This window comes from Micromonospora narathiwatensis, assembly GCF_900089605.1.
Lineage (GTDB): Bacteria > Actinomycetota > Actinomycetes > Mycobacteriales > Micromonosporaceae > Micromonospora > Micromonospora narathiwatensis.
The window spans coordinates 797984-853315 of record NZ_LT594324.1; the positions used below are offsets into that span (position 1 = coordinate 797984).

The window sequence follows — 55332 nt, forward strand, 5'->3', positions numbered from 1 at the left end:
GCGCCTTCCCCTCGCCGACCTCCACCCGCCGCGCCGCCGGCCTGCTGGCGGGCCTCGCGCTCGGGGCCGCGCTGCTGGCCGGCTGCGGATCGGAGGGCAGCTCCACCGACTGCGGCCTGGACGCCTGCACGGTCACCTTCGACCGTGGGGTCGAGGCGCGCGCCAGCATCCTCGGCGTCGAGGCGAAGCTGGTCGGCGTCCAGGGCGACCAGGTCACCGTGGAGGTGGCCGGGGAGCGGCTCTCGCTCACCGTCGGCCAGCAGGCCACCGAGGCCGGCGGCTTCCAGGTGACCCTGGACAGCGTCACCGACCAGCAGGTCGCGCTCCGGGTGGCCCGCAACCCGAACGGCTGATCAGACGGGGCGGTGTTTGGGACGCCGTCCGGCGGGAGATTGTGCCGCCATGTCACTCACCCGGAACGCCGCGACCGCCGCCGCCCAGGCCGCGAACAGCCGGTGGCTCGAACTGCTCACCCGGGCCGGATTCGTCGGTTACGGGATCGTGCACCTCCTCTTCGCCTGGCTCGTCGTGCAGATCGCCTTCGGTCGCTCCGGTGAGGAGGGCAACCAGAACGGCGCGCTGCGTACCCTGGGCGCCCAGCCGCTCGGCGGGTTCCTGCTGGTCACTGTCGCGATCGGGCTGTTCGCCATGGCCGTCTGGCAGGCGTTCGAGGCGACCGTCGGCCACCGCGGCCTGCGCGGCCGGCAGCGGCTCTTCGAGCGGGCCGCCTCGGTCGTGCGTACCGTCGTCTTCGCCTGGCTGGCCTGGACGGCGGTCAGGGTTTTCCAGGACGCCAGCGCCAACGCCTCCGATCAGCAGGAGGCGCTCTCGGCGAGGCTGATGGCCGCCACCGGTGGCCGGTGGCTGGTCGGGCTGGCCGGCCTGGTGCTCGCCGCCGTCGGCGTCGGCATGGTGGTCTACGGCCTGCGGAAGAAGTTCGAGAAGAACCTGATGACCGGCGAGATGACCGCGCGGACCCGCAGCCTCGCCTGCCGTCTCGGCATGTTCGGGTACGTCGCCCGGGGCGCGGTCTTCGCCGTCGCCGGCCTGCTGGTCGTCGTGGCCGCGGTGAGATACGACCCGGAGCGGGCGCGCGGCCTGGACGCCGCCCTGCGGACCCTGCGCGACCGGTCGTACGGGCCGGTGCTGCTGACGGTGATGGCGCTCGGCATCGCCGCCTTCGGCGTCTACTGCCTCCTCCAGTCCCGGTATCGCCGCGTCTGATCCTGGTCGACACCGGTGCGGCCGGGCACCCGGGCACGGCCCGTGCTGCCCTGGCCGGAGGGGAGAGCAATCCGTGCGGAGTTATCTCGGAACGGTCGTCGCCGCGCTGGCCGCGGCGGCGGTCGCCCTGTCGCTGGTCGAGGTGGCGCACCGGGCGACCCGGCGGCTCGGCCGGCGCTCGCTGCTGTTGGCCGAGCTCACCGAGCACGCGCACTCGCGGGCGGCCCGGCGCGGACGGCAGCGTTCGCACCGGCTGCGTTTGTTCCGCCGGTTTCGGGGGATCCGCTGGGGCACGCCCCGATTCCGGTCCGTCTCCGGCGACCGGACGTCCGGTGGCGCGCGGCCGGGCCGGTCGCTCCGCACAGGATTGACGGGCGGCGACTCCGGGCATACAGCGCGGTGATGACGAAAGGAGGACAGCATGGCTGACGTCGCGAGTCGCAGCACGTCCCGGACCGGGAGCGAGCCGTCCACCGGAGAACTGGTGCAGCGGGCCGCCGAGCAGGTCACCCGCCTGGTGCGGGACGAACTGGCGCTGGCCCGGGCCGAACTGACCCGCAAGAGCAAGCACGCGGGGATCGGAATCGGTCTGTTCGGCGGCGGCGGGGTGATGGCCCTCTTCGGCGCCGGCGCGGGGGTCGCCACCGTGATCCTGGCGCTGGCCCTGGTGCTGCCGGCGTGGGCGGCCGCGTTGATCGTGTCGGTGGCCCTCTTCCTGCTCGCCGGGCTCCTCGCCCTCATCGGCAAGCAGCAGGTCAGCCGTGCCGTCCCACCCGTGCCGGAGGCGACGGTCCGCAGCGTACGGGCGGACGTCGACACCGTCACCGCAGCGGTGAGGGACGGGAGGCGGTCATGACCGGCAACGGCACCGGGGACGTGGAGGCACTCCGTGAGGAGATCCGCCGGACCCGGGTCGAGTTGGGTGAGACGATGGAGCTGCTGGCCGCCAGGGCCGACGTCAAGGCCCGGCTGCGGGAGTCCGCCGCGCAGGCGAAGGGCCGGATGCGCGAGCAGGCCGCCCAGACCATGGCCCGGGTGCGCGGGCAGACGGCGGGGCAGGCCCGCTTCGCCCGCGAGCAGGCGGCCGGAAAAATCCGGCTCGCCCGCGCGCACGGGCAGGGGCAGGGCGGGTCGGTCCGACGTGGCCCGTTGCCGTGGGCGGCTGTCGCGGCCGGCGCGGTGGCGACCATGGTGGTGCTGCTGATCGTCCGCGGGAGGCGCAGGTGAGCAACAAGGTCGGCAAGGCCGCGTACAAGCCGGTCGGGGTGCTGCTCGGGCTGGCCGCCGGTACGGTCGCCGGGGTCATCTTCCGGCAGGTCTGGCGGGTCACGGCGGGCGACGGGGAGGCGCCCAGCGCCACCGACGAGCATCGGCGCTGGGGCGAGATCCTGGCCGCCGCCGCGTTGCAGGGCGCGATCTTCGCGGTCGTCCGGGCCGCCGTGGATCGCGGCGGGGCGATCAGCGTACGCCGGCTCACCGGGCACTGGCCCGACTGATCCGGCCGCGAACAGGGCCTCTTCCCGATGAGGGAAGGGGCCTTTCGCATGGCCCGCTCGGCCCGGCCAGTGGACCCGCCGCAACCTTCAGGTCACATGTCGGAGAATTTCGTCGGGTAGGCTGTGCAGAGTTTTTGCGTACGTGGTTTGCTGTCTCACGCTGTTGAGAGAAGCGTGGGTTGAGAGAAGTCTCCTTCACCGGGGGCCGCCTCAGGCGCCGCTGCTCGAAAACGGCCAATCGGCCGCACGGCGTGCTCGGCCGCCAGTTTTAGAAGGAGATACACATGGCGCAGGGAACCGTGAAGTGGTTCAACGCTGACAAGGGCTTCGGCTTCATCACCGTCGACGGCGGGGGTGCTGACGTGTTCGTCCACTTCTCGGCCATCCAGACCAGCGGCTACCGCACGCTGGAGGAGAACCAGCGGGTGGAGTTCGAGATCGCCCAGGGTCAGAAGGGTCCGCAGGCCGAGCAGGTCCGCCCCATCTGAGTACGGAGCCGGCTTACGCCGGCCGCCGCGTAGCCCCGCGTCCCGTTTGGGAGGCGGGGCTTTCCGCATTCATAGGACGATTCTCGGCATCAGTCGCGATGGCCCCGGGCCCGCATGCCGAAATAGAGCGCGACGAGTCCGATCAGGACGACGACCGGGCCGATGACCGCCCAGATCCGATGGCCGGTCATCACGCTGTCGGTCGCGTAACCCAGGCCCTGCACGGTCCAGAGCGCGCCCAGCACGACGGCCAGCAGCCCCAGGGTGAGCCGGAACCAGCCCCTCATCGTTCCCCCTCCACCGACGGGCACCTGACTCCAGCATGCCCGCGCCGGCCGGCCGGCGCGGGCGCCGCGCCGACGGGCCGGCGGGTCCGGCTCACCAGCGGTCGTGCACCTGCGGCCGGATCAGCTCGTCGTACGTCTCGCGGACGGCGGCCAGCTCGGCCCCGGTCAACGGCGGCAGGTCGGCCGTGGCGGCGTTGCGCCGCGCCTGCTCGGCGTCGCGGGCGCCGGGGATGACCACGGTGACGCCGGGCTGGTCGAGGATCCAGCGCAGCGCGAACTGGGCCATCGTCCGGCCGTCGCCGACCAGCGGCGAGAGCCGGCGTACGGCGGCCAGGCCGAGGTCGTAGTCGACCCCGGAGAACGTCTCGCCGACGTCGAACGATTCCCCGTGCCGGTTGAAGTTGCGGTGGTCGTTCGCCGGGAACGTGGTGTGCTCGTCGTAGCGACCGGAGAGCAGGCCGCTGGCCAGCGGCACCCGGGCGATGATGCCCACGCCGGCCGCCGACGCGGCGGGCAGCACCCGGTCGAGCGGCTTGAGCCGGACCGCGTTGAGGATGATCTGCACGCTGGCCACGCCGGGCCGGGCGATGGCGGTGAGCGCCTGGTCGCAGGTCTCGACGCTGACCCCGTACCCGGCGATCCGCCGCTCGGCGACCAGGGTGTCCAGCGCGTCGAAGACCCGGTCGTCGGCGAAGACCGCGGTGGGCGGGCAGTGCAGCTGCACCAGGTCGAGGGTGTCCACGCCGAGGTTGGCCCGGGAGCGGTCGGTCCAGGCCCGGAAGTTGTCCAGGGTGTACGCCTCCGGCGTCTGCGGCACCCGCCGGCCCATCTTGGTCGCCACGGTCAGCCCGTGCCCGGGGCGCTCGCGCAGGAACCGGCCGATCAGCCGCTCGCTGCGGCCGTCGCCGTACACGTCGGCGGTGTCCAGGAAGGTGACGCCGGAGTCGACGGCGGCGGCGAGCACGTCCATCGCCGCGCTCTCGCTGACCTCACCCCAGTCGGCGCCGAGCTGCCAGGCACCGAGTCCGACGATGCCCGCGTGCCGGCCGAGCCGGCCGAAGCTGCGCTGTTCCATTCGCGGAAGCCTAGTGAGCGGCTTGCCGGCGCGCGCGGCGGGCCGTACCGTCTAGCAAGACGTACGTACGGTTTGGAGGTTTGTCATGTGGGACCCGACCACCTACCTGCGCTACGGCGACGAGCGCTCCCGGCCCTTCCACGACCTGGTCGCCCGGGTCCCGGCCGAGCGCCCACGGGCCGTGGTGGACCTCGGCTGCGGCCCCGGCACGCTCACCGCCACCCTCGCCCGGCGGTGGCCGCGGGCCCGGCTGGGCGGGATCGACTCCTCCCCAGAGATGATCGCCCGGGCGAGCGCCCTGGACACCCCGGCCACCTTCGCCGTCGGCGACGTACGGTCCTGGCGTCCGGAGCCGGACGTGGACGTGGTGGTCAGCAACGCGGTGCTCCAGTGGGTGCCCGGCCACCGGGAGCTGCTCACCCGCTGGGCCGCCGGGCTGCCGGCGGGCGCGTGGCTGGCCTTCCAGGTCCCCGGCAACTTCGACGCCCCGTCGCACCGGGCGCTGCGTGCGGTGGCCGGGCATGACCGGTGGCGGGACACGCTCGCCCCGCTGCTGCGCGAGGCGCCCGTCGACGACCCCGTCGACTACGCCGCGCTGCTGGTCGGTGCCGGCTGCGCGGTCGACGCCTGGGAGACTACCTACGTGCACCTGCTCCCGGCCGCCGCCGGCGCGGACCACCCGGTCCTGACCTGGATGGAGGGTACGGCGCTGCGCCCGGTCCGGGCCGCGCTGACCGCCGCCGGCTGGGCCGAGTTCCGCGCCGAGCTGGGCGTCCGGCTCGCACAGGATTACCCGGTGCGGCAGGGTCAGGTGTACTTCCCGTTCCGCCGGATCTTCGCGGTGGCCCGCACCGGCGCCCGCGCAGAGGAGACCAAGTGACCGACCTGTCCGCCTTCATCGCCGGACTGCCCAAGGTGGAGCTGCACGTGCACCACGTCGGCTCCGCCTCGCCCCGGATCGTCGCCGAGCTGGCCGCCCGGCACGAGGGGCGCAGCCCCGTCCCGGCCGACCCCGAGCGGCTCGCCGAATATTTCGCGTTCCGCGACTTCGCCCATTTCGTCGAGATCTACCTCAGCGTCGTGGACCTGATCCGCGACCCGGAGGACGTCTGGATCCTCACCCACGAGGTGGCCCGGGAGCTGGCCCGCCAGCAGGTCCGGTACGCCGAGCTGACCATCACGCCGTACTCGCACGTGCGCCGGGGGATTCCGGCGCCCGCGTTCTGCGAGGCGATCGAGGACGCGCGCAAGCGGGCCGAGGCCGACTTCGGCATCGCGCTGCGCTGGTGCTTCGACATTCCCGGTGAGGCGGGACTGCCGGCCGCCGAGGAGACGCTGCAGATCGCCCTGCGGGAACGGCCGGACGGGCTGATCAGCTTCGGCCTGGGCGGCCCCGAGATCGGGGTGCCGCGACCGCAGTTCAAGCCGTACTTCGACCAGGCCCGAGCCGCGGGGCTGCGCTCGGTGCCGCACGCCGGCGAGACCACCGGGCCGGAGACGATCTGGGACGCGCTGCGGGAACTGGGCGCGGAGCGGATCGGCCACGGCATCTCCGCCGCGCTCGATCCCGAACTGCTCACCCACCTGGCCGAGCGGCAGATCGCGCTGGAGGTCTGCCCCACCTCCAACGTCCGTACCCGGGCGGTGGCGACCCTCGACGAGCACCCGCTGCCGCAGCTCGTCGAGGCCGGGCTGCTGGTCACCATCAACTCCGACGACCCGCCGATGTTCGGCACCACCCTGAACGACGAGTACGCCGTCGCCGCCCGGCTGCTGAACGTGGGCCCGGACGGGCTCGCCGCGCTGGCCCGGGCCGCGGTCACCGCCTCGTTCCTGGAGCCGGCGGAGAAGGCCCGGATCAGCGGCGAGATCGACGCGTACCTGGCGGGCGCGGCGCGCTGAGAGGACCCGACGGGGAGTGGCGCGCGACGGGAGCGAGGTGTGGGGGACCGAAACTCCCGCCGCGCGCACGGATCCGCCGGCCGAGGGTGTTACCGGGGCGTTCCGGCCGACGGAACTGATGGGTTCGGTGAGATCCTGGCAGCCGGTCGGGCCGGCGCGGCGGTGGTTAACCCAGACCTAAGGAAGACTTGCGGCGGGCCACAGCCAGCGGCCGAGACACGGTCAGCGCGGCCGGGGCAGGCGGCGGCGGATCTTCTGCTCCCGGCCGTCCCGCGCCATCCGGCCGACCAGCCCGAACCGGTTGACCTGCCGGGGCGTCGCCTCCGGGTCGGCCAGCAGCATCACCACGCTGGCCCCGCCGAGCCGGGCCTGGTCGATGCTGACCGACCCGTTGGCCTGCAACGCGACCCGCCGGGCGATGTCCAGCCCGAGCCCGGTCGAGCCCTGGTCGCTGGCGCCCCGGCGCAGCGCCCGGTCCGGATTCGCGATGCCCGGGCCGGCGTCGTCGATGCGGATCGCCACCCAGCCGTCCCGCCGGCTGACCGCCACCTCGAACGCGGTGCCCTGCGGCGTGTAGCGGAAGACGTTGCCGATCACCGCGTCGAGCGCGGCGGCCAGCTCGGCCCGGGGCACCGGCGCCGGAATGCGTAGTTGCGCCCCGACGACCCGGTGCGGCCGGTTCTGGTCGCCCGCGAGGGCCGACCAGAAGACCATCCGGTCCCGGACCACCTCGCTCACGTCGCACGTCGCCGGTCCGGCCTCCTGGCTGACCGCCTTGCGGGTGGTCTTGATCAGCTGGTCGACCTCGCCCTCCAGGGTGACGATGGCCTGCCGGATCCGCCGGATGCCGCGCCGGCGGTCGAGTTCCGCCGCGCTGAACGTCCCGATGCTGGTGTCGTCGGACTCCAGCGCCTCGGCGTCCAGCCGCAGCGCGGTCAGCGGGGTACGCAACCGGTGGGACAGGTCCGCGACGAGTTCCCGCTCGTCGGCGCGGAGCGCGACGAGCCGCTCCGCCATCCGGTTGAACGCGTGCCCGGCCTCGGCCAGCTCCCGCGGGCCGGCCGGCTCGACCCGTACGCCGAGGTCACCGTCGCCGACGGCGAGCGCCGCCTTGACCAGCTCGCCGGTGGCGTCCACCGCCCGCGCGGCAACCCGGTCGACCACGATCACCACGGCCGCGACCAGCGCCGCCGCCACCGCGAGCAGCAGCAGCCACCGCCGGCCGGAACCCTCGTCGAGCACCCGGTCGGGGACGAAGACCTCCACCACCGCGACCCTGTCGCCGAGCACCACCGGGTCCAGCCGGAGCACGCCGCCGGGCACGTCGGTGACCAGCGACCGCCGGTCGGCGCCGGCCCGGGCCAGCGCCGCGGCGTCGGCGCGGCCGAGGGACTCGTCACCACCGAGACCGTGTACGACCGGCCGCAGCGCCGGGTCGTCGTCGGTGGCCGCGACCGCGCGGTGGACGACGTCCGGGTCGGTGCTGACCGCGAGCGCGCCGGTGACCAGGGCACTGCGCCGGGCCGCGTCGGCCAGCTTCTCGTGCCGCGACTGGTCGCCGAGGGCGAGCCCGAGCGGGATGAGGAAGGCGAGCGCGACGAGGGTGCACATGCCGGCCGTGAGCCAGGCCAGCGCGGGCCTCAGTCGGGCACCACCAGCCGGAAGCCGACCCCCCGCACGGTGCGCAGGTAGCGCGGCTTCGCCGCGGACTCGCCCATTTTGCGGCGCAGCCAGTAGAGGTGAACGTCGATGGTCTGGTCCTCGCCGACCGACGGCTGCCGCCATACCTCCTCCAAGAGTTCCCGCCGGGACACTACCCGGCCGGGACGCGCGGCGAGATACGCCAGCAGGTCGAATTCCTTACGGGTCAGCGCCAGCGGCTGCCCGTCCAGCACCGCGCTGCGTTCGCCCACGTCCACCCGCAGCCCGCCGACGGTGTGCACCGCCGGCTGGACCGTACGGCTGGCCCGGCCCGCCCGGCGCAGCACGGTGGTGATCCGGGCATCCAGGTGGGCCCCGGTGAACGGCTTGACCATGTAGTCGTCGGCGCCCGCCCGCAACAGCCGCACCACGGACTGCTCGTCGTCCCTCGCGGTGGCGATGATGATCGGCACGTCGGTGATCCCGCGCAGCATCCGCAGCGCGTCCGAGCCGTCCAGATCGGGCAGGCCGAGGTCGAGCACGACCAGGTCGGGAGTCTCGGCGGCGACCCGGCGCAGCGCGTCCAGCGCCGTGCCGACGGCGTGCACGGCGTGTCCCCGGTCGGTGAGGGACCGCAGCATCGCACCGCGTACGACGTGATCGTCTTCGACCAGGAGGACGGTGGCCACGTCAAGACGGTACTCGGCGTGGCAAGTTGATCGCGTTGCGGCAGTTGAGGGAACCGGGCAAGCTGGGACGACGATGACGTTCACCCTGTTCCCCGACACCCGCCTGGCGCTCGCCCGGGACGCCCTCGCCGGCCTCTCGGTCGGTGACGCTCTCGGCGCGATGTTCTTCGTCCCCGGCCGGCCGACCGCGCCGTGGCACGATGACCTGCCTCCCGGCCCGTGGGCGTGGAGTGACGACACCGAGATGGCCTGCTCGGTCGTGACCGTCCTGACCGAGGCCGGGGAGATCGATCGCGACAGCCTGGCCAGCGCCTTCGCCGAGCGCTACGACCCGGCCCGCCGCTACGGCGCGGGCGCCGTCGAGCTGCTGGAGCTGATCCGCGCCGGGACGCCGTGGCCGGTGGCCGCCGCGTCCGCGTTCGACGGGCAGGGCTCCTGCGGCAACGGCGCCGCGATGCGGGTCGCCCCGCTCGGCGCCTGGTACGCCGACTCGACCCGGCGCGCCGCCGATCAGGCCCGCGCCTCCGCCGAGGTGACCCACGCCCACCCGGAGGGAATCGCCGGCGCGGTCGCGGTGACGGTCGCCGCCTCGCTGGCCGCCCGGGCCCGGCTGGACGGGGACCGACCCGAGCCGGCCCGGCTGCTCGGCGCGGTGGCCGGCGCCCTGGACCCGGGCGGCGAGCTGCACCGGGGCGTACGCCGGGCGGTCGCGTTGCTCGGTCACTCGGCGGGCGTGGCCGCCGACGCGCTCGGCAACGGCTCCCGGGTCACCGCGCAGGACACCGTCCCGTTCACGCTCTGGGTCGCCGCCACCCACCTCGACGACTACCCGGCCGCGATCCGCGTCTGCGTCGAGGCGGGCGGGGACGTGGACACCACTGCGGCCATCGTCGGCGGGGTGGTCGCCGCGTACACCGGGGTCGGCACGCCGGGCGGCGTGCCCGACGGCTGGCTCGCCGCCCGCGAGCCGCTGCCGACCTGGCTCCCCGCCCACCCCTGACTCCCCGCGTCCGCGCCCCCGGCTCGCGGCTCGCGGCTCGCGCAGTGTCGGCGAAAGTGCTGCTTCGCGATGCCGGGATGGGCCGCTTTCGGGGAAGGTGCTGCCTCGCGGCGCGTCGGGGTGGTCGGCGTCAGCTCGTCGGGGTGGCGGGGGCGTGCCGGCCCGAGAGGACGGGCTCGCCGGTTTCGCCCGGAGCCGGCCGCACGTCGAGTGTCGCGTCCGGGGCGAGCGCCAGCGGGCCGCGTCGGCGGCGGCTGAGCAGCCAGCCGAGCACCGCCCCGGCGCCCAGCCCGGCGAGCAGCCCGGCACCGAGCAGCAGGTCGGCGCTCGGACCGTCCTGGTTGGCGGCCGGCGCGGCCACGGCCGGCCCCGGGGCTGCCGGGCGGACGGCGGACCCGCCGTGGCCGGCGTGCCCGCCGGTGCGGGGCAGGGCCGGCAGCAGGGTCACGGTCGGCGCGGGGTGCGCCCCGCCCGGCGGGTCCGCCCACCGGATCACCGTGCCGTCGGCGTACGTCCGGACCACCTGGAAGGCCAGCCGGTCGACCGCCGGCATCGGGCCCATGCCGAGCCGCAGTCGGGTGGGGCCGGTGGCCGCTCCGGGCATCCGGATCCAGGTCACCGCGTCGGTCACCTGGTTCAGCTCGGGGGCGTGGATGCCGGCGACCGGCCGGTCGAGGGTACGGGTGGTGATCCGCGGCGCCCAGCCCGGCACCGACAGGGGGTAGACCTCGCCGACGGGGGCGTCCACCGGCATTCTCAGCTCGATCCGGGTGGTCCGGCTGCCGGCCCGCTCCTCGGGCAGCACGACGGTCACCTCGACCGCGTCCCCCTGGCGCACCTCGGCCGGAACGGTCGTGATCGTCACCCCGGCAGAGGCGGCGGTCCCGGCCTCGGTCGCGGTTCCGGTAGCGGTTTCGATTCGGGTGGCGGCTGCGGTCGCGGTGCCGGGCCAGCCCGGCGTTCCGGCCACGACGACGGTCAGTACGACGGCCAGCAGGGTCGCCGCCCGACACCGGCCCCGACGGGTCATCCTCATGGTCGTCCCCATCCGTCTCGACGCGGCCGGCACCGGCTCCGGCCGTACCGGGTAGTTCGGCCCGGGCGGCGGAAAGGTTCAACGCGTGGGCGAACTCGTTCCGGCCATCGTTCGGGACACCACGGCGTCGCCGACGGTGCGGAAAGGGGGACCGATAGCATCGCAGGGGCCGGCAACCGGCAGATCCGAGCCCCATCGACGACAGGAGTCACCGTGTCCGCACCCCGTACCCCCGTCGTGGCCGACCCCGTCGTCGTCGCCGCCGGGACCACGGCGGCCGACGCGGTGGCCGCGGCCGGGCTGCCCACCAGCGGCCCGAAGGCCGTCGTGGTGGTCCGCGACCCGCAGGGCCAGCTGCGCGACCTGGACTGGAAGCCGGCCGAGGAGACCACGGTCGAGCCCGTCGCCCTCGACTCGCCGGACGGGCTGAACGTGCTGCGGCACTCCACCGCGCACGTGCTCGCCCAGGCCGTGCAGGACGTCTTCCCCGAGGCGAAGCTCGGCATCGGCCCGCCGATCGAGAACGGCTTCTACTACGACTTCCAGGTCGACAAGCCGTTCCAGCCGGACGACCTGGCGAAGCTCGAGAAGCGGATGCAGGAGATCGTCAAGTCCGGCCAGCGGTTCCGCCGCCGGCGGTTCAGCAGCCTGGACGAGGCGCGGGGCGAGTTGGCCGCCGAGCCGTTCAAGCTGGAGCTGATCGAGGTCAAGGGGGAGGGGCTGGACTCCTCCGAGGTGATGGAGGTGGGCGGCGGCGAGCTGACCATCTACGACAACCTCGCCGCGAACGAGGACAAGGTCTGCTGGTCGGACCTGTGCCGCGGCCCGCACCTGCCGAACACCCGGCTGATCGGCGCGTTCAAGCTGATGCGCTCGGCCGCCGCGTACTGGCGGGGGTCGGAGAAGAACCCGCAGCTCCAGCGGGTGTACGGCACCGCGTGGCCGACCCGGGACGAGCTGAAGGCGTACCTGAGGCTGTTGGAGGAGGCGGCCCGGCGCGACCACCGCAAGCTCGGCGCGGACCTCGACCTGTTCAGCTTCCCCGACGAGATCGGCTCGGGCCTGGCGGTCTTCCACCCCAAGGGCGGCGTGCTCAAGCGGGTGATGGAGGACTACGTCCGCACCCGCCACATCGAGGAGGGCTTCCAGTACGTCGGGACCCCGCACATCTCGAAGGAAGGTCTCTTCCACACCTCGGGCCACCTGCCCTACTACAAGGACACGATGTTCCCTCCGATGGAGATGGAGGGCAGCGACTACTACCTCAAGGCGATGAACTGCCCGATGCACAACCTGATCTACAGGTCGCGCGGGCGGTCCTACCGTGAGCTGCCGATGCGGCTGTTCGAGTTCGGGTCGGTGTACCGGTACGAGAAGTCGGGCGTCATCCACGGCCTGACCCGGGTGCGCGGCTTCACCCAGGACGACTCGCACTCCTACTGCACGAGGGAGCAGGCGCCGGGCGAGGTCAAGCACCTGCTGGGCTTCGTGCTCAGCCTGCTTCGGGACTTCGGCATCGACGACTTCTACCTGGAGCTGTCGACCCGCGACGAGTCCCGGCCGGACAAGTTCGTCGGCTCGGACGAGGACTGGGCGACCGCGACCGCGGTGCTGGAGGAGTGCGCCCGGGAGACCGGGCTCGACCTGGTGCCGGATCCGGGCGGCGCGGCCTTCTACGGCCCGAAGATCTCGGTGCAGGCCAAGGACGCCATCGGCCGTACCTGGCAGATGTCGACGATCCAGTACGACTTCAACCAGCCGAAGGGCTTCGGGCTGGAGTACCAGGCGGCCGACGGCAGCCGGCAGCAGCCCGTCATGATCCACTGTGCCAAGTTCGGGTCGATCGAGCGCTTCATCGGCGTGCTCACCGAGCACTACGCCGGGGCGTTCCCGGCGTGGCTCGCCCCGGTGCAGGTGGTCGGCATCCCGATCCGCGAGGACCACACCGACTACCTCCAGGAGTTCGTCGCGGCGCTGCGGGTCGAGGGGATCCGGGCCGAGGTCGACGCGGGCGACGAGCGGATGCAGAAGAAGATCCGCAACGCCCAGCAGCAGAAGATCCCGTTCATGGTGATCGCCGGTGACGACGACGTGGCCGCCGGCACGGTGTCCTTCCGCTACCGGGACGGGTCGCAGCGCAACGGCGTACCGGTGGCCGAGGCGGTCGCCCACGTGCTCGACGTGGTCAACTCCCGGACCAACTCGGGGCCCTCGGCGGAGAGCTGAGCCCCGGCCCGGCCGTGGCCGGGCGTGACGTGCCGCGAACGGCGGTGCCCCGGCGTCGGGGTACCGCCGTTCGCCGTGTCCGGTGCCCGGTACGCATCGAACCCCCACCAGGCACCCCGGCTCGTCGAGGCGCGGTGACCGTAGGATCGGCGATGTGACTGGGGCGGATCGGCACTTCGACAGCGGCACCGACAACGGTCTGGCGGACGGGCTGGAACGGCTCTGGACGCCGCACCGGATGACCTACATCTCCGGCGAGGACCGGCCCGCGGGCGGCTACGAGAAGCCCGCCGGTTGCCCGTTCTGCCTGGCCCCCGGCCTGCCTCCGGACGAGAGCCTGGTCGTCGCCCGGGGCGAGCACGTCTTCGCGGTGCTCAACCTCTACCCGTACAACCCGGGGCACCTGCTGGTCTGCCCGTACCGGCACGTCGCCGACTACACCGAGCTGGACGCGCCGGAGACCGCCGAGCTGGCCGCGTTCACCAAGGACGCCATGCGGGTGGTCCGCCACGTCTCCAACGCGCACGGCTTCAACCTGGGCATGAACCAGGGCGGCGTGGCCGGCGCCGGCATCGCCGCCCACCTGCACCAGCACGTGGTCCCCAGGTGGGGCGGCGACGCCAACTTCATGCCGGTCATCGGCCGGACGAAGGTGCTGCCGCAGTTGCTCGCCGACACCCGGGACCTGCTGGCCAAGGCCTGGCCGGCCTGATCCGGCCCGGTCGGTTCGGCTGACGGCGGCCGTCCCGGTCGGCGTCCCCGGTCGGTGCGCGGTCCCGGTGGCGTCAGCGTGCTCGGCCCCAGCGTCAGTGCGCCCTGCCCCGGCGGCGGTCCGGCCGCCGGTGCGTGGTGGGACCGCTCCGCCGGGCCGCCTCGGCAGGGTCGGTGGCAGGTTCGGCGCGGAGGGCGAGCTGGCGCAGCCGCCGCTCGACCATCCGGTCGGCGTGCCGGGCGATCCAGAGACAGACCCCGGCGAGCGGCAGTTCGACCAGCGCGGCCAGCAGCACCGACATCACCAGGTCGGGCCCGGCCACGGTGGTCGTCACGTCGAACCAGGCGTCCACCACCAGCATGGTCGCGGTGCCGGTGGCGGCCAGCACCACCTGCCGGTTGCCCCGGTACGCGTGCCAGGCGGTCAGCGAGAGCAGCGCCGCCAGCCCCAGGTCGAACCCGACCCAGGCGGCCCGGTAGTGCGTCGTCACGGCGTGCCGGGGCAGGGTCAGCGCGAGATAGCCGATCCACGGCAGGGTGAGCAGGGCCAGCACCACGAAGATGGGCGCCACCCAGCGCGGCACCGGCCGCGCCTCGCTCGCCCGCTCGATCCCGTCCGCCGTGGGGCCCATCGTTCCTCCAGGTCGCGGTGGTGTCTCGCCGCCAAGATCGGCAAAGCCCGGAGCATCCCCATCGACAGTACGATCCTCCGCATGGCTCTGCTGCACCGCGCGGAACTGCGCCCCTCGAAGCTCGACCTGCTCGCCGCCTGGCTGCCCGGCCGTCCCTGGTTCGCCGGGACGGTGGGTGCCGCCGTCACCCGGGTCGGGGCGTACCGCTTCGACGACCCGGCCGGCGAGGTCGGGATCGAGACCCTGCTCGTCCGGGCCGGGGACGGGCCGGTCCTGCAGGTGCCGCTCGCCTACCGGGGCGCCCCGCTGGCCGGCGCCGACGGCTGGCTGGTCGGCACCACCGAGCACTCCGTGCTCGGCCCACGCTGGGTGTACGACGCCTGCGCCGACCCGGTCTACCCGCCCGCCCTGGCCGCGGCCGTCCTCGCCGGCGCGGGCCAGGCGGAGGAGTATTTCGAGGTGGACGGTCGGCGGGACGTGCGCGCGCCCAGCATGACCCTCACCGGCAGCCGCGTCGACGGGGCCGAACTGCCGGCGGTCGGCGCGCCCCGCGAGGTGGTCGACGGCGAGCCGACGCTGATCCGGGCCGATCCGGTCGAGCTGGCCGTCGTCCGGCGGCCGGTCCCCGCCGAGGTCCCGTCCGACGCCTGCCTGACCGGCGCCTGGGCCGGGCAGCCCGCCCCGGTCCTGCTGGCGTACGCCGTGCCCCGCTGACCGTCCACCGTGGCCGCCCGATCGCTGTGGGTGATTTTCTCACCCGCGGCGGCCGGGCGGGTGGCACGATGCGGCGGTGGCAGTCAGCACGCGGACGTTGGGCCGCAGCGGCATCGAGGTCAGCGCCCTCGGGATGGGGTGCTGGGCGATCGGCGGCCCGTGGACGGAGGGTGTGCGACCGCTGGGCTGGGGCGCGGTGGACGACGACGAGTCCGTCCGGACGGTCCGCCGCGCGCTCGACCTCGGGGTGACGTTCTTCGACACCGCCGACACGTACGGGGCCGGTCACGGCGAGCGGATCCTCGGCCGGGCGCTCGCCGGCCGCCGCGACGAGGCGGTGATCGCCACCAAGTGGGGCTACACCTTCGACGAGGGGACCCGGCAGGTCACCGGCGAGGACCCGTCGCCCGGGTACCTGCGGCGGGCGGTCGTCGCCTCGCTGCGCCGGCTGGACACCGACCGGATCGACCTCTATCAGCTGCACCTCGGCGACCTGCCGCTGCCCCGGGCCGAGGCGCTGGTCGGCACCCTGGAGGACCTGGTCGCCGACGGCCTCGTCCGGGCGTACGGCTGGAGCACCGACCGGGCCGACCGGGCGGGCGCGTTCGCCCAGGTGGCCCGGCACGCCACCGCCGTGCAGCACGGCCTGTCGGTGCTCCGGGACGCCCCGACGCTGCTCGTGGCCTGCGACAAGCACGACCTGGCCAGCGTCGTCCGGGGGCCGCTCGCGATGGGGCTGCTCACCGGCAAGTACACCCCGGCGTCGACGCTGCCCCGTGACGACGTACGCGGGACCGCCCCGAACTGGTTGGAGTGGTTCCGTGGCGGCCGGCCCGCGCCGGAGTGGCTGCGCCGGGTGGCCGCCGTACGCGGCGCGCTGACCGCCGACGGCCGGACCCTGGCCCAGGGTGCGCTCGGCTGGATCTGGGCGCGCAGCGGCCGTACCGTCCCGGTCCCCGGCGCGCGGACGGTCGCTCAGATGGAGGAGAACGCCGCGGCGCTGCGCCGGGGGCCGCTCGCCCCGGACCAGTTCGCCGAGGTGGAACTCCGGCTCGCGGCCCTGCGTACGGCGGCTCTCCGGGACGCCGACCGGCCGCACTGGCCGATGCCCCCGGTCCCCGCCGCGCGCCCCTGACCGCCCCGCCCGCCGGGCCGCCCCCGACCAGGAGTTCCGCGGGCGTGCCCGGGCGCGGGCGGCGGTACGGGTCAGGAACGGGCGGCGTGCTCCTTGCGGACCTGCTCGGCGAGGTGGGCGGGCATGGGTTCGTACCGGGCGAACTCGCGGCGGAAGGTGCCGGTGCCGGCGGTCATCGAGCGCAGCTCGACCGCGTACCGGAGCAGCTCGGTGGCGGGCACCTCGGCGCGGACCAGGGTGCGCCCCTCGGCGTCCGGGTCGGGCTCGGTGCCGAGCACCCGCCCGCGCCGGCCGGAGAGGTCGCCCATCACCGCGCCCACCGACGGGTCGGGCACCCGGATGGTCACCTCGTCGACCGGCTCCAGCAGCGTCGGCTGGCCCTTCTCGGCGGCGTCCCGCAGCGCGAGGGCCCCCGCGGTCTGGAACGCCGCGTCGGAGGAGTCGACGCTGTGCGCCTTGCCGTCGAAGAGGGTCACCCGCAGGTCCACCACCGGGGAACCGGCGACCAGGCCGCGTTCCATCTGCGCCCGCACGCCCTTCTCCACCGACGGGATGTAGTTGTGCGGCACCGCGCCGCCGACCACCTTGTCGACGAACTCGAAGCCGGCGCCGCGGGGCAGCGGCTCCACGTCGACGTCGCAGACCGCGTACTGGCCGTGGCCGCCGGACTGCTTGACGTGCCGGCCGTGCCCCTTCGCTCCGACGGTGAACGTCTCGCGCAGCGCCACCCGGACCGGCTCGGTCTCCAGCTCCACCCCGCCGGCGCGCAGCCGGTCGAGCACCACGTCGGCGTGCGCCTCGCCCATGCACCAGAGCACCAGCTGATGGGTCTCGGCGTTGCGCTCCAGCCGCAGCGTCGGGTCGCCGGCCACCAGCCGGGCCAGGTTGCGGGCCAGAGTGTCCTCGTCGGCCCGGCTCTTCGCCACGATCGCCACCGGCAGCAGCGGCTCCGGCATCTCCCACGGGGCGATGAGCAGCGGCTCCTCCTTGGCGGAGATGGTGTCGCCGGTCTCCGCGCTGCCCGACTTGGTGATCGCGCAGATGTCCCCGGCGACGGCGGCGGCCACCTCACGCAGCGTCGCGCCGAGCGGGCTGTAGAGGTGGCCGACCCGCTCGTCGGCGTCGTGGTCGGCGTGGCCCCGCTCGGTCATGCCGTGCCCGGACACGTGGATCACCTGGTCGGGGCGGAGGGTGCCGGAGAAGACCCGGACCAGGGACACCCGCCCGACGTGCCGGTCGACGGTCGTCTTGACCACCTCGGCGACCAGCGGGCCGTCCGGGTCGCAGCCCAGCGGAGGCCGGGGCGAGCCGTCCACCCCGGTGACCGCCGGCAGGTCGTGCTCCAGCGGCGACGGAAACGCCGCCACCAGGCCGTCGAGCAGCACGTCCAGGCCGACCCCGGTCTCCGCGCAGACCGGCACCACCGGGTAGAAGTGGCCCCGGGCCACCGCCGTCTCCAGGTCGGTGACGAGCACCTCGGTGTCGATCTCCTCGCCGCCGAGGTAGCGGTCCAGCAGGGTCTCGTCCTCGCTCTCCGCGATGATCCCCTCGATCAGCTCGTTGCGCGCCTCCACGATCGCGGGCAGGTGCTCGGGGTCCGGCTCCCGCACCGCCGCGGGCAGCCCGGCCGAGTAGTCGAAGACCCGGCGGGTGATCAGCCCCATCAGGCCGGCGACCGACACGCCGTCGTCGCCGAGCATGGGGAGGTAGAGCGGAAGCACGTTGTCGCCGAAGACCCGCTGGCAGAGCGCCACCGCCTCGTCGAAGTCGGCGCGTGGGTGGTCCAGCCGGGCCACCGCGACCGCGCGCGGCATGTCGACCGCGGCGCACTCCTCCCAGAGCGCGGCGGTCGCGGCGTCCATCCCGTCGACGGCCGAGACCACGAACAGCGCCGCGTCGGCGGCCCGCAGACCGGCGCGCAGCTCGCCGACGAAGTCGCCGTAGCCGGGGGTGTCCAGGAGGTTCACCTTGACGTCGCGGTGCAGCAGCGGGGCACAGCAGAGGCTCACCGAACGCTGCTGGCGTACGGCGGCGGGGTCGTGGTCGCAGACCGTGGTGCCGTCGGTGACGGTGCCGGCGCGGCCGATCGTGCCGCTGGCCGCCAGCAACGCCTCGACCAGGGTGGTCTTGCCCGCCCCGGAGTGGCCGACCAGCACCACGTTGCGAACCCTGCCGGGCTCGGTCACCACCGGCGCGCCGCCGGTGACACCCTTCTCCTGATTTTTCTGCGCCATCGCGGCGCACCTCCCTCAGCCGGTGTGGTGGCGACCGCCGCGCGCGACGGGGAAGCGGGCCCGGGCGGGTGCCGCGGCGATATCCTCCGGTGCTCTCCTGGACGACGGGTTCTCGGACGGGTGGTTCGGTGAGCTGGCTCACCTCCCACGCTCGATCTCACACCCGTTGCCGACCCCGCACAAGGGCCGTCGGACCTTCGGACCGACCAGCCGTGCCGCCGGCCGCTTCCGGCCGTTATCGTGGGACCGCCATGGCGAAGATCTTCCAAGTGACGGCCCGAGCGGGCATGACCCGCGTCGTGGAGCCGGTCGCGCGCGGTCTGCTCCGCGCCGGAGTGTCCCCCAACGCGGTCACCGTGACCGGCACCGTCGGCGTGCTCGTCGGCGCGCTCGGCTTCGGCGCCCGCGGCCATCTGGTCGCCGGTGCGCTGATCGTCACGGTCTTCGCGCTCACCGACCTGCTCGACGGCACGATGGCCCGGATGAGCGGAGGTTCCACCCGGTTCGGGGCCTTCCTCGATTCGAGCATGGACCGGATCGCCGACAGCGCCGTCTTCGGCGCGGTCGCGTACTGGCTGGCCACCCAGCACCAGTACGCGGGGGTGGCCGCGGCGCTGCTCTGCCTGGCCGCCGGCGGGCTGGTCTCCTACGTCAAGGCCCGCGCCGAGGGGCTCGGGATGACCGCCAACGTGGGCGTCGCCGAGCGCACCGAGCGGCTGCTGATCGTCGGGGTGGGCGGCCTGCTCACCGGCCTCGGCGTCAAACTGGCGCTGCCGATCGCGCTCTGGCTGCTCGCCGCCGTCTCGATCTTCACGGTCGGGCAGCGCATGGCCCACGTGTACCGGCAGGCGCAGCAGGCCGGCCACGAGTGAACCTCACCGAGCTGGGCTACGTCGCCGGCTGGCGGTTGGCCCGCACGCTGCCCCGGCCGGTGGTCGCCGCCGCCTTCCGGGCGGGCGCCGACCGCGCGTACCGCCGGGGCGGTCGGGGTACGACGCGACTCCGGGCCAACCTGCGCCGGGTGGTCGGCCCGGAGCTGCCCGAGGCGGAGCTGGACGAGCTGGTCCGGGCCGGCCTGCGGTCGTACGCCCGGTACTGGATGGAGGCGTTCCGGCTGCCGTCGCTGAGCCGTCAGGAGATCCTCGCCGGGTTCCGCCTCGACGGCGCGGACAAGCTCGGCGCCGACGTGGAGTCCGGCCGGGGCGCGGTGATCGCACTGCCGCACGGCGGCAACTGGGACGCAGCCGGCGCCTGGGTGGCGGCCACCGGCTGGCCGATCACCACGGTCGCCGAGCGGCTCAAGCCGGAGGCCGTCTACGAGCGTTTCCTCGCCTTCCGGCAGGGCCTGGGCATGGAGATCCTGCCCACCCACGGCGGCGAGCGCCCGGCGTTCGAGGTGCTGGTCGACCGGCTCCAGGCCGGTACGGTGGTGCCGCTGCTCGCCGACCGGGACCTCTCCGCCCGCGGCGTGGAGGTGGACTTCTTCGGCGGCCGGACCCGGATGCCGGCCGGCCCGGCGCTGCTGGCGATCCGGACCGGCGCACCCCTCTACGTCACCACGATGTGGTACGAGTCGGACATCGCCCGCGCCGCCCTCGACGGCCCGCTGGAACTGCCCGGCCCGAGCAGCGGCTCGCTGGATTTCCGGGTACGCGTGCTCACCCAGCGGATCGCCGACGGTCTGGCGGCGGGCATCGCCCGCCACCCGCAGGACTGGCACATGTTGCAGCGGATGTGGCTGGACCAGCGGACCGACGGCCCGGGCGCCACGCCGCAGCCGCCGGCCGCCACCGGGACGATCTGAGGAGGGGGCCGCGGTGAGCGCGAGGAGTGCGGCGCGGCGGAGCCCCGCAGTCACGAACGAGGGGCACTGACATGCGGATCGGCATCGTGTGCCCGTACTCCTTCGACGTCCCGGGCGGGGTGCAGAACCACGTCATGGACCTGGCCGAGGCGTTGATCGGGCTGGGCCACCAGGTGAGCGTGCTCGCCCCCGCCGACGAGGACTCGCCGCTGCCCCCGTACGTGGTGGCCGCCGGGCGGGCGGTGCCGCTGCCGTACAACGGCTCGGTGGCCCGGATCGCCTTCGGCCCGGTCTCCACCGCCCGGGTGCGGCGCTGGATCACCCGGGGCGACTTCGACGTGCTGCACGTGCACGAACCGCTCACGCCGAGCCTGTCGATGCTGGCCGTGCTCTGCGCCCGTGGCCCGGTGGTGGCCACCTTCCACACCGCGATGACCCGTTCCCGGGTGCTCTCCGCGGCGCAGGGGATGCTCCGGATCGTGCTGGAGCGGATCACCGCCCGGATCGCGGTCAGCGCGCTGGCCCGCAAGGTGCAGGTCGAGCACCTGGACGGCGGCGCGGTGGAGATCCCCAACGGGGTCGCGGTGGCGAAGTTCGCGGGCGTCGAGCCGCTGCCCGGCTGGCCGGGGGAGTGCGCGCCGGGCACCGGCGGGACGGTGGGATTCCTGGGCCGGTTCACCGAGCCCCGCAAGGGCTTCCCGATTCTGCGGGACGCGTTCGTCGCGCTCGCCCCGCACCGGCCGGGGCTGCGCCTGCTGGTGGCCGGGCCGGGCGACCGGGACGACCTGTACGGGCAGTTCCCGGCCGGGTTGCGGGACCGGGTCACCTTTCTCGGCATGATCCCCGAGGCGGACAAACCTCGCATGTTGCGCAGCCTGCACCTGTACGTCGCACCCAACACCGGAGGGGAGTCCTTCGGGATGATCCTCACCGAGGCCCTCGCCGCCGGCACCACCGTGGTGGCCAGCGACCTCGACGCCTTCCGCCGGGTGCTGGACGGCGGGCGGGCCGGGTGGCTCTTCCCGACCGGCGACGCGGCGGCCCTGCGTACCGCCCTGGCCGAGCTGCTCGACGACGCGGACCGGCGGGCGGCGCTGACCGTCTGCGGCGACCAGGTGGTGGCCGGTTTCGACTGGCCGGTGGTGGCCCGCCGGGTGCTGGAGGTGTACGCGGCGGCGATCGAGGCCACCGACGGTCGGGTCATGGACCAGGAGTGGGTGGAGCTGGGCTGAGCCGGGTGGCCGGTGTGACCGGTGGGTCGGCCGACGACCGGCCCGGATCGGGCGGGAACGGAGCAGCACTACGATGCCGGGCATGTGGTGGGTGGCGGGCGCGGTGTCGGTGGTCGGGCTCGTCACGGCGTACCTCTTCTGGACGGCCAACCGGGTCGAGCGGTTGCAGACCCGGGCGGAGTCGGCGGCCCGGGCGCTCGACGCCCACCTGCTGCGTCGCGCGGCGGCCGCCGCGGTGCTGGCCGAGCAGCGGTACGGCGTGGAGTTGTACGCGGCCGCGCGGATCGCCCTGGACGCCGCCCCGGAGGAGCGGGAGGCCGCCGAGAACGACCTCACCCACCAGCTGCGCGCGGTCGAGCTGGACCCGGACGATCCGTCCTGCGAGGCGGTGATCGCGGCCAGCCGGCGGCTGGCGCTGGCCCGGCAGGTGCACACCGATCTGGTCCGGGATGCCCGGACGGCCCGCCGTCGCCCCCTGGTACGCCTGTTGCGGATGGGACGCCGGCACGTTCTGCCCCGTTACTTCGACGTCGACGATCCCACGCTCAGCACCGCGGCGGACGTCCCCGCCGGCTGATCCGCCCCGGCGCGCGGCCGGCCCGACCGGTCGTGATGCCGGCCACAGAGCAGGCCACCGTGGGTCTGATTGGCTGTCGGCACGGCGTTGACCCCGTCGTAGCATTTCCGCAGCCACCCCCCGAGCATGCCCGAGGAGCGATGACCCGTGCCCGAATCCACCTCCCCGAACACCAACGCCACTCCCGTCGTCGGCACCGCCCGCGTCAAGCGGGGCATGGCCGAGATGCTCAAGGGCGGCGTGATCATGGACGTGGTCACCCCTGAGCAGGCCAAGATCGCCGAGGACGCCGGCGCGGTCGCCGTGATGGCGCTGGAGCGGGTGCCCGCCGACATCCGCGCGCAGGGCGGCGTGTCCCGGATGAGCGACCCGGACATGATCGACGGCATCATCAACGCCGTCTCGATCCCGGTGATGGCCAAGGCCCGGATCGGCCACTTCGTCGAGGCGCAGGTTCTCCAGTCGCTCGGCGTCGACTACGTCGACGAGTCCGAGGTGCTGACCCCGGCCGACTACGAGAACCACATCGACAAGTGGGCGTTCACCGTCCCCTTCGTCTGCGGCGCGACCAACCTGGGCGAGGCGCTGCGCCGGATCACCGAGGGCGCGGCCATGATCCGCTCGAAGGGCGAGGCCGGCACCGGTGACGTCTCCAACGCCACCACCCACATGCGCAAGATCCGCAAGGAGATCCGCAAGCTCCAGTCGCTGCCGGCCGACGAGCTGTTCGTCGCGGCCAAGGAGCTGCAGGCGCCGTACGAGCTGGTCAAGGAGATCGCCGAGACGGGGAAGCTGCCGGTGGTGCTGTTCACCGCGGGCGGCATCGCCACCCCGGCCGACGCCGCCATGATGATGCAGCTCGGCGCCGAGGGCGTCTTCGTCGGTTCAGGCATCTTCAAGTCCGGCAACCCGGCCCAGCGCGCCGCCGCGATCGTGAAGGCCACCACCTTCCACGACGACCCCGACGTGCTGGCCAAGGTCTCCCGGGGCCTGGGCGAGGCGATGGTCGGCATCAACGTCGACGAGATCCCGCAGCCGCACCGCCTGGCCGAGCGCGGCTGGTGACGTGAACCGGGCGGGCCCCCGGACCGGGGGCCCGCCCGGACGACCGAGAGGAGCCAAGGTGACCGCACCCGTCATCGGGGTGCTCGCCCTCCAGGGGGACGTACGCGAGCACGTCGCCGCCCTTGCCGGCGCGGGCGCGGACGCTCGCCCGGTCCGCCGTCCGGCCGAGCTGGACGCGGTCGGCGGGTTGGTCATCCCCGGCGGGGAGTCCACCACCATCAGCAAGCTGGTCGACATCTTCGAGATGCGCGAGCCGATCGACAAGCGGATCGCCGCCGGCCTGCCGGTCTACGGGTCCTGCGCCGGCATGATCATGCTGGCGTCCGAGGTGCTGGACGGCCGCCCCGACCAGCGCGGCTTCCAGGGCATCGAGATGACCGTACGGCGCAACGCCTTCGGCCGGCAGGTCGACTCGTTCGAGGCGCCGGTGCGGATCGCCGGGGTCGAGGGCGCACCGTTCCACGCCGTCTTCATCCGGGCTCCCTGGGTCGAGCGGGTCGGCGGGGGCGTCGAGGTGCTCGGCCGGGTCACCGACGGACCCGCCGACGACCGGATCGTCGCGGTCCGGCAGGGCAACCTGTTGGCCACCTCGTTCCACCCGGAACTCACCGGTGACCTGCGGCTGCACCGCTACTTCGTGGACCTGGTCCGGGCCGCGGCCTGAGCGCCGAGCTTCCCCACGGGCCCGTCGCCGCGCGCCGCACGGGTGCCGGGTGTGACATGCGGGGACGCGCTCTCGGTAGGATTGCCGCGGTTCGGCAGGGCCACAGCTCGCCGCAGCCGTCCACGCGGAGCCGTCCGGCCAGCTCCATCCGTACCGGTTGACCGTGGAATCGGCGCAGGCAGTCGACGCAGGCGTGGATCACTAACGGAGGTATGAGATGTCTGGCCACTCAAAGTGGGCGACCACCAAGCACAAGAAGGCCGTCATCGACGCCAAGCGCGGCAAGATGTTCGCCAAGCTGATCAAGAACGTCGAGGTGGCGGCCCGGACCGGCGGCGGCGACCCGGCCGGCAACCCGACCCTCTACGACGCCATCCAGAAGGCGAAGAAGAACTCCGTCCCGAACGACAACATCGATCGCGCGGTCAAGCGCGGCTCCGGCCTGGAGGCCGGCGGCGCCGACTACCAGACGATCATGTACGAGGGCTACGGCCCGAACGGCGTCGCGCTGCTCATCGAGTGCCTGACCGACAACCGCAACCGCGCCGCCACCGAGGTACGCACCGCGCTGACCCGCAACGGCGGCTCGTTCGCCGACGCCGGTTCGGTGTCGTACCTGTTCACCCGCAAGGGTGTGGTGATCGTGCCGAAGGCGGGCGCCACCGAGGACGACGTGATGATGGCCGTGCTGGACGCCGGTGCCGAGGAGGTCAACGACCTCGGCGAGGCGTACGAGGTGGTCTCCGAGCCGGGCGATCTGCTCGCGGTCCGCACCTCCCTCCAGGACGCCGGCATCGAGTACGAGTCGGCCGAGTCCTCCCTCATCCCGAGCGTCAACGTGCCGCTGGACGAGGAGGGCGCGCGCAAGGTCTTCAAGCTGATCGACGTGCTTGAGGACTGCGACGACGTGCAGAACGTCTACGCGAACTTCGACGTCTCCGACGAGGTCATGGCGGCGGTCGGCTGAGGCGGCGGTGACCGGTGGGCGGTTCGCGCCGGGCGACGTCGTCGTCCGGCGCGAGATCCTGCTCGGCGAGGTGTGGTTCGGCTGCCCGACCGTCTGCGTCGAGGACTCCTCCGACCTGCTCGCCCTCTACCTGCCGCCCGGGGCCGAGTTCGCCTTTCCCCGGCACGGCGTGTTCCCGGCCGGTCGGCACCCGTGGGAGACCGCCGGCCACCGGGCCTGGAGCGGGCACGGCAAGCTGATGCTGCACCGCCCCGGTGAGGCGCACTCGGTCGACGTCTTCTGGACCGGTCCGGACCGCGCCTTCGCCGGCTGGTACTTCAACCTCCAGGATCCCTTCCGGCGTACCTCGATCGGGGTGGACACCCTCGACCACGAGTTGGACCTCTGGTGGGGCGCGGACGCCGATCGCTACGTCTGGAAGGACGTGGAGATGTTCGCCCAGCGTCTCGACGAGGGGCGCTACCCGGGGATGGCCGAGGCCATCCGCGCCGAGGGTGACCGGATCGCCGCCCTGCTGGACGCGGGGGAGCGCTGGTGGGACGAGGCGTGGGCGTCCTGGAAGCCGGATCCGGCCTGGCCGGTGCCGCGCCTGCCCGCCCGCTGGGACACGGTCGACTGCTGACCCCGGCCGCTCGGGCCGGCCCGAGCGACGGCTTTCGCTCCACAGCGTCTGAAACTCGGCTGACCGGTCCGCCGACGGTCCGTACGCTGCCGGAATGCTCGTTCCCGACCTGCCGCTGCGTACCGAGCGACTGCTGCTGCGCCCGTTCACCGCCGACGACCTCGACGCCCTGACCGCCTACCGTTCCCGGCCGGACGTAACCCGGTTCCTCTACCACGACCCGTACGACGACGCCGCCGCCCGGGCGGCGCTGGAGCGCCTGCGCGGGCGTACCGCGCTGCGCGAACCGGGCGACGTGCTGAACCTTGCGATCACCCGGCCGGAGACCGGCGAGCTGGTCGGTGACGTGCTGTTGACCTGGAGCAGCGCCGAGCACCGGCAGGGCGAGATCGGGTACGTGCTGCACCCGGAGCACGTCGGCCGGGGGTACGTCACCGAGGCGTCCCGGGAGATGCTGCGGCTCGGTTTCGACGGCCTCGGCCTGCACCGGATCGTCGGACGCCTGGACGCCCGGAACGCCGCCTCGGCCCGGGTGCTGGAACGACTCGGCATGCGCCGCGAGGCGCACCTGCGGGAGAACGAGTTCGTCAAGGGCGAGTGGACCGACGAGTTGGTGTACGCCCTGCTGGCCCGGGAGTGGCGGGCCGGGACGGCCGACTCCTGACCCTGGCGACGGTCCGGCCCGGCGCCCCCGTGTGCGCCGGGCCGGACCCGTCTCAGACGGTGTGCCGTCGCGCCTTGACGGCGCTGTCGATGAAGCCCCACACGACGATGGCGGCGGCGATCACGACGGTCACCCGGGCCAGGTCCTGCGTGCCGCCCTCGCGCAGCCACTCGAACCGCTGGACCAGCTCCGGGTTGAGCAGCCGGTCGGTGAGCAGCAGCCAGGCGAGCGGCACGACGAACGCGAGATCGAGCAGCGTCTTGACCGCGACCAACGGCCAGGTCCATCGACGGGCTCGGTACTTGGCGATCTCCAGGCCGATGTTGGCGACCAGCACCGCCGCCAGCAGCGGCAGCCAGGAGCCCCACAGCGCCGGGTCGATCATCGGCAGCCGAGAGCTGTCGCCGGATGCCCAGGACTGGAAGTGCTGCCAGGGCAGGAACGCGACGGCGAGCAGCAGGAACGCGATTGAGCAGCAGGTGTCGACCAGGGTTATCTGCCGTTCCTCCGGCGCCTCGGGCAGCTGGTCGACGCTCCACGCCGGCAGGTTCAGCGGAGTGTTGGTGCGCTCGAGCACGGCGAAGGTGAAGGTGACCCAGAACGCGATCTGCACCGCGGCGTTGAACCCGACGCTGAACCCGGCGCCGATCGCCGCGCCGGGATCGCCGTTGACCGTCGCCTTCAGCGCGCCGGTGGCCACGCCCGCGACGGCGGGGATGAAGGTGAGCAGCAGCCGGAGCAGCCGCCACCAGAGCAGGAAGTAGCGCGGGCCGATGAGCTGCAACCGGCGGTCGGTGTAGCGGGCGGCGAGCTGCTCGGGGTTGCCCAGCTCGGTGAGCACCTCGCGTTCCGCGCTGCCGCGTTCCTGCCCGCCGTCGGTGCGTCCGTCGATCATGTCCTCGATGGAGGCACGTAGCTCGGTGGCGATCTCGGTGCGGCGCTGCGCCGGGACGGCCCGGAGGGTGGCGGCGACGTAGCGGTCGGTCAGCGAACTCATCGGTCCACTCCTTCGGTCAGGCCGGTGACGGAGGTCTGGATGGCGGCGAGGTCGTCGAGGAGGCGGGCCAGCACCGCTTCGCCCTCGTCGCTGGTCCGGTAGAACTTGCGCGGCCGGCTCTCCTCGGTGTTCCACTCGCTGGTCAGCAGCCCCTGCTCCTCCAGCCGCCGGAGCAGGGGATAGAGCGTGTTCGCGTCGACCGGGAAGCCGTGCGCGGCCAGTCGTTGCAGCAGCGCGTATCCGTAGTCGGGGTGGCGCAGGGCGACCAGGCTCGCCACCACGACCGTGCCGCGTCGCAGCTCCTGTAGATGGGTCCGGAGGACATCCTCGCTAACCATGTCTCACACCATACTGTGTGACACACACTATTGTCGAGCGGCATTACATCGTGTGGCGCGGGTGGGTGTTCGAGCGAGACGGAGGCCACCTCCGGCGCGGACGGTGGAGCCGGTCGGACGGCCTGGGTAGGGTAGGCCCCGGTCCGGTCCGACCATCAAGATCCATACCGCCGGGGGGCGCCACGCATGGCCGACTCGTTCGCGCATCTGCACGTGCACACCGAGTACTCGATGCTCGACGGGGCGGCCCGGCTGAAGGACCTCTTCGCCGAGGTGAGCCGCCAGGGGATGTCGGCGGTGGCGATGACCGACCACGGCAACATGCACGGGGCGAACGACTTCTACAAGCAGGCGATGGCCGCCGGGGTCACCCCGATCCTGGGCGTCGAGGCGTACGTGGCGCCGGAGTCGCGCTTCCACAAGCAGCGGGTCAAGTGGGGCCGCCCCGAGCAGAAGAGCGACGACGTCTCCGGTAACGGCGCGATCACCCACATGACCATGTGGGCGGCGAACAAGACCGGCCTGCACAACCTCTTCAAGCTCAACTCGCGCGCCTCCATCGAGGGCCACTACATCAAGTGGCCCCGGATGGACATGGAGTTGATCGCCGAGTACGCAAACGGGATCATGGCCACCACCGGCTGCCCGTCCGGGGCGGTGCAGACCCGGCTGCGGCTGGGCCAGTTCGACGAGGCGCTCAAGGCCGCCGCGAGCTACCAGGAGATCTTCGGCAAGGAGAACTACTTCCTGGAAGTCATGGACCACGGGCTGGACATCGAGAAGCGGGTCCGGGACGGGCTGATCGAGATTGGCCGGAAGCTCGACATCCCGCCGGTGGTCACCAACGACTCGCACTACACGCGCGAGGACCAGGCCGAGGCGCACGACGTGCTGCTCTGCGTGCAGACCGCCAGCAACATCTCCGACCCGAACCGGTTCCGGCTCGAGGGCGGGGGCTACTACATCAAGTCGGCCGAGCAGATGCGCGCGGTCGACACCTCCGAGTTGTGGCTTCAGGGCTGCCGCAACACCCTGCTGGTCGCCGAGAAGGTCGACCCGGCCGGCATGTTCGAGTTCCACAACCTGATGCCGCGGTTCCCGATCCCCGAGGGTGAGACCGAGGAGTCCTGGTTCCGCAAGGAGACGTTCAAGGGGCTGGAACGCCGCTTCCCGAACGGCATCCCGGAGGGGCACGTCGCCCAGGCGGAGTACGAGCTGGGCGTCATCGTGCAGATGGGCTTCCCGTCGTACTTCCTCGTGGTCGCGGACTTCATCCAGTGGGCCAAGAGCCAGGGCATCGCGGTCGGCCCGGGTCGCGGCTCGGCCGCCGGCTCGCTGGTCGCGTACGCCCTGGGCATCACCGACCTGGACCCGATCCCGCACGGGCTGATCTTCGAGCGGTTCCTCAACCCCGAGCGTGTCTCGATGCCGGATGTCGACATCGACTTCGACGAGCGCCGGCGCGGCGAGGTGATCAAGTACGTCACCGACAAGTGGGGCGAGGACAAGGTCGCCCAGATCGCGACCTTCGGCACGATCAAGGCGAAGGCCGCGATCAAGGACTCGGCCCGGGTGCTCGGCTACCCGTACGCGGTCGGTGACCGGATCACCAAGGCGATGCCCCCGGCCGTGATGGGCAAGGACATCCCGCTGTCCGGCATCTTCGACCCGAAGCACCCGCGCTACGCCGAGGCGGGCGAGATCCGCGGCCTCTACGAGTCCGACCCGGACGTCAAGAAGGTCATTGAGACCGCGAAGGGCATCGAGGGGCTGATCCGGCAGACCGGCGTGCACGCCGCCGGGGTCATCATGTCCGCCGAACCGATCATCGACCACATCCCGCTGATGCGCCGGGACGCCGACGGCGCCATCATCACCCAGTTCGACTACCCGACGTGCGAGTCGCTCGGGCTGTTGAAGATGGACTTCCTCGGCCTGCGCAACCTGACGATCATCGACGACGCGGTCAAGAACATCCAGCTCAACCACGGCAAGGAGCTGGACCTGCTGGCCCTGCCGCTGGACGACAAGGCCGCCTACGAGCTGCTGACCCGGGGCGACACGCTCGGCGTGTTCCAGCTCGACGGCGGCCCGATGCGCTCGCTGCTGCGGCTGATGAAGCCGGACAACTTCGAGGACATCTCCGCCGTCCTGGCGCTCTACCGGCCGGGCCCGATGGGCGTCGACTCGCACACCAACTACGCGCTGCGCAAGAACAACCTCCAGGAGATCACGCCGATCCACCCGGAGCTGGCGGAACCGCTACGGGAGATCCTGGCGCCGACGTACGGCCTGATCGTCTACCAGGAGCAGGTGCAGCGCGCCGCGCAGATCCTCGCCGGCTACAGCCTCGGTAAGGCCGACAACCTGCGCCGGGCGATGGGCAAGAAGAAGAAGGAGATCCTCGACCAGGAGTTTGTGCCGTTCCGGGACGGCTGCCGCGAGCGCGGCTACTCCGACGAGGCCATCCAGGCGGTGTGGGACGTGCTCGTCCCGTTCGCCGGCTACGCCTTCAACAAGGCCCACTCCGCCGCGTACGGGCTGGTCTCCTACTGGACGGCGTACCTCAAGGCGCACTACCCGGCCGAGTACATGGCCGCGCTGCTCACCTCGGTCGGCGACGACAAGGACAAGATGGCGCTCTACCTGTCGGAGTGCCGGCGGATGGGCATCCAGGTGCTGCCGCCCGACGTGAACACCTCGGCCGGGCCGTTCACTCCGGTCGGGAAGGACATCCGCTTCGGCCTCGCCGCCATCCGCAACGTCGGCGCGAACGTGGTCACCTCGATCATGCGATGCCGCGACGAGAAGGCCGCCTACACCGACTTCTACGACTTCCTCTCCAAGGTCGACGCGGTGGTCTGCAACAAGAAGACCGTCGAATCCCTGATCAAGGCCGGGGCGTTCGACTCGCTCGGCCACCCGCGCAAGGGCCTGCTCGCCGTGCACGCCGACGCCATCGACGCGTACGCCGACGTCAAGCGCAAGGAGGCGGTCGGCCAGTACGACCTCTTCGGCGCCGGGTTCGGCGACGTCGAGGCGGCCACCAACACCACGGTGATGCCGGTGATCGGCGACGGGGAGTGGGACAAGCGGGACAAGCTCGCCTTCGAACGCGAGATGCTCGGCCTGTACGTCTCCGACCACCCGCTGTTCGGCCTGGAGCACGTGCTCGGCGCGGCGGCCGACACCACCATCGCCGCCCTGTCCGAGGAGGGGACCGTGCCCGACGGGGCGGTGGTCACCCTGGCCGGGATCCTCTCCGGCGTGCAGCGCCGGGTCACCAAGCAGGGCCGGGCCTGGGCCTCGGCCACCCTGGAGGACCTGGCCGGTGGCGTCGAGACGCTGTTCTTCCCCAACACCTACGAGGTGATCGGCCAGTACATCGCCGAGGACGCGATCGTGGTGGTCAAGGGGCGGGTGGACCGGCGCGACGACACGCCCCGGATCATGGCGATGGACATGTCCATGCCGGACATCAGCAGCAACCCCGCCAACAAGCCGGTCACCCTGACCATCCCGGTGCACCGCTGCACACCGCCGCTGGTGGAACGGCTCAAGGAGACCCTGGTGCTGCACCCCGGCGACACCGAGGTGCACGTCAAGCTGCTCAACGGCGGCAAGGTCACCACGCTGCGGCTCGGCCCGTTCCGGGTGGCGCCCACCACCGCGCTGATGGGCGACCTGAAGAGCGTCCTCGGCCCGGCCAACGTGAGCTGACCGGGCCTCCTCCCACCCCCACCGCGCGCGGCGGGCGCCGATCCGGCCCTCGCCGGCTGATCACCTGGCGGCGTCCGTACGCCGATCAGCCGGTGAGGGCGGATCTCACTTGGCCGAGCCGGTGATGATGCCCGGGTTGATGCAGAGGCCCGGGGAGCTGCCGGTCTTCTCGGCGATCTCCAGGCAGCGGGTCACCTTGTCCACCTTGGCGTTGGTCTCGGTGATCTGCTTCTGGATCTCGGCGTTGCGGCGGTCCTGTTCGAGGTTGCGGGTCTGGGCGAGCTTGTCCTGGAACGCCTTGATGTTGCCCTCGGTCTTCTCGTCGTGATTGACCCGGGTGATGGTTACCGACAGGATCTCGACGTCCTCGCCCAGCCGGCCCTTCGCGTTGCTCTTGATGCTCTCCGCGAACGGCTTGAGGTCGACGTTCAGGCTGCCGGTCTTCGCGTCGATCCGCTCCAGCGGGTTGTACGTGGAGAAGGCGTCGTTCACGGCGCTGTCGAGTTGGACGCCGACCCGCTGCCCGCGGAAGCTGACGAAGTCGCCCTTGTAGTCCATGAACTGCTGCGGGGCGTTCTCGGGCCGGACCTGCCACTCGACCAGCACCTCGACGCACGCGTCGGCGAGGGTGCCGGTACGCACCCGGACGCAGCTGTCGTTGCCGATGTGGTCGTACTTCTGCCGCCCGGCGTCCCACTCGCCGACCCGCTGCCACGGCGCGACCCACTTCAGGCCGGAGCCGGTGACCTCGCCGGTCGGCTTGCCGAAGCTGGTGACGATGCCGACCGAGCGGATCGGTACCGAGTGGGCGCTCGACGCGATGGCGAGCAGGGCCGTGACGGCCAGGGCGGCGGCTGCCGCCAGGAAGCCCTGGCGCCGCAGGGCGCGGCGCGGGCTCAACAGGGCGACGGCGACGGCGACGGCCGCGACGAGGGCGGTGACGATCGCGAGGGTGAAGCCGGACGGCATGTGCGCGGCACCTTTCGTTCACAGGGCGGGATGGCTGAGTCGATCATCAAGGTAGTCGCCCGCGACAACACGCCCGCCGTAGACGAGACGCACCCTGCCTGACCAGGGAATATCACTCTGGGTAAAGCTGCGCTTCATCTCGGATCCCTACGCTTCCCCGACGGCGCGCCGGCCGGTGCGCCGCCGGAACAGGCAACCCGAGGAGAAGAAGATGAGCCAGGTTCTCGTCGCCGTCGCGGTGAACGTCGTCAGCGCCGCGTTGATCGCGATCATCACCGCCGCCGTCCGCCGACTGCTGACGCCGGCGGCCACGCCCGTTCTCGCCTGAGCCGGTCGCGTCCCCACGCCCGGCCCTCCGCTGTCCGCGATGCTCAGAGCGGCCGATACTCGACCTCCGGGCGGCCGGGTGTGCCGTAGCGGGGGGCGCGGGCCGCGCGGTCGGCGGAGACCAGGTATTCCAGGTACCGGCGGGCGGTCACCCGGGAGATCCCGGTCCGCTGGCTGACCTCGGTCGCGGAGAGCCCGCCGCCGTCGAGGGCGGACAGCACCCGGTGCAGGGTCTGCTCGTCCAGGCCCTTGGGCAGGGTGTGCCGGTCCGCGCCGCGCAGGGTGGCGAACATCCGGTCCACCTCGTGCTGGGCGACCACCTCGTCCTTGGCGAGGGCCTGCCGCCGGTACTCGGCGTACCGCTCCAGTTTGTCGCGGAAGGCGGCGAAGGTGAACGGCTTGAGCAGGTAGTGGGTCACCCCGAGGGAGACTGCGGTGCGGACCATCGCCAGGTCCCGCGCCGAGGTCACCGCCAGCACGTCGACGCTGCTGCCCGCCGCCCGCAGCGCCCGGCACACCTCCAGGCCGTGCAGGTCGGGCAGGCGGAAGTCCAACAGTACGAGGTCGACGTCGGCCCCGCCCCGGTGCCGCAGCGCCGCCATCGCCTCCCGCGCGGTGTGCGCCACCCCGGTCACCACGAAACCGGGCACCCGCTCCGTGTACGCCCGGTGCGCCTCGGCCAGCAGCGGCTCGTCCTCCACCACCAGCACCCGGATGTCGTTCATGTGTCCGCCCCGCTCCGTCCGGCGGACGCCCGAGGCCCCGCCGCGTCGCGCCCGCTGACCCGCGCCTCCGTCCTCGCCGGCAGCCGGACGGTGAACACCGTCTCGCCGTCCTCGGTGCGCTCGACGTCGGACGTGCCGCCGTGGCGGTGGACGACCTGCCCGACCAGTGCCAGGCCCAGCCCCCGGCCGGCGCTCTTGGTGGACCAGCCGCGCCGGAACGCGTCGGCCACCCGCTCCGGGGCCAGCCCGGGGCCGTTGTCGCCGACCCGGACCACGATCTCGTCCGCGGTGGCGCCGACGAACACCCGGACCCGGCGCGGCGGTGGCGTGCCGGCCACCGCCTCGAGGGCGTTGTCGACCAGGTTGCCCACGACGGTGAGCAGGTCGGTGGTGGGCAGCGGGCTGTCGTCGAGCCGGCAGTCGGGCTCGATCACCAGGTCCACGCCGCGCTCGCCGGCCTGCGCCGACTTGCCGAGCAGCAGTGCGGCCAGCGCCGGTTCGGTCACCGCGCCGACCACCCGGTCGGCGAGCTGCTGGGCGAGCGCCAGGTCCCGGGTGGCGAGCCGGACCGCCTCGTCGGTGCGGCCCAGTTCCACCAGGGTCAGCACGGTGTGCAGCCGGTTGGCCGACTCGTGGGTCTGCGCCCGCAACGCGTCGGTGAGCGCCCGTACCGAGTCGAGTTCGCTGGCCAGGTTGCGCAGCTCGGTCTGGTCGCGCAGGGTCAGCACGGTGCCGAGCACCGCCCCCTCGAAGCGGGTGGTCCGCTGGTTGACCACCAGCACCCGGTCACCGGCGAGGATCGGCTCGTCGTACGCGTCCCGGCCGGAGTCGAGCAGCTCGGCGACTGCGGGCGGCAGGTCGATCCCGGCCACCGGCCGGTCGGTCAGCGCAGTGTCCTCGTCCAGCCCGAGCAGCCGGCGGCCCTCGTCGTTGACCAGCGCCACCCGGCGGTCCCGGGTCAGCACCAGCAGCCCCTCCCGTACGGAGTGCAGGACCGCGTCGTAGTACTCGTACATCCGGGTCATCTGGCGTGGACCGAGGCCGTGGGTCTGCCGGCGCAGCCTGCGGCTGAGCAGCCAGGACCCGGTGGCCGCCAGGGCCAGCGCCGGTACGGCGGCGCCGAGCAGCACCGGTAGCTGGCCGAGCAGCTTGCGGTTGATCGCCTTGGTGGTGATGCCGACCGAGACCAGCCCGATGATCCGATGTTCGTCGTCGTACACGGGGACGACCGCGCGCACCGACTCGCCGAGGGTGCCCACGTTGGTGGTGACGAACGGCTCGCCGGCCAGGGCGGGGCCGATGTCGCCGATGAACGGCTGCCCGATCAGGTCCGGGTCGGGGTGGGAGTAGCGGGTCCGGTCCGGGGCCATCACCACCACGAAGTCCGTTCCGGTGTCCCCGCGGGTGGCCTCGGCGTACGGCTGGATGGTGGCCGCCGGGTCGGCCGTGGTGAGGGCCGCGTGGACGTCGGGGGAGCGGGCGACGGTCTGCGCCACGGCCAGCACCTCGTCCTCGGCGGACTGCCGGGAGTCACTGCGGGCCAGCCAGACGGCGCCCGCGAGGCCGGCGAGCACCAGCAGCGTCACCACGACCGCCTGGAGGGCGAACAGCTGCCCCGCGATGCTCCACTGCCGTCGTCGGGCCACGTCCCCTCCTTCCGCCGTTCGTCGTCGGCAAGTGTGGCGCACCGGTCAGCCACCGGTTTCAGCCGCGAGTCACAGGGGTGAACAGAATGAACGCAAGCATGGCGAGTGCTGAGACCTGACTCACATTGTGGGCATGGACACCACCACAACCACCCCCGCCACCGACCGGCCCGCCCGCCGGGACCGGACCCGGTACCTCTACCTGGCGGTCATCGTGGCCGTCGTCGCCGGCATCGTGGTCGGCCTCGTCGCCCCGGAGGCCGGCAAGGAGCTGAAGCCCCTCGGCACCGGCTTCGTCAACCTGATCAAGATGATGATCAGCCCGGTCATCTTCTGCACGATCGTCCTCGGGGTCGGATCCGTCCGCCAGGCCGCCAAGGTCGGCAAGGTCGGCGGCCTCGCCCTCGGCTACTTCCTGCTCATGTCGACGGTCGCGCTGGCGATCGGCCTGGTGGTCGGCAACCTCATCCATCCCGGCTCCGGCCTGGACCTCGGCCCGGAGGTGGCGGGCGCGGGCAAGGCTGCCGCCGGTGGCGAGAGCGGCGGTACGGTCGACTTCCTGCTCGGCGTCATCCCGACCTCGCTCATCTCCGCGCTGACCGAGGGGGAGGTGCTCCAGACGCTGCTGGTGGCCCTGCTCGTCGGCTTCGCCGTGCAGGCGCTCGGCACCCGGGGCGAGCCGGTGCTGCGGGCGGTGGGCGTGCTCCAGCGCCTCGTCTTCAAGGTGCTCGCGATGATCATGTGGGTGGCCCCGGTCGGCGCCTTCGGCGCGATGGCGGCCGTGGTGGGCGCGACCGGCGTGGACGCGCTGACCAGCCTGGCCCAGATCATGCTCGGCTTCTACGCCACCTGCCTGATCTTCGTGATCGTGGTGCTCGGCCTGCTGTTGCGCCTCGTCGCGCGGGTGTCGATCTTTTCGCTGCTGCGCTACCTGGGCCGGGAGTTCCTGCTGATCCTGTCGACCTCGTCGTCGGAGTCGGCGCTGCCCCGGCTGATCGCCAAGATGGAGCACGTCGGCGTCAGCAAGCCGGTGGTCGGCATCACGGTGCCGACCGGGTACTCCTTCAACCTCGACGGCACGGCGATCTACCTGACCATGGCCTCGCTGTTCGTCGCCGACGCGCTGGGCAAGCCGCTCTCCGTCGGCGAGCAGGTCTCGCTGCTGGTCTTCATGGTCATCGCCTCGAAGGGCGCGGCCGGCGTCACCGGGGCGGGCCTGGCCACCCTGGCCGGCGGGCTCCAGTCGCACCGCCCCGACCTGGTTGACGGGGTCGGCCTGATCGTCGGCATCGACCGGTTCATGTCCGAGGCCCGGGCGCTGACCAACTTCGCCGGCAACGCCGTCGCCACCGTGCTGGTCGGCACCTGGACCGGCGAGTTCGACCGCGACCAGGCCCGGGCCGTACTCGCCGGCCAGCGCCCGTTCGACGAGGCCACCATGCTCGACGAGGACGAGCCGGCCGAGGGGCGGACGGAGCCGCCGGCACCGCGTCCCGCCGCGCTGGCCGACGTGCCGGCCTGACCGGCGCGGACCCGACGACCCGGCCCGCACCCGCCGCCGCCCGCCACCGCCCCGGTGGCGGGCGGCCGTACGGTCGGCGGGCGGCGTTCGGGTCCACCGCTACGGAATTGGCGCTGACCGGCACCGCTCCGGCGGGGCTAGCGTCGTGCGCATGGAGCTGGAACAGGCGCGGAAGCTGTGGCAGCCGGAGCCCGGCTGGCTGAACACCGCCAGTTACGGGCTGCCGCCCGAGCCGGCCTGGGTGGCGTTGCAGGACGCCCTGGCGGACTGGCGGGTGGGACGGATCTCCTGGGAGGTCTGGGGCGAGGCCGCCGGGCAGGCCCGTGCCGGGTTCGCCCGGCTGGTCGGGGTGGCCCCGGCGGACGTGGCGATCGGCAGCACCGCGTCGCAACTGCTCGCCCCGGTCGCCGCCGCGCTGCCGCCGGGGGCCACCGTGGTCGTACCGGAGGTGGAGTTCACCTCGAACCTGTTCCCCTGGCTGGTGCAGCGGGAGCGGGGCGTCCGGGTCCGCACGGTGCCGCCGGGCGGCCTGGTCGACGCGATCGACACCGACACCGACCTGGTCGCGTTCAGCCTGGTGCAGTCCTCCGACGGCACGGTCGCCCCGTACGACGAGATCGTCGCGGCGGCCCGCGCGCACGGCGCCCTCGTCGCGGTGGACGCCACCCAGGCGTGCGGCTGGCTGCCCTTCGACGCGGGCCGGGCGGACGCGGTGGTGGTGTCGGCGTACAAGTGGCTGATGGCGCCGCGCGGCGTGGCCTTCGCCTACCTGGCCCCGGCGCTGCGCGACCGGCTGCGTCCCGACGCCGCCGGCTGGTACGCGGGCCAGGACCCGCACGGCTCCTACTACGGCCCGCCGCTGCGGCTGGCCGACGACGCCCGGCGTTTCGACATCTCCCCGGCCTGGTTCAACTACGTGGGGGCGGCGCCCGCCCTGGAACTGCTCGCCGAGATCGGCCTGCCCGCCGTGCACGCGTACGACGTGGCGCTGGCCAACCGGTTCCTGGCCGGGCTCGGCCGACCGCCCGGCGACAGCGCGATCGTGACGGTGGAGGTGCCCGGCGCGGCGGAGCGGCTGGCCCGGGCCGGGGTGCGCGCGGCGGTACGCGCCGGCCGGGTCCGGGCCTCGTTCCACCTCTACACCACGGAGGAGGACGTCGACCAGGCGCTGGATGCGCTGACGAGCTGAGGGCCGGTCCTACCGCGACCCGCTCGCCGCGCACCCGAACATCGTGGCGTAACCGTCCAGCAGGCGGCGCAGGCCGAACTCGAAGACGCCGTCCAGGTCCAGGCCGACCGCCTCGTGCAGCGTCGCCAGGGTCGGTGGCGATGCTCCGCACGTACGCAACATCGTCACCGCGGCCCGCCAGCGCGACTGGATGTCCGGACCGAGGCCGACGGTGGCATCCCACATGTCGACGCTCGCTGATGCCCTTCGAGGCCGGCGAACGGGGTCGGGCAGGTTGTGTCCTATAGGGGCGGAACCCGTCCGACCCGGGCCGAATGTGTGGAGGATAGACATGGATCGAATCTGTTGATTCGCCGTAGGTTTCCTGCACGCGACGGCCATGTGACCCCCGTCACCGAGCCGGCCGTCGGGTGCAGGACCTATGGAGGGCGTGACGATGGCCGGGCAAGCGCTCCTGTCGGCCCGCGGGCTGACCCGGGACTTCCGGGGCTTCCGGGCGGTCGACGGGGTCGACCTCGACGTGGCGCCGGAGACCGTGCACGCCCTCGTCGGGCCCAACGGGGCCGGCAAGACCACCCTGTTCAACCTGCTCACCGGCTTCCTGCCGGCGACCTCCGGGCGGATCGAGCTGGCCGGCCGGGACATCACCGGGCTGCCCCCGGAGCGGGTCGCCCGGCTCGGCGTGGCCCGCTCCTTCCAGATCACCAGCCTCTTCCCGCAGCTCTCCGCCCGGGAGCACGTGGCGCTGGCCCTCCAGTCGCCCAGCGGGCTGGGCTGGCGGTTCTGGCGCTCGGCCAAGCTGATGGGCCGCTACCGGGACCGGGCCGACGAACTGCTGGGCATGGTCGGCCTCGCCGAGCTGGCCGAGGCCCCGGCCGAGGCCCTCGCGTACGGCCGCAAGCGGGCCCTGGAACTGGCCATCGCCCTCGCCCTCGACCCGAAGGTGCTGCTGCTCGACGAGCCCACCGCCGGCATGGGACTGGAGGACGTCGACGGCACCGTGGACCTGATCGGGCGGGTGCGGGCCGGTCGCACCGTCGTCATGGTCGAGCACAACATGAGCGTCGTCGGCCGGCTCGCCGACACCGTCACCGTCCTACAAACCGGCAAGGTCCTGGTCGAGGGGCCCTACGAGCAGGTCCGCGCCGACGAACGGGTGATCACCGCCTACCTGGGAGCCGCCGATGCTGCGCATTGAGAACCTCTCCGCCTGGTACGGCGAGGCGCAGGTGCTGCGGGAGGTGAGCCTGGAGGTGGCCGCCGGGGAGGTGGTCACCCTGGTCGGCCGCAACGGCGCCGGCAAGTCCACCCTGCTGCGCTGCGTGATGGGCCTGCATCCCGGCCAGCGCGGCACGGTCACCCTGGACGGCGTCGACCTCACCCGGCTGCCGGCGTACCGGCGGGCGCGGCTCGGGCTCGGCTGGGTCCCCGACGACCGCGGCGCGTACGCCACCCTCAGCGTCACCGAGAACCTCACCCTGCCGCCCCGGGTCGGCCCCGACCCGTGGCCGCTGGAGCGGGTGTACGAGGCGTTCCCCGCCCTGTACGCCCGGCGGGACTCCGCGGCCACCATGCTCTCCGGCGGCGAGCAGCAGATGCTCGCCCTGGCCCGGGTGCTGCGCATGGGCGCCCGGCTGCTGCTCTGCGACGAGCCCACCGAAGGGCTGTCGCCGCTGCTCGTGCGGCAGGTCGGTGACCTGCTGCGGGAGGCCAAGCAGCACGGCGTGACCGTGCTGCTGGTCGAGCAGAACCTGCACTTCGCCACCGGCGTCGCCGACCGGCACTACCTGCTGGCCGAGGGACGGATCGCGGAGGCGATGGAGAACTCCGAGGTGCGCTCCCGGGAACGCGAGCTGCTGGCGTACCTCGGCATCTGAACCGACGGCTGACCCGCGCGCACCGCGCGGTACGGAAGGGATCGACATGCGCAGGAGTGTGGGTGTGGCCGCCGCCTCGGCGGCGGTGGCGGCGCTGGTCACCGGCTGCGGCGGCGGTGGACCGCAGTCCGGCGGCGACTCGAAGCTGACCGGCGACAAGATCGTGCTGGGCGTCCTCAACGACCAGTCCGGGGCCTACTCGGAGCTGTCCGGGAAGAACTCGGTCAAGGCCGTGGAGCTGGCCATCGCCGACTTCAAGGCGAAGTACGGCGACAAGGCGATCACCAAGAACATCTCGGTGGAGACCGCCGACCACCAGAACAAGCCGGACGTGGCCAACAGCAAGGCCCAGGAGATGTACGACCGCAAGGGCGTGGACATCATCCTCGACGTGCCGACCTCCTCGGCCGCGCTGAAGGTCGCCGACGTGGCCAAGGAGAAGAAGAAGCTCTACTTCAACATCGGCGCGGCCACCACCGACCTGACCGGCAAGAGCTGCAACAAGTACACCTTCCACTACGCGTACGACACGTACATGCTGGCCCACGGCACCGGCACGGTGACCACCGAGCAGATCGGCAAGAACTGGTACATCCTCTACCCGAACTACGCCTTCGGGCAGGACATGGAGAAGAACTTCTCCGCCGCCATCGCCGCGGCCGGCGGCACGGTCGTCGGCAAGGACGGCGCGCCGTTCCCGAACACCAGCGGCGACTACTCGTCGTTCCTGCTCAAGGCACCGACGCTGAACCCCAAGCCGCAGGTGCTCGGCACCATGCAGGCCGGCGCCGAGTTGGTCAACGTGGTCAAGCAGTACAACGAGTTCAAGCTGCGGGACAAGGGCGTCGGGCTGGCCGTGGGCCTGATGACCATCACCGACATCCACTCGCTCACCCCGGCCGCGCTCGCCGGCACCACCTACACCGACTCCTGGTACTGGAACTTCGACCAGCAGAACCGGGAGTGGGCCGACAAGTTCCAGAAGGAGACCGGCACCCGGCCGTCCTTCGCCCACGCGGCCAACTACTCCGCCGCCACGCAGTACCTGGAGGCGGTGCAGGCCGCCGGCACCGACGACGCGGACACCGTGGTCAAGAGCCTGGAGGGCAAGGAGGTCAACGACCTCTTCCTGCGCAACGGCAAGATCCGTGCCGAGGACCACCGGGTCATCCACGACGCGTACCTGGCCCAGGTGAAGCCGCAGGCCGAGGTGACCGAGCCGTGGGACTACGTCAAGGTCCTCAAGACCATCCCGGCCGCGGAGGCGTTCCGCGCCCCGTCGCCGGACTGCAAGCTGTGAACTTCTTCCTGCAGAACACGTTCAACGGGCTGGTGAGCGGGGCGTTCTACGCCCTGCTCGCCCTCGGGCTCGCGGTCATCTTCGGCATGCTCCGAGTGGTGAACTTCGCCCACGGCGCCTTCTACATGCTCGGCGCGTTCGGGGCGTACGTGCTGCTGTCCGAGGCGGGCGTGCCGTTCTGGGCGGCGCTGGTGATCATGCCGGTCGGGCTGGGACTGCTCGGCATGATCCTGGAGCGGGCGGTCATCCACCGGCTGACCCGGCTCGACCCGCTCTACAACTTCCTGCTCACCTTCGGCCTGACGCTGATCCTCCAGGACCTGGTCAAGTCCCGGTACGGCGTGCAGTCCAGCCCGTACGCCACGCCCGCCGAGCTGAGCGGGACGGTCGACTTCGGGCTCTTCACCTTCCCCACGTACCGGGTGTTCATCCTCGGCTTCACCGTGCTGCTCTGCGTAGCCGTGTGGTGGGTGCTGGGGCGTACCCGGGTCGGCATGGTGGTCCGGGCGGCCACCGAGCGGCCCGAGCTGACCCGGGCCTTCGGCATCGACGTGGGAAAGTGGGTCACCCCGGTCTTCGGGTTCGGCATCGCCCTCGCCGGGCTGGCCGGGGTGCTCGCCGCCCCGATGCGCGCGGTCAACCCGCTGATGGGCGCCGACCTGATCATCGTGGTCTTCGCGGTGGTGGTGATCGGCGGTCTCGGCTCGATCTTCGGCTCGGTCGCCGCCGGTTTCGGCATCGGCCTGATCCAGGCGTGGGGCGAGGCGTACCTGTCGGACTTCCCGATCGTGTCGCAGACGATCGTCTTCGTGGTGATGGCCGTGGTGCTGCTCTGGCGTCCGGCCGGCCTGTTCGGCCGTGAGGAGGCACCGGCATGAGCGAGCGGATCAGCCAGCTCAGTGCCACAGGTCATGACGACGCCGGGCGAAGCGAGGTGACGGCATGACCAACGTCGTCGACACGCCCGCCGAGGCGGCCCGCCCGGCGCCTCCGTCCGGGCTGCTCACCGTCGCCCGAGCTCCCGGCTGGGTCCGGTACGCGCTGCTCGCCGTCGGCCTGGTCGTGGCGCTCTGGCTGCCCAACGGGCTCTACCCGGCCGTGGCCGTGGACATCCTCTGCTGGGCGCTCTTCGCCGTCTCGGTGGACCTGCTGCTCGGCTTCACCGGGCTGATGTCCTTCGGGCACGCCGCCTTCTGGGGCACCTCGGCGTACGTCACCGGGCTGGTGGCGATCCACGCCGGCCTGCCGTTCCCGGCCGCCGTGCTGGCCGGGGCGCTCGCCGCGGCGTTGCTCGCGCTCCCGATCGGCTACCTCGCGGTCAAGCGCACCGGGATCTACTTCGCGATGGTCACCCTGGCCTTCGCCCAGATGGTCTACTACGTGGCCAACGAGTGGCGCTCGGTCACCCAGGGCGAGAACGGCCTCCAGGGCGTGCCGCGCTCCTTCTTCGGCGCCGACCTCTCCGACGACTACTACTTCTACTACGCGGTGCTGCCGATCGTGCTGCTCGGGCTCGCCGCCGCCTGGCGGATCGTCCACTCGCCGTTCGGCCGGGTGCTGGTCGGCATCCGCGACAATCCGGCCCGGGCCCGCGCCCTCGGTTACCCGGTGCACCGCTACAAGCTGACCGCGTTCGTCCTCTCCGGCTTCCTCGCCGGGCTCGGCGGCGGGCTCTTCGCCGTCGGCCACCGGTTCGTCTCCCTCGACGTGCTGCACTGGACCACCTCCGGCAAGGCGGTCATCGTGGTGGTGCTCGGCGGCATCGGCACCCTCTGGGGCGGCGTGCTCGGGGCAGCCCTGGTGGTACGCCTGGAGGACTGGCTGTCGTTCTCCGGGTTCGAGACGATCGGGCTGGTCACCGGGGGGATCTTCGTCCTGGTCGTACTGCTGTTCCGGCGGGGTATCTGGGGGACTGTCGCGGCCCTGGCGCTGCGTTTCCGTCGTCGGTGACGGAGACGCCGCTGGCCGGCACCCCCATGTTCGGGGGTACCGGCCAGCGGTGTTGTGTCAGCTGTTCCAGTTCTGGGCGACCAGGTCAGCGGCCTGCTGCTCCCACTGGGCGTAGGCGTCCGGGTACGCCGACACCTGCACCGTCTGCGCGGCCTTGGTCAACGGCATGTCCTGCCACCCGTCAACCTGCCTCAGACCCTTCAGGAACGCGGTCGTCGCGTACTCGGGGTCGGTGATCTGCTCCGGGCTACCCCAACCAGAGGACGGCCGCTGCTGGAACAGACCCAGCGAGTCGTGATCGTTCGCGTCACCGAGGTGACCCAGGTTCTCCAGCTTCGACTCCTGAAGCGACGTCGCGATCGAGATGACCGCGGCCCGCTCGGGCATGCCGGCCTTCTTCGTCGCCGCGATGATCGCCTTCGCGTTCGCGGTCTGCTCACCGTTCAGGTCGATCTTCGACTGGGCGCCCTGCACACCGTGCGGGACCAGCTTGCCCATGTCCACGGCCGGCTTGTCCACGGCCGGCTTGTCGGCCTGCACGGCGGCGACGGGGGTCATCGCGGTCGTGGGGGTCGTGTCGTGGTGGTGCAGCGGGCCGGCCGCCAGGCCACCGGCGAAAGCCAGACCAGCAACACCGAGAACGCTCTTACGCAGCATCGTGTTCATGACCAAAGCTCCATTCGGGGGTTTGGCGCACACGCCGATGGGGGTCGGCATCACGTGCGCAAGCACCGTCAGGCGCCCAAACAAGGGGAAAGTCTTCGACCGGCTGGCTCGCGGGGCGGGGGATCGCCTCTTCGCGGCGCCGGGACCATGTACAACGACCGACGACCCACCAACATTCCGGGCCCGGGCCACCCCGATCGCAGCGGGCGGCCATTCCCCGTGAGGCGGGGCCTTCCTCGGCCGTGCAGCCCGGTACAACGCCCGCCGACCGCCGACCATTCCCTCCGCGACGCCACCCCGCCGCCCCGGAACCGGACACCCGACGCATACGACCCGCGCCGGTCAGGCGAAGCCCACCAAGATCCACACAACATCCCCGCAATGGGCCCATCCCAGCGCTACGGAACCGCAACTACCCCGAAACTGGCCCCTCGGGTACACCGATGCCGCAACTTCCCCGACAGTGGAGCTTCAGGCACACGACGAGGCCGCAACTTCCCCGAAAATGCCCTCGGGGCGCGACGGGGCCACGACTTCCCCGAAGTTGGCCCCTCGCCAGCGACGCCTCACCCTGCGGTGGTCCCTCGCCCAGTGCGACTCGGTCACGTTCTCTCGCTGGCGGCCGTCGTGCGTTGTGCCGCCGAGTGCACGGCTGCGTGACCTGGGGCACAAACGATACGAACCGGTTCCGTATCGAATCTTGCTCGCCTACGCTCAACCATCGTTACGAGTCTGCCCCGTATCGTATTTCGACGCGGGTGAGCCGGGGGGAGAACCGGACATGGAGCCGCACCAGAACACCGGACACCCGAGGAGGTGGGCGATCCTGGGGGTGCTGGTGATCAGCCTCCTCGTGGTCGTCCTCGACAACACCATCCTCAACGTCGCCCTGCGTACCCTCGCCGACCCGGTGCACGGCCTCGGCGCCAGCCAGGGCGAGCTGGAGTGGGCGATCAACTCCTACACGCTGGTCTTCGCCGGTCTGCTCTTCACCTTCGGTGTCCTGGGCGACCGCCTCGGGCGCCGGCGTTTCCTGCTGATCGGCCTGGCCCTGTTCGGGCTGGCGTCGCTGCTGTCGGCGTACGCCCAGGACCCGGCGCAGCTGATCGCGGCCCGCGCCCTGATGGGTGTCGGTGGCGCGGCCATCATGCCGGTGACCCTGTCGATCATCTCCAACGTCTTCGATCCCCGCGAGCGGGCCCGGGCGATCGGCGTCTGGGCCGGCGCGGTCGGCCTCGCCGTGGCGATCGGCCCGGTCCTCGGCGGCGCCCTGCTGGAGCACTACTGGTGGGGCTCGGTCTTCCTGATCAACGTGCCGGTGGTGGCGCTCGGCCTGGTGCTGGTCACCGCGCTGGTGCCGGAGTCCCGCGACCCGAACCCCGGCCGGGTGGACGCGCCGGGCGTGCTGCTGTCCGTGGTCGGCCTGGTCGGCCTCACCTACGGCATCATCGACGGCGGTGAGCACGGCTTCGACCGGCTGCGGGTCTGGGTCGCCATCGTCGGCGGGCTCGCGGTGCTGGCCTGGTTCATCGTCCACGAGCTGCGTAGCGACCACCCGTCGCTGGACGTCCGGCTGTTCCGGGTGCCCCGGTTCGCCGCTCCGGTGGCGATGGTCGGGCTGGTCTTCTTCGCCGCGATGGGCGTGATGTTCTTCGGCGCGTTCTACCTCCAGCTGGTACGCGGCTACAGCCCGCTGGAGAGCGGCCTGCTCTTCCTGCCGTTCGCGGTCGCCCAGCTGATCTTCGCCCCGCGCAGCGCCGCGATGGTCCGCCGCTACGGCGGTCGGGCCGTCTCCACCGTCGGGCTGCTGCTCACCGCCGCCGCGCTCGGCGCGTTCGTCCTCATCGACGCGGACACGCCGATCTGGATCTTCTCGGCGCTGGGCTTCCTCCAGGGAGCCGGGATGGCCAACATCATGCCGCCGGCCACCGAGTCGATCATGTCGGCGCTGCCCCGGGAGAAGGCCGGCGTCGGTTCGGCCGTGAGCAACACCGTCCGCCAGGTGGCCGGCGCGCTCGGCGTGGCCGTACTCGGCTCGGTGCTCTCCGCGGTCTACCGGGACCACGTCGCGACGTCGCTCGCCGACCTGCCCGCCCCGGCCCGGGCGGCGGCCGAGGAGTCCATCTCCGGGGCGTACGCGGCGGCGGCCCAGCTCGGCCCGGTGGCGCCGAGGCTGATCGCGGCGGCCAACGACGCGTTCGTCTCGGCGATGCACTGGGCCGCGGCGGTCTCCGCGCTGGTGGCCGCGCTCGGTGTCGTCATCGTGCTCCGCTGGATGCCGGGCCGTCCGGTGCCCGCGCCGGCCGACGCCCGGCCGGCGGCCGAACCGGAGCTGGCCGGGACCGCCTAGGCTCGGCGACAATGTCTGACATGAGTTCCACCGCCGATGCTCCGCGGTCGCCCGGGCGACCGCGGAGCGTCCGCGCGGACGAGGCGATCGTGCAGGCCACCCTGGACCTGCTCGCCGAGGGCAGCACGATCGAGGCGCTGTCCATCGAGGCGATCGCGGCTCGGGCCGGGGTGGGCAAGGCCACCATCTACCGCCGCTGGTCGGGCAAGGACGCCCTGCTGCTCGACGCGCTGCACACGCTCAAGGGCACCCCGCCCCAGCCGGCGGGCCACTCCGTCCGGGACGACCTGGTGCTCCTGGTCGGCGCGATCGGGCACAACATCGACCCCCGGGCCGCGAAGATCATGCCGTGCCTGGTGCCCGAGGTGAACCGCAGCCCGGCCCACTACCGGCTCTACCAGAACATGGTCGAGCCGCGCCGGAAGCTCATGCGGCAGGTGCTCCAGCGCGGCGTACGCACCGGGGAACTCCGCGCCGACCTGGACATCGAGCTGGCGATGGCGCTGCTGAGCGGGCCGATGCTGATGCAGCGGATGCTGCGCTGGCAGCCGGAGCTGGACGGCAGGATCCTGCCGGAGCGGATCGTCGACGCCGTCCTGGACGGCCTCCGCGCCCGCTGACCGTCTGCCGGCCGCGCCGGTGGCCGACCGGACGCCGTGGCTGGCGCTGACCGTCACGCGCGCTGCTCGGCGTCGGCTCAGTCGGCGGGTGTGCGCAGCCGGTGCAGCCGCAGCGCCAACTGCACCTCCAGCGCCCGCTCCGGCTTCTGCCAGTCCGCGCCGAGCAGCTGCCCGACCCGCTCCAGCCGCTGGGTCACCGTGTTGACGTGTACGTGTAGCAGCTCGGCCGCGCGGGCCAGGCTGCCGCCCATCCCGAAGTACGCCTCCAACGTCTTCACCAGCGCGGTGCCCCGGCGGGCGTCGTAGTCGACCACCGGTCCCACCGTCGCGGTGAGGAACCCGGCCACGTCCCGGTCGCCCGAGTCGCCGACCGCGCCCAGCAGCAGCCCGACGAAACCCAGCTCGGCCGTGCTCGCGCCCTGGCCGGCGCGGCCCAGCGCGCCCAGCGCGGTCAGGCAGCGTTCCGCCTCGGCGAACGCGGTGGCCAGCGACGCCGGGCCGGTCGACGGCCCGCTCGCCCCGGCGGTCACCGGCCGGCCGGTGACCCGGGACAGGTCGCGGGCCACCGCGCGCGCCGCGCCGCCGGCGTCCCTGCCGGGCAGCATCAGCACCACCCGGCCGTCCCGCGCCGCGGCCAGGCCGCCCCGGGTCGAGGCGTACGTGGTGGCCCAGGAGAGCACCCGCTGCCGGGCCGAGCCGGTCGCGGCGATGGCATCGTCGCCGACCGCCACCAGCACGTGCGGGGCGTCCAGGTCCACCCCGAGCCGGCGGGCCCGGCTGCGCAGCGCGTCGGTGTCCCGCAGCGGTCGGGCGATCAGGTCGTCCAGCAGCTCGCCCCGGACCCGTCCCTCCGCCTCCGCCACCGTCCGCCGGAACAGCAGCAGCAGCGCGGTCACCAGCGCGGCCCGCTCCAGAATCCGCTGGTCGGCGTCGACCAGCTCGCCGTCCGGGCGCAGCACCAGCGCGCCCAGGTTCTCCGCGCCGGCCACCACCGCGGCGTACCAGAGCGGACCCCGGCGGACGCTGCGCCCCTCGGTACGGGACGCGGCCACCGCCTCCACCATGTCCGCCCGGTCCGGCTCCTCGATCTCGCCCACCCGGGCCAGCCGGCGCCCCTCGGCGTCCAGCGCCAGCAGCGCCCCGCCGAGCACGTCGGTGACCGCCGCCGCCACGTCCTCCATCCCGCCGCCGCGTACCACCAGGCCGGTCATCCGGTCGTGCGCGGCGGCGGCCCGCTCCACCGAGCTGCTGTGCGCCCGGATCGTGCTGTTCGCGGCCGAGAGCTCCGCCAGCGCCGAGCGGGTCTCCGCGAGCAGCCGGGCGGTGTCGATCGCCACCGCCGCGTGCGCCGCGAGGGAGACCAGCAGCGACACCTCCTCCCGGGCGAACGGGCGGGCCGACCGGTTGGCCGCGTACAGCACGCCGATCACGCTGGACCCGAGCCGCAGCGGTACGCCGAGGATGGCCACCAGGCCCTCCTCGCCGACCCCGTCGTCGATCTCCCCGGTGTGCCGGAAACGGGCGTCCTCCTGGTAGTTGGCGGTGACGTACGGGGTGCCGGTCTGGGCCACCAGCCCGCCCAGGCCGTCGCCCATCTCCAGCCGCAGCCGCTGGAACCGCGCCGAGATCGAGCCGTCGGTGACCCGCATGTACGTGTCGCCGCGCTCCTCGTCGTTGAGCGTCATGTACGCCACGTCGGTGCCGAGCAGGATCCGGGCCCGGTGCACGATCGCCCGCAGCACGTCGTCCAGGTCGCGCAGCCCGGCCAGGTCGCTGGCCGTGTCGTACAGGCCGGACAGCTCGGTCTCCCGGCGGCGCCGGCGCTCCAGCAGCGCGCGGACCCGCAGCGCCACCACCTTCGCCTGCTCCAACTCGGCCAGCCGCTCGGCCGGCAGGCCGGCGGCCCGGGCCGCGACCAGCGGCCCTTCGAACTCGACCGCGGCGGCCTCCCGGGCCAGCAGTTCCAGGAACTCGACCGGCGACGACATGACCGACATTGTGCGCGCGGCCACTAGTTGGCCGTCCAGCCCCCGTCGAGGGCGATCGAGGCACCGGTGATGAACGCGGCCGGCGGCGCGCAGAGGTACGCGACCAACTCCGCCACTTCCTCCGGCTCGATCAGCCGCTTGATCGCCGCCCGGGCCAGCATGATCTTCTCGACCACCTCGTCCTCGCCGATGCCGTGCGTGGCGGCCTGGTCGGCGATCTGGCTCTCCACCAGCGCCGTCCGCACGTACGCCGGGTTGATGCAGTTGGCGGTCACCCCGTGCGCGGCGCCCTCCAGCGCCACCACCTTCGACAGCCCCTCCAGGGCGTGCTTGGCCGACACGTACGCCGCCTTGTAGGGCGAGGCGCGCAGCCCGTGCACCGAGGAGATGTTGACGATCCGGCCCCAGCCCTGCGCGTACATGTGCGGCAGGGCCCGCCGGATCAGCAGGAACGGCGCCTCCACCATCACCCGGTGCAGGTACTCGAAGCGCTCGGTGGAGAACTCCTGCACCGGCGCGACGTGCTGCAACCCGGCGTTGTTGACCACGATGTCCATGTTCGCGTCGAGCCGGTCCACCGCCGCCGCGTCGGCCAGGTCGATGCCCTCGGCCCGGCCGCCCGCCTCGGCGGCCACCGCCTTGGCCGCCTCCGCGTTGCGGTCGACCACCAGCACGGCCGCGCCGGCGGCCGCCAGGCGCAGGGCGCAGGCCCGTCCGATGCCGCTGCCACCACCGGTCACCAGGGCGTTACGACCGGACAGGTCGACGCGTACGACGTGGGGGACCGCCACGGGTTCTGCCGTCATGGCGCAAAAAGTTACGAGCCTTGTGGCCGGCGGCACATGGGGCGGCGACACATACTCGACCGGCTCGGTGTGTGGCGTACCTCGGGTCCGCCGGCTCCCGGCGTGTCCACCCGGCCGCGTGTCAGGGCGTACCAGTAGGGTGTCGAACACACGTACTGCTGGCGGTCGGGGAGGAGGCGGCGTGCGGGTGCTCGGCGTCGACCCGGGGCTGACCCGGTGCGGGGTCGGCGTGGTCGAGGGCGTGCCGGGGCGACCCTGCACGCTGGTCGCCTATTACGTCGTCCACACCGACCCGGCCGACGAGCTGCCGCTGCGCCTGCTGCACCTGGACCGCTCGCTCACCGACCTGGTCGCCGAGCACCGGCCGGACGCGGTGGCCGTGGAGCGGGTGTTCAGCCAGCACAACGTCCGCACCGTGATGGGCACCGCCCAGGCCAGCGGGATCGCCGTGCTGGCCGGGGCGCGGGCCGGGCTGCCGGTGCAGACGTACACCCCGAGCGAGGTCAAGGCGGCGGTGACCGGGTCCGGTCAGGCCGACAAGGCGCAGATGACCATGATGGTCACCCGGCTGTTGCGGCTGCCCGAGCCGCCCCGGCCCGCCGACGCGGCCGACGCGCTGGCCCTGGCCATCTGTCATGTCTGGCGCGGCGGCACCCGGTCCAAGCTGGCCGCCGCCGCCGAACGGGCCCGACGAGGAGGGATCCGAGGATGATCGCCAGCGTGCGTGGCACGGTGACCGCGACCGGTCCGGACCACGCGGTGGTGGAGGTGGGCGGCATCGGCCTGGCGGTGCAGTGTGCCCCCGGCACCCTCGCCGAGCTGCGGGTCGGCCAGCCGGCCCGGCTCGCCACCAGCCTGGTCGTCCGCGAGGACTCGCTCACCCTCTACGGCTTCGCCGACGACGACGCCAAGCAGCTTTTCGAGTTGCTCCAGACCGCCAGCGGGGTGGGCCCCCGGCTGGCCCAGGCGGTGCTCGCCGTGCACACCCCGGACGCGGTGCGCAAGGCCATCGCCAACGCCGACACCGCAGCGCTGACCCGGGTGCCCGGGATCGGCAAGAAGGGCGCCGAGCGCCTCGTCCTCGAACTGCGCGACCGGATCGGCCCGGTGCCGGTCGGGCCGGACGGTGCCGCCGGGGTCACCGCGGGCGGCTGGCCGGAGCAGGTGCGTCAGGCCCTGGTCGGGCTCGGCTGGACGGCCGCCCAGGCCGAGCAGGCCGTCGCCGCGGTCGCCGAGACCGTCGACGGGGCGACCCCGCCGGTGCCGGTCCTGCTCAAGCAGGCCATCCGCCTCCTGGGTCGGACCCGGTGATGAGCGCGGGGACGCGCGTTCCGGGGCGGCTCGCGTGGGACGCGGCCGGGCCGGAGTGCGCGCCTGAGCCGGGTTCGCGAGCCTCGCAGTCGCGAATGGAAGGCAAGCGATGACGGGGGAGAACCTGGTCTCGGCGTACGTCAGCGACGCGGAACGGGACGCGGAGGCCAGCGTCCGGCCGAAGCGCCTGGACGAGTTCATCGCCCAGCACCGGGTCCGGGACCAGCTCGACCTGCTGCTCAAGGGTGCGATGCGGCGGGGCTCGCCGCCCGACCACATCCTTCTCTCGGGGCCGCCTGGCCTCGGCAAGACCACGTTGGCCAATATCGTGGCGGCCGAGCTGGGCTCGGGGATCCGGGTGACCAGCGGCCCGGCGATCGAGCGCTCCGGCGACCTGGCCGCCATCCTGACCAGCCTCGCCGAGGGCGACGTCCTGTTCATCGACGAGATCCACCGGATCGCCCGGCCGGCCGAGGAACTGCTCTACAGCGCGATGGAGGACTTCCGGGTCGACGTGGTGGTCGGCAAGGGGCCCGGGGCCACCGCCATTCCCCTCGACGTGGAGCCGTTCACCCTGGTCGGCGCGACCACCCGCTCCGGCCTGCTCACCGGGCCGATGCGGGACCGGTTCGGCTTCGTCGCCCACCTCGACTTCTACACCCCGGCCGAGCTGGAGGTGCTGCTGCGCCGCTCGGCCCGGATCCTCGGGGTGCCGATCACCGACGAGGGGGCGGCCGAGGTCGCCGGCCGCTCCCGGGGCACCCCGCGGATCGCCAACCGGCTGCTGCGCCGGGTCCGGGACTTCGCCGAGGTCCGGGCCGACGGGGTGGTCACCCTGGAGACCTCCCGGGCCGCCCTCACCGTGTACGACGTCGACGCGCTCGGGCTGGACCGGCTCGACCGGGCGGTGCTCACCGCGCTGGTCGACTCGTTCCGGGGTGGTCCGGTCGGCCTCTCCACCCTCGCCGTGGCGGTCGGGGAGCAGCCGGACACGGTCGAGGAGGTCTGCGAGCCCTTCCTGGTGCGGGCCGGCCTGCTGGCCCGCACGCCCCGGGGGCGGGTGGCCACCGAGGCTGCCTGGCACCACCTGGGGCGTACGCCGCCGAATGGTACATTTGGTACCGATACCCCTTCCGCGCCCGATCTTTTCTCCGCCCAGGCCGACCAGCCGTGATCCGAACGTGATCTGTGCCGCATTCGGTCTTCCCAGGTGCAGGGACTAGACTTCGCCGCGGTCTGTACAGGACGTGAGAATCCGCCTCCGCTCCGGCGCCCCCTGGCGGGGCGGCGCGGAGGCCAATGGGAAGGTCTGAAACCGTGCTTTACGCAGCAGCGAGTGGTGGGGGAGCCGGCAGCCTGACGCCGATCCTGATGATCGCTCTGCTCTTCGGCGTCATGTATTTCATGATGATCCGCCCCCAGCAGAAGCGGCGCCGCGAGGCCGAGCAGATGCAGAACACGCTTGCCCCGGGCGACGAGGTCGTCACCATCGGCGGGCTCTACGGCACGGTCACCGGCGTGGACGACGAGACCGTCCTGCTGGAGGTCGCCCCGGGCGTCCAGACCCGGTACGCGCGCCCGGCGGTCGCCCGGGTGGTCAAGCAGGCCGAGCGCCCCGAGACGATCGAGCCGGTCACCGAGGACGCGGAGCCGGTCAAGGAATGACCGCCGGCCCCGTACGGGGCAGCGGATTCAGCGCCACAAGTGGATAGTTGGGTCGGCGCCCGACGCCGGCACGCGGGAATTTCCTCCGGCGTCGCCGCGTCGTCACCCCTGGAGGCGTGTCGGTGGACGGTGCCGGCCCACCCAACCAGTCGGGCGGACACCCCCGGCCCGATCTTCGTCGCCGCTGCCCAGCGGTGCGACCGTACAGGGAGACAAGACAGCCGTGGCACCACCTCAGGGACAGATGCGCCCCGGACGGCAGCTCGCCGTGCTCGGGCTCATCTTTGTCGTCCTCTATCTCTTGGTGTTCTTCTCGGGCGGTGCCAGCGGTGGCTGGAAGGACCGGCTGGAGCCCCGGCTCGGCCTGGACCTGGTCGGCGGCACCCGGCTGACGCTTGAGGCCACCAACAGCGTGGACGGCAAGCCCCCGACGGCCGCCAACCTCGAGGAGGCGCGCCAGATCATCGAGAGCCGGGTCAACGCGTACGGCGTGGCCGAGGCCGAGGTGGTCACCGAGGGCAACCGGAACATCGTCATCTCCCTGCCCGGTGAGAACCGGGACCTGACCGACGTCGGCAGCGCCGCCGAGCTGCGCTTCCGCAAGGTCCTCAAGGCCACCGACGGCAGCGGCGCCACCGTCGCGCCGGCCCCGAGCGCCAGCGCCACCCCGGAGCCGTCGGGCAGCGCCACGCCGGCCCCGTCGGGCAGCGCGACGCCGTCCGGCAGCGCCGCGCCGAAGGCCACCGCCTCGCCGAGCACCGGCGGGCAGGGTGGCATGGCCCCGGCGCCGAGCGCCAGCGCCACGCCGACCCCGTCGGCCTCGGCGAGCGCCGCCGAGCCGACCGCGAGCCCGAGCGCGAGCGAGGAGCCGGTTTCGCAGACCGTCGAGGAGCAGCGCAAGGCCGTCGAGCAGAAGGTCGGCGCGGACGCCTGGTCCGCCGCCACCGGCCTGCAGGCCCCGGCCGACCTGACCGCCGACCCGGCGCTGGCCGAGAAGCTCAAGCCGTTCGGCACCCTCTCCCCGCAGGAGATCGCGGTGCTGCCGGTCGACATGCAGTTCAACGTCCCGACCATCACCTGCGCCCAGCTCGACAAGCGGCCGCCGGCGTCGATCAAGGACGAGAAGCAGAAGGCTGTCGCCTGCGAGTCCGGTGCCAAGTACCTGCTGGACGTGGCGAAGGTGGTCGGCACCGACGTCAAGAACGCGTCCGCCCAGCTCGACCAGGCCAGCGCCTGGGTGGTGAGCCTGAACTTCACGGGCAAGGGCCAGGAGCGGTGGACCGCGCTGACCCGCGAGTCGTACAACAACGAGGGCCAGGCGTGCGACCAGACCGCGCTCGGCCAGGACGGCAAGTGCCGGGTCGCCGTGGTGCTGGACAACGAGATCGTCTCGTCCCCGGAGATCCAGGGCGTGCTGACCGGTGACTCCCAGATCACCGGCAACTTCGACAGCAAGAGCGCCAACCAGTTGGCCAGCCAGCTCCGCTACGGCGCCCTGCCGGTGACCTTCGTGCCGCAGGAGCAGCAGAACGTCACCGCGACCCTGGGCGACAGCCACCTCAAGGCGGGCCTGCTCGCGGCCGGCATCGGCATGCTGCTGGTCATCATCTACTCGTTCTTCTACTACCGGCTGCTCGGCTCGGTCATCTTCCTCAGCCTGGTGCTCTCCGGCCTGCTGGTCTTCGGCTCCCTGGTGGTGCTCGGCCGGTCGATCGGGTTCACCCTCACCCTCGCCGGCCTCGCCGGCATGATCGTCTCGCTCGGTGTGGCGGCGGACTCGTTCGTCATCTACTTCGAGCGGCTCAAGGACGAGATCCGGGAGGGCCGCAGCCCGCGCAGTGCGGTGCCGCGGGCGTGGATCCGGGCCCGCCGGACGATCATCTCGGCGAACGCCATCACCCTGATGTCCGCCGTGGTGCTCTACATCGTCTCGGTCGGCGCGGTGAAGGGCTTCGCCTTCGCGCTCGGCCTGGCGACCGTCCTCGACCTGGTCGTCGTGTTCCTCTTCCGTCACCCGATCATGACGATGTTCGCCCGGACCCGGGCGTTCCTGTCCCCGCGGGTCAGCGGTCTCGGTCGGGCCCTGCCGGTCCGGTCGGCCGAGCAGGCCACCGCTCGCAACCCGCGCGTCAAGGAGGCCTGAGATGGCTAAGACTGGTCTGGCGTCCCGGCTCTACCGGGGCGAGGCCGATCTCAACATCGTCGGCCGGCGCAAGCTGTGGTTCGGCGTCGCCGGTCTGCTGGTGCTGGTCGCCGTGTTCAGCTTCGCGTTCCGCGGTTTCAGCCTCGGCATCGAGTTCGCCGGCGGCAACTCGTTCCAGGTGCCGGCCAGCGTCGGCACCCTGGACCAGGCCGAGGAGAAGGTCAACGCGGCGCTGCAGGCCCAGGGCGGCGGGATCACCGTGGTCACCGCGCAGAAGGTCGGCAGCACCAGCGGCGAGTACTACGAGCTGCGCACCGCGCAGCTCAGCGCCGAGCAGGCCAACGCGGTCAAGGCCGAGATGGCCCAGGAGTTCGGCATCAACGCCGACCAGATCAGCGGCAGCCAGGTCTCCGAGGCGTGGGGCAGCCAGGTCACCTCCCGGGCCCTGCTCGGTCTGTTGATTTTCATCGCGGTGGTGGCGATCTACCTGATCCTGCGCTTCGAGTGGCGGATGGCGATCGCCGCGATCGCCTCGCTGCTCACCAACCTGGTCCTCACCGCCGGCATCTACTCCCTGGTCGGCTTCGAGGTCACCCCGTCGACGATCATCGGCTTCCTCACCATCCTGGGCTTCGCGCTCTACGACGTGGTGGTGGTCTTCGACAAGGTCCAGGAGAACACCCGCGGCATCACCGCGAACAACAACACGACCTACGGCGAGGCGTCCAACCTGGCGCTGAACCAGAGCCTGATGCGGTCGCTGAACACCTCGGTGGTCGCCCTGCTCCCGGTCGGCGGTCTGCTCTTCATCGGCGCGGGCCTGCTCGGCGCGGGCACGCTGAAGGACCTGGGCCTGGTGCTCTTCGTCGGTATGGCGGTGGCGTTCCTGACCTCGATCCTGCTGGCCACCCCGGCGCTGGTGCTGCTGAAGAACCAGGACCCGCGGATCAACGCGCACAACAAGCGGGTGCTGGCCCGCCGGGGCGCGATCGCCCGGGGCGAGGTCGCCCCGAAGGGCGCGCCGCGGGCCGTGGTGGCCGGCGACGACGTCATCGACCCGGAGGCGGCCGCCCTCGCCGGGGCCGCCCCGAAGGTGGGCGCCCGGCCGGTCGGCAAGCGTTCCACCGGCGCCCGGGGC

Annotated in this window: 54 protein-coding genes and 1 pseudogene (2 of these 55 only partly in view); 39 read left to right on the top strand and 16 right to left on the bottom strand. The window is 72.6% G+C overall.

Features of this window, described 5'->3' with window-relative positions:
- From GA0070621_RS03605 to GA0070621_RS03635, 7 genes and pseudogenes are all read left to right on the top strand, one after another.
- Window positions 1-353, top strand: the 3' portion of a protein-coding gene (locus GA0070621_RS03605) for a hypothetical protein (RefSeq protein ID WP_091191557.1). Its footprint begins 13 nt before the window's first position; the window shows 353 of its 366 coding nt (coding positions 14-366); its start codon lies beyond the left edge, outside the window; its stop codon occupies window positions 351-353.
- Between the two features lie 49 nt (window positions 354-402).
- Window positions 403-1224 carry a DUF1206 domain-containing protein gene (locus tag GA0070621_RS03610; protein ID WP_091191559.1) on the top strand — a complete coding sequence of 274 codons (822 nt, stop codon included), beginning with the start codon at window positions 403-405 and terminating at the stop codon, window positions 1222-1224.
- A 73-nt stretch (window positions 1225-1297) separates the two neighbouring features.
- Window positions 1298-1438: pseudogene (locus GA0070621_RS30290) on the top strand (mechanosensitive ion channel family protein); the annotation flags it as partial.
- Window positions 1439-1645: 207 nt separating this feature from the next.
- A complete protein-coding gene (locus GA0070621_RS03620) occupies window positions 1646-2080 on the top strand; it encodes a phage holin family protein (RefSeq protein ID WP_091191562.1) in 435 nt (144 codons plus the stop codon).
- Window positions 2077-2451, top strand: coding sequence for a DUF3618 domain-containing protein (locus GA0070621_RS03625; protein ID WP_091191564.1), 375 nt, complete (start codon window positions 2077-2079; stop codon window positions 2449-2451). Before GA0070621_RS03620 ends, GA0070621_RS03625 begins: the two co-directional genes overlap by 4 nt.
- Window positions 2448-2720 carry a DUF4235 domain-containing protein gene (locus GA0070621_RS03630; RefSeq protein ID WP_091191565.1) on the top strand — a complete coding sequence of 91 codons (273 nt, stop codon included), beginning with the start codon at window positions 2448-2450 and terminating at the stop codon, window positions 2718-2720. The genes GA0070621_RS03625 and GA0070621_RS03630 overlap by 4 nt, the downstream gene beginning before the upstream one ends.
- Before the next feature lie 284 nt (window positions 2721-3004).
- Entirely contained in the window at window positions 3005-3208 is a 204-nt protein-coding gene (locus GA0070621_RS03635) for a cold-shock protein (protein WP_007075740.1), read from the top strand.
- A gap of 89 nt (window positions 3209-3297) precedes the next feature.
- Here the strand turns inward: GA0070621_RS03635 and GA0070621_RS03640 are convergent, their stop codons facing one another.
- Together GA0070621_RS03640 and GA0070621_RS03645 are read right to left on the bottom strand one after the other, a co-directional pair.
- Entirely contained in the window at window positions 3298-3495 is a 198-nt protein-coding gene (locus GA0070621_RS03640; protein ID WP_091191567.1) for a hypothetical protein, read from the bottom strand.
- Between the two features lie 91 nt (window positions 3496-3586).
- Window positions 3587-4570, bottom strand: coding sequence for an aldo/keto reductase (locus GA0070621_RS03645; RefSeq protein WP_091191569.1), 984 nt, complete (start codon window positions 4568-4570; stop codon window positions 3587-3589).
- An 85-nt stretch (window positions 4571-4655) separates the two neighbouring features.
- Between GA0070621_RS03645 and GA0070621_RS03650 the strand changes: the two genes are divergently transcribed.
- Window positions 4656-5450 carry a trans-aconitate 2-methyltransferase gene (locus GA0070621_RS03650; protein ID WP_091191571.1) on the top strand — a complete coding sequence of 265 codons (795 nt, stop codon included), beginning with the start codon at window positions 4656-4658 and terminating at the stop codon, window positions 5448-5450.
- Window positions 5447-6472, top strand: a complete 1026-nt coding sequence (locus GA0070621_RS03655) for an adenosine deaminase (RefSeq protein ID WP_091191572.1) — start codon at window positions 5447-5449, stop codon at window positions 6470-6472. Before GA0070621_RS03650 ends, GA0070621_RS03655 begins: the two co-directional genes overlap by 4 nt.
- Window positions 6473-6694: 222 nt before the next feature.
- On the opposite strand, the gene GA0070621_RS03660 is transcribed toward GA0070621_RS03655, so the two are convergent.
- Together GA0070621_RS03660 and GA0070621_RS03665 are read right to left on the bottom strand one after the other, a co-directional pair.
- Complete coding sequence (locus GA0070621_RS03660) at window positions 6695-8083, bottom strand: HAMP domain-containing sensor histidine kinase (protein WP_091191574.1); 1389 nt, start codon at window positions 8081-8083, stop codon at window positions 6695-6697.
- Window positions 8084-8112: 29 nt separating this feature from the next.
- Entirely contained in the window at window positions 8113-8802 is a 690-nt protein-coding gene (locus GA0070621_RS03665) for a response regulator transcription factor (protein WP_091191576.1), read from the bottom strand.
- 73 nt (window positions 8803-8875) lie between these two features.
- Here GA0070621_RS03665 and GA0070621_RS03670 point away from each other — a divergent pair, with 73 nt between their 5' ends.
- Entirely contained in the window at window positions 8876-9802 is a 927-nt protein-coding gene (locus GA0070621_RS03670; protein ID WP_091191578.1) for an ADP-ribosylglycohydrolase family protein, read from the top strand.
- Between the two features lie 130 nt (window positions 9803-9932).
- Here GA0070621_RS03670 and GA0070621_RS03675 read toward each other — a convergent pair whose 3' ends face one another.
- The gene (locus GA0070621_RS03675; RefSeq protein WP_091191579.1) at window positions 9933-10838 is read right to left on the bottom strand and encodes a DUF1775 domain-containing protein; all 906 of its coding nucleotides are present in this window, start codon (window positions 10836-10838) and stop codon (window positions 9933-9935) included.
- Between the two features lie 213 nt (window positions 10839-11051).
- Between GA0070621_RS03675 and thrS the strand changes: the two genes are divergently transcribed.
- Both thrS and GA0070621_RS03685 read left to right on the top strand, forming a co-directional pair.
- The gene (gene thrS, locus GA0070621_RS03680) at window positions 11052-13064 is read left to right on the top strand and encodes a threonine--tRNA ligase (RefSeq protein ID WP_091191581.1); all 2013 of its coding nucleotides are present in this window, start codon (window positions 11052-11054) and stop codon (window positions 13062-13064) included.
- A gap of 154 nt (window positions 13065-13218) precedes the next feature.
- The gene (locus tag GA0070621_RS03685) at window positions 13219-13776 is read left to right on the top strand and encodes an HIT family protein (protein WP_091191582.1); all 558 of its coding nucleotides are present in this window, start codon (window positions 13219-13221) and stop codon (window positions 13774-13776) included.
- Window positions 13777-13870: 94 nt separating this feature from the next.
- On the opposite strand, the gene GA0070621_RS29770 is transcribed toward GA0070621_RS03685, so the two are convergent.
- A complete protein-coding gene (locus tag GA0070621_RS29770; RefSeq protein ID WP_167666559.1) occupies window positions 13871-14407 on the bottom strand; it encodes a hypothetical protein in 537 nt (178 codons plus the stop codon).
- Window positions 14408-14488: 81 nt separating this feature from the next.
- On the opposite strand from GA0070621_RS29770, the gene GA0070621_RS03695 reads away from it, so the two are divergent.
- Together GA0070621_RS03695 and GA0070621_RS03700 are read left to right on the top strand one after the other, a co-directional pair.
- Complete coding sequence (locus tag GA0070621_RS03695) at window positions 14489-15121, top strand: CG0192-related protein (protein ID WP_091191584.1); 633 nt, start codon at window positions 14489-14491, stop codon at window positions 15119-15121.
- A 76-nt stretch (window positions 15122-15197) separates the two neighbouring features.
- Window positions 15198-16256, top strand: coding sequence for an aldo/keto reductase (locus tag GA0070621_RS03700; RefSeq protein ID WP_091191586.1), 1059 nt, complete (start codon window positions 15198-15200; stop codon window positions 16254-16256).
- A 71-nt stretch (window positions 16257-16327) separates the two neighbouring features.
- Here the strand turns inward: GA0070621_RS03700 and GA0070621_RS03705 are convergent, their stop codons facing one another.
- Window positions 16328-18490 carry an elongation factor G-like protein EF-G2 gene (locus GA0070621_RS03705; RefSeq protein ID WP_091191587.1) on the bottom strand — a complete coding sequence of 721 codons (2163 nt, stop codon included), beginning with the start codon at window positions 18488-18490 and terminating at the stop codon, window positions 16328-16330.
- Window positions 18491-18741: 251 nt separating this feature from the next.
- On the opposite strand from GA0070621_RS03705, the gene pgsA reads away from it, so the two are divergent.
- From pgsA to GA0070621_RS03750, 9 genes are all read left to right on the top strand, one after another.
- The gene (pgsA, locus tag GA0070621_RS03710; RefSeq protein ID WP_091191589.1) at window positions 18742-19362 is read left to right on the top strand and encodes a phosphatidylinositol phosphate synthase; all 621 of its coding nucleotides are present in this window, start codon (window positions 18742-18744) and stop codon (window positions 19360-19362) included.
- Window positions 19359-20294, top strand: coding sequence for a phosphatidylinositol mannoside acyltransferase (locus GA0070621_RS03715; protein ID WP_091191590.1), 936 nt, complete (start codon window positions 19359-19361; stop codon window positions 20292-20294). The genes pgsA and GA0070621_RS03715 overlap by 4 nt, the downstream gene beginning before the upstream one ends.
- 71 nt (window positions 20295-20365) lie before the next feature.
- Window positions 20366-21526 (top strand): glycosyltransferase family 4 protein, encoded by a 1161-nt coding sequence (locus GA0070621_RS03720; protein WP_091191592.1) that lies wholly within the window; start codon window positions 20366-20368, stop codon window positions 21524-21526.
- A 73-nt stretch (window positions 21527-21599) separates the two neighbouring features.
- Window positions 21600-22103 carry a hypothetical protein gene (locus GA0070621_RS03725; protein ID WP_091191594.1) on the top strand — a complete coding sequence of 168 codons (504 nt, stop codon included), beginning with the start codon at window positions 21600-21602 and terminating at the stop codon, window positions 22101-22103.
- 147 nt (window positions 22104-22250) lie between these two features.
- A complete protein-coding gene (gene pdxS, locus GA0070621_RS03730) occupies window positions 22251-23168 on the top strand; it encodes a pyridoxal 5'-phosphate synthase lyase subunit PdxS (RefSeq protein WP_091191595.1) in 918 nt (305 codons plus the stop codon).
- Between the two features lie 58 nt (window positions 23169-23226).
- Window positions 23227-23832: a pyridoxal 5'-phosphate synthase glutaminase subunit PdxT gene (gene pdxT, locus GA0070621_RS03735; RefSeq protein WP_091191598.1), complete on the top strand. Its 606-nt coding sequence runs from the start codon at window positions 23227-23229 to the stop codon at window positions 23830-23832.
- A gap of 217 nt (window positions 23833-24049) precedes the next feature.
- Window positions 24050-24799 (top strand): YebC/PmpR family DNA-binding transcriptional regulator, encoded by a 750-nt coding sequence (locus tag GA0070621_RS03740; protein WP_091191600.1) that lies wholly within the window; start codon window positions 24050-24052, stop codon window positions 24797-24799.
- A 7-nt stretch (window positions 24800-24806) separates the two neighbouring features.
- Complete coding sequence (locus GA0070621_RS03745; RefSeq protein ID WP_091191602.1) at window positions 24807-25421, top strand: DUF402 domain-containing protein; 615 nt, start codon at window positions 24807-24809, stop codon at window positions 25419-25421.
- A gap of 94 nt (window positions 25422-25515) precedes the next feature.
- Entirely contained in the window at window positions 25516-26085 is a 570-nt protein-coding gene (locus tag GA0070621_RS03750; protein ID WP_091191604.1) for a GNAT family N-acetyltransferase, read from the top strand.
- Window positions 26086-26137: 52 nt separating this feature from the next.
- On the opposite strand, the gene GA0070621_RS03755 is transcribed toward GA0070621_RS03750, so the two are convergent.
- Window positions 26138-27082, bottom strand: coding sequence for a permease prefix domain 1-containing protein (locus GA0070621_RS03755; RefSeq protein ID WP_091191605.1), 945 nt, complete (start codon window positions 27080-27082; stop codon window positions 26138-26140).
- Window positions 27079-27420, bottom strand: coding sequence for a PadR family transcriptional regulator (locus GA0070621_RS03760; RefSeq protein ID WP_091191607.1), 342 nt, complete (start codon window positions 27418-27420; stop codon window positions 27079-27081). Before GA0070621_RS03760 ends, GA0070621_RS03755 begins: the two co-directional genes overlap by 4 nt.
- A 186-nt stretch (window positions 27421-27606) precedes the next feature.
- On the opposite strand from GA0070621_RS03760, the gene dnaE reads away from it, so the two are divergent.
- Window positions 27607-31140 carry a DNA polymerase III subunit alpha gene (dnaE, locus tag GA0070621_RS03765; protein WP_091191609.1) on the top strand — a complete coding sequence of 1178 codons (3534 nt, stop codon included), beginning with the start codon at window positions 27607-27609 and terminating at the stop codon, window positions 31138-31140.
- Window positions 31141-31245: 105 nt separating this feature from the next.
- Here the strand turns inward: dnaE and GA0070621_RS03770 are convergent, their stop codons facing one another.
- The 3 genes from GA0070621_RS03770 to GA0070621_RS03780 all read right to left on the bottom strand — a co-directional run bounded on the left by GA0070621_RS03770 (window position 31246) and on the right by GA0070621_RS03780 (window position 34807).
- On the bottom strand, window positions 31246-32109 hold the full coding sequence (locus tag GA0070621_RS03770) for an SPFH domain-containing protein (protein WP_091191610.1): 864 nt from the start codon (window positions 32107-32109) through the stop codon (window positions 31246-31248).
- Between the two features lie 371 nt (window positions 32110-32480).
- Entirely contained in the window at window positions 32481-33161 is a 681-nt protein-coding gene (locus GA0070621_RS03775; RefSeq protein ID WP_091191612.1) for a response regulator, read from the bottom strand.
- Window positions 33158-34807 (bottom strand): ATP-binding protein, encoded by a 1650-nt coding sequence (locus GA0070621_RS03780; RefSeq protein WP_091191613.1) that lies wholly within the window; start codon window positions 34805-34807, stop codon window positions 33158-33160. Before GA0070621_RS03780 ends, GA0070621_RS03775 begins: the two co-directional genes overlap by 4 nt.
- A 133-nt stretch (window positions 34808-34940) precedes the next feature.
- Here GA0070621_RS03780 and GA0070621_RS03785 point away from each other — a divergent pair, with 133 nt between their 5' ends.
- Window positions 34941-36329 carry a cation:dicarboxylate symporter family transporter gene (locus GA0070621_RS03785; RefSeq protein WP_091191615.1) on the top strand — a complete coding sequence of 463 codons (1389 nt, stop codon included), beginning with the start codon at window positions 34941-34943 and terminating at the stop codon, window positions 36327-36329.
- Between the two features lie 151 nt (window positions 36330-36480).
- The gene (locus GA0070621_RS03790; RefSeq protein ID WP_091191616.1) at window positions 36481-37518 is read left to right on the top strand and encodes an aminotransferase class V-fold PLP-dependent enzyme; all 1038 of its coding nucleotides are present in this window, start codon (window positions 36481-36483) and stop codon (window positions 37516-37518) included.
- A 9-nt stretch (window positions 37519-37527) separates the two neighbouring features.
- Here the strand turns inward: GA0070621_RS03790 and GA0070621_RS03795 are convergent, their stop codons facing one another.
- Complete coding sequence (locus tag GA0070621_RS03795) at window positions 37528-37743, bottom strand: hypothetical protein (protein WP_091191618.1); 216 nt, start codon at window positions 37741-37743, stop codon at window positions 37528-37530.
- Window positions 37744-37954: 211 nt separating this feature from the next.
- Between GA0070621_RS03795 and GA0070621_RS03800 the strand changes: the two genes are divergently transcribed.
- From GA0070621_RS03800 to GA0070621_RS03820, 5 genes are all read left to right on the top strand, one after another.
- Entirely contained in the window at window positions 37955-38716 is a 762-nt protein-coding gene (locus GA0070621_RS03800) for an ABC transporter ATP-binding protein (RefSeq protein WP_091201968.1), read from the top strand.
- Window positions 38703-39395, top strand: coding sequence for an ABC transporter ATP-binding protein (locus GA0070621_RS03805; protein ID WP_091191620.1), 693 nt, complete (start codon window positions 38703-38705; stop codon window positions 39393-39395). The genes GA0070621_RS03800 and GA0070621_RS03805 overlap by 14 nt, the downstream gene beginning before the upstream one ends.
- A gap of 46 nt (window positions 39396-39441) precedes the next feature.
- Window positions 39442-40695, top strand: a complete 1254-nt coding sequence (locus GA0070621_RS03810; protein WP_167666562.1) for an ABC transporter substrate-binding protein — start codon at window positions 39442-39444, stop codon at window positions 40693-40695.
- Complete coding sequence (locus tag GA0070621_RS03815; protein ID WP_091191624.1) at window positions 40692-41573, top strand: branched-chain amino acid ABC transporter permease; 882 nt, start codon at window positions 40692-40694, stop codon at window positions 41571-41573. The genes GA0070621_RS03810 and GA0070621_RS03815 overlap by 4 nt, the downstream gene beginning before the upstream one ends.
- Window positions 41574-41637: 64 nt before the next feature.
- Entirely contained in the window at window positions 41638-42645 is a 1008-nt protein-coding gene (locus GA0070621_RS03820; RefSeq protein WP_091191626.1) for a branched-chain amino acid ABC transporter permease, read from the top strand.
- 57 nt (window positions 42646-42702) lie between these two features.
- Here GA0070621_RS03820 and GA0070621_RS03825 read toward each other — a convergent pair whose 3' ends face one another.
- Window positions 42703-43311, bottom strand: a complete 609-nt coding sequence (locus GA0070621_RS03825; RefSeq protein WP_091191628.1) for a hypothetical protein — start codon at window positions 43309-43311, stop codon at window positions 42703-42705.
- A gap of 781 nt (window positions 43312-44092) precedes the next feature.
- Between GA0070621_RS03825 and GA0070621_RS03830 the strand changes: the two genes are divergently transcribed.
- Window positions 44093-45661, top strand: a complete 1569-nt coding sequence (locus GA0070621_RS03830; RefSeq protein ID WP_091191629.1) for an MFS transporter — start codon at window positions 44093-44095, stop codon at window positions 45659-45661.
- Window positions 45662-45672: 11 nt separating this feature from the next.
- Window positions 45673-46281: a TetR/AcrR family transcriptional regulator gene (locus tag GA0070621_RS03835; RefSeq protein WP_091191631.1), complete on the top strand. Its 609-nt coding sequence runs from the start codon at window positions 45673-45675 to the stop codon at window positions 46279-46281.
- Between the two features lie 77 nt (window positions 46282-46358).
- On the opposite strand, the gene GA0070621_RS03840 is transcribed toward GA0070621_RS03835, so the two are convergent.
- Together GA0070621_RS03840 and GA0070621_RS03845 are read right to left on the bottom strand one after the other, a co-directional pair.
- Window positions 46359-48278, bottom strand: coding sequence for a helix-turn-helix domain-containing protein (locus tag GA0070621_RS03840; RefSeq protein WP_091191633.1), 1920 nt, complete (start codon window positions 48276-48278; stop codon window positions 46359-46361).
- Between the two features lie 14 nt (window positions 48279-48292).
- Window positions 48293-49075, bottom strand: a complete 783-nt coding sequence (locus tag GA0070621_RS03845) for a 3-hydroxybutyrate dehydrogenase (RefSeq protein WP_091191635.1) — start codon at window positions 49073-49075, stop codon at window positions 48293-48295.
- Window positions 49076-49256: 181 nt separating this feature from the next.
- Between GA0070621_RS03845 and ruvC the strand changes: the two genes are divergently transcribed.
- The 6 genes from ruvC to secF form a co-directional block, all read left to right on the top strand.
- The gene (gene ruvC, locus GA0070621_RS03850; RefSeq protein WP_091191637.1) at window positions 49257-49787 is read left to right on the top strand and encodes a crossover junction endodeoxyribonuclease RuvC; all 531 of its coding nucleotides are present in this window, start codon (window positions 49257-49259) and stop codon (window positions 49785-49787) included.
- Window positions 49784-50386, top strand: coding sequence for a Holliday junction branch migration protein RuvA (ruvA, locus tag GA0070621_RS03855; RefSeq protein ID WP_091191639.1), 603 nt, complete (start codon window positions 49784-49786; stop codon window positions 50384-50386). The genes ruvC and ruvA overlap by 4 nt, the downstream gene beginning before the upstream one ends.
- Window positions 50387-50495: 109 nt before the next feature.
- Window positions 50496-51560 carry a Holliday junction branch migration DNA helicase RuvB gene (gene ruvB, locus GA0070621_RS03860; protein ID WP_091191641.1) on the top strand — a complete coding sequence of 355 codons (1065 nt, stop codon included), beginning with the start codon at window positions 50496-50498 and terminating at the stop codon, window positions 51558-51560.
- Window positions 51561-51703: 143 nt separating this feature from the next.
- Window positions 51704-52051 carry a preprotein translocase subunit YajC gene (yajC, locus tag GA0070621_RS03865; protein WP_197673944.1) on the top strand — a complete coding sequence of 116 codons (348 nt, stop codon included), beginning with the start codon at window positions 51704-51706 and terminating at the stop codon, window positions 52049-52051.
- A gap of 223 nt (window positions 52052-52274) precedes the next feature.
- Window positions 52275-54194 carry a protein translocase subunit SecD gene (gene secD, locus GA0070621_RS03870; RefSeq protein WP_167666565.1) on the top strand — a complete coding sequence of 640 codons (1920 nt, stop codon included), beginning with the start codon at window positions 52275-52277 and terminating at the stop codon, window positions 54192-54194.
- A gap of 1 nt (window position 54195) precedes the next feature.
- Window positions 54196-55332 carry the 5' portion of a protein translocase subunit SecF gene (gene secF, locus GA0070621_RS03875; RefSeq protein WP_091191646.1) on the top strand. 51 nt of this gene lie beyond the right edge of the window, so the window shows 1137 of its 1188 coding nt (coding positions 1-1137); the start codon lies at window positions 54196-54198; its stop codon lies off the right edge, out of view.

What these genes read in the sequence shown, in the direction of transcription:
- GA0070621_RS03610 (WP_091191559.1), top strand. Translation starts at nt 403, where the DNA reads ATGTCACTCACCCGGAACGCCGCGACCGCCGCCGCCCAGGCCGCGAAC.
- GA0070621_RS03620 (WP_091191562.1), top strand. Translation starts at nt 1,646, where the DNA reads ATGGCTGACGTCGCGAGTCGCAGCACGTCCCGGACCGGGAGCGAGCCG.
- GA0070621_RS03625 (WP_091191564.1), top strand. Translation starts at nt 2,077, where the DNA reads ATGACCGGCAACGGCACCGGGGACGTGGAGGCACTCCGTGAGGAGATC.
- GA0070621_RS03635 (WP_007075740.1), top strand. Translation starts at nt 3,005, where the DNA reads ATGGCGCAGGGAACCGTGAAGTGGTTCAACGCTGACAAGGGCTTCGGC.
- GA0070621_RS03640 (WP_091191567.1), bottom strand. Translation starts at nt 3,495, where the DNA reads ATGAGGGGCTGGTTCCGGCTCACCCTGGGGCTGCTGGCCGTCGTGCTG.
- GA0070621_RS03645 (WP_091191569.1), bottom strand. Translation starts at nt 4,570, where the DNA reads ATGGAACAGCGCAGCTTCGGCCGGCTCGGCCGGCACGCGGGCATCGTC.
- GA0070621_RS03650 (WP_091191571.1), top strand. Translation starts at nt 4,656, where the DNA reads ATGTGGGACCCGACCACCTACCTGCGCTACGGCGACGAGCGCTCCCGG.
- GA0070621_RS03660 (WP_091191574.1), bottom strand. Translation starts at nt 8,083, where the DNA reads ATGTGCACCCTCGTCGCGCTCGCCTTCCTCATCCCGCTCGGGCTCGCC.
- GA0070621_RS03670 (WP_091191578.1), top strand. Translation starts at nt 8,876, where the DNA reads ATGACGTTCACCCTGTTCCCCGACACCCGCCTGGCGCTCGCCCGGGAC.
- GA0070621_RS03675 (WP_091191579.1), bottom strand. Translation starts at nt 10,838, where the DNA reads ATGAGGATGACCCGTCGGGGCCGGTGTCGGGCGGCGACCCTGCTGGCC.
- GA0070621_RS29770 (WP_167666559.1), bottom strand. Translation starts at nt 14,407, where the DNA reads ATGGGCCCCACGGCGGACGGGATCGAGCGGGCGAGCGAGGCGCGGCCG.
- GA0070621_RS03695 (WP_091191584.1), top strand. Translation starts at nt 14,489, where the DNA reads ATGGCTCTGCTGCACCGCGCGGAACTGCGCCCCTCGAAGCTCGACCTG.
- GA0070621_RS03705 (WP_091191587.1), bottom strand. Translation starts at nt 18,490, where the DNA reads ATGGCGCAGAAAAATCAGGAGAAGGGTGTCACCGGCGGCGCGCCGGTG.
- pgsA (WP_091191589.1), top strand. Translation starts at nt 18,742, where the DNA reads ATGGCGAAGATCTTCCAAGTGACGGCCCGAGCGGGCATGACCCGCGTC.
- GA0070621_RS03720 (WP_091191592.1), top strand. Translation starts at nt 20,366, where the DNA reads ATGCGGATCGGCATCGTGTGCCCGTACTCCTTCGACGTCCCGGGCGGG.
- GA0070621_RS03725 (WP_091191594.1), top strand. Translation starts at nt 21,600, where the DNA reads ATGCCGGGCATGTGGTGGGTGGCGGGCGCGGTGTCGGTGGTCGGGCTC.
- GA0070621_RS03740 (WP_091191600.1), top strand. Translation starts at nt 24,050, where the DNA reads ATGTCTGGCCACTCAAAGTGGGCGACCACCAAGCACAAGAAGGCCGTC.
- GA0070621_RS03750 (WP_091191604.1), top strand. Translation starts at nt 25,516, where the DNA reads ATGCTCGTTCCCGACCTGCCGCTGCGTACCGAGCGACTGCTGCTGCGC.
- GA0070621_RS03755 (WP_091191605.1), bottom strand. Translation starts at nt 27,082, where the DNA reads ATGAGTTCGCTGACCGACCGCTACGTCGCCGCCACCCTCCGGGCCGTC.
- GA0070621_RS03760 (WP_091191607.1), bottom strand. Translation starts at nt 27,420, where the DNA reads ATGGTTAGCGAGGATGTCCTCCGGACCCATCTACAGGAGCTGCGACGC.
- dnaE (WP_091191609.1), top strand. Translation starts at nt 27,607, where the DNA reads ATGGCCGACTCGTTCGCGCATCTGCACGTGCACACCGAGTACTCGATG.
- GA0070621_RS03770 (WP_091191610.1), bottom strand. Translation starts at nt 32,109, where the DNA reads ATGCCGTCCGGCTTCACCCTCGCGATCGTCACCGCCCTCGTCGCGGCC.
- GA0070621_RS03775 (WP_091191612.1), bottom strand. Translation starts at nt 33,161, where the DNA reads ATGAACGACATCCGGGTGCTGGTGGTGGAGGACGAGCCGCTGCTGGCC.
- GA0070621_RS03785 (WP_091191615.1), top strand. Translation starts at nt 34,941, where the DNA reads ATGGACACCACCACAACCACCCCCGCCACCGACCGGCCCGCCCGCCGG.
- GA0070621_RS03790 (WP_091191616.1), top strand. Translation starts at nt 36,481, where the DNA reads ATGGAGCTGGAACAGGCGCGGAAGCTGTGGCAGCCGGAGCCCGGCTGG.
- GA0070621_RS03795 (WP_091191618.1), bottom strand. Translation starts at nt 37,743, where the DNA reads ATGTGGGATGCCACCGTCGGCCTCGGTCCGGACATCCAGTCGCGCTGG.
- GA0070621_RS03800 (WP_091201968.1), top strand. Translation starts at nt 37,955, where the DNA reads ATGGCCGGGCAAGCGCTCCTGTCGGCCCGCGGGCTGACCCGGGACTTC.
- GA0070621_RS03805 (WP_091191620.1), top strand. Translation starts at nt 38,703, where the DNA reads ATGCTGCGCATTGAGAACCTCTCCGCCTGGTACGGCGAGGCGCAGGTG.
- GA0070621_RS03810 (WP_167666562.1), top strand. Translation starts at nt 39,442, where the DNA reads ATGCGCAGGAGTGTGGGTGTGGCCGCCGCCTCGGCGGCGGTGGCGGCG.
- GA0070621_RS03820 (WP_091191626.1), top strand. Translation starts at nt 41,638, where the DNA reads ATGACCAACGTCGTCGACACGCCCGCCGAGGCGGCCCGCCCGGCGCCT.
- GA0070621_RS03825 (WP_091191628.1), bottom strand. Translation starts at nt 43,311, where the DNA reads ATGAACACGATGCTGCGTAAGAGCGTTCTCGGTGTTGCTGGTCTGGCT.
- GA0070621_RS03830 (WP_091191629.1), top strand. Translation starts at nt 44,093, where the DNA reads ATGGAGCCGCACCAGAACACCGGACACCCGAGGAGGTGGGCGATCCTG.
- GA0070621_RS03835 (WP_091191631.1), top strand. Translation starts at nt 45,673, where the DNA reads ATGTCTGACATGAGTTCCACCGCCGATGCTCCGCGGTCGCCCGGGCGA.
- GA0070621_RS03840 (WP_091191633.1), bottom strand. Translation starts at nt 48,278, where the DNA reads ATGTCGGTCATGTCGTCGCCGGTCGAGTTCCTGGAACTGCTGGCCCGG.
- GA0070621_RS03845 (WP_091191635.1), bottom strand. Translation starts at nt 49,075, where the DNA reads ATGACGGCAGAACCCGTGGCGGTCCCCCACGTCGTACGCGTCGACCTG.
- ruvA (WP_091191639.1), top strand. Translation starts at nt 49,784, where the DNA reads ATGATCGCCAGCGTGCGTGGCACGGTGACCGCGACCGGTCCGGACCAC.
- ruvB (WP_091191641.1), top strand. Translation starts at nt 50,496, where the DNA reads ATGACGGGGGAGAACCTGGTCTCGGCGTACGTCAGCGACGCGGAACGG.